The sequence below is a fragment of the Serratia sp. C2(1) genome, from assembly GCF_036352655.1.
In the GTDB taxonomy this organism is placed as follows: Bacteria; Pseudomonadota; Gammaproteobacteria; order Enterobacterales; family Enterobacteriaceae; genus Serratia; species Serratia inhibens.
Map to the genome: position 1 here is coordinate 1,893,457 of NZ_JAZFBA010000001.1, position 57,671 is coordinate 1,951,127.

A 57,671-nucleotide genomic window follows, 5' to 3' on the forward strand; every position below is an offset into this window, starting at 1 on the left:
TGATCGCGAACGCATTCGCAAATATGATAATGATTATCATTCAAATTCAGATGCGCGGGTATAATGACTATTTCGATCAGTGCGTGGCTGTTGGGCAAAATTGATGACTATAAATTCAGCGTGCGCGATGCCACGGTAGATTTCTACATGGCGGAGGCGTCGCTTAGGCGGCCAGAGTGCAATATCAACCATCTGAAACGCTACAATAACGTCAGCCTGAACATGGCCAATTTGTGTCTGGAAAACGGTGATGATGAAAGTTATTTGCACGCGCTGAGCAAACTGCATAACCGGTTGATCGTCGAAATCAACAATCCGCAGCGCTGCCAGCTGTTTCGGGTTCAGAGCTATCATTTTGCCCGGCATACCCTGACCTTAATCTGCCAGAAATATGCGATGGAAGGCACCTGGGAGAAGGCTAACGCCTTCCAGAAGGATTTCGTCAAGCGGGTGCCATTCCAACTGTAAATGTCTGCGGAACGGCAACGGAGTACCCGCAGGCAAAAGCGCCTGCGGGTAAGAGGATCAGTCGATGATTGCGGTGGTCAGGCGTGAGGTACAGCATAACCGGTCACGCGAATCGAATATTTCGATCTGCCACACCTGATGCCGCCGGCCAACGTGGAGCGCACGACACACGCCGCGCACCTGCCCTTCAAACACCGCCCGCAAATGGTTGGCGTTGATTTCCAACCCCACCACTTTCTGCTCCCCTTCGCTGCACAGATAGCCGGCCATCGATCCCATCGATTCCGCCAGCACCACCGACGCCCCGCCGTGCAGCAGCCCGAAAGGTTGCCGGGTACGGTGATCCACCGGCATCGTGGCTTCAAGAAAATCGTCTTCCAGCCGGGTGAAATGAATCCCCACATGGCTCACCATGCATCCCTCACCGGAACGGTTCAACTGCTCCAGCGTCGTTTCTCGTTTCCACAATTTCACGCAATCATCTCCAGAAGTGCCTGTAACGGGTGGCGCACGCCGTTACCCTCAATGCGTTTGACCTGGCTGCGACAGGAATAACCGGTCGCCAGACAGCGTTGCCGCGGCAAACGTTGCAACGCCTGATGCCATGATAGCTCATAAATCCCGAGCGAATTTTCCAGATTCTTCACTTCGTGCCCGTAGGTGCCCGCCATGCCGCAACAGCCCACGCTGACATTTTCCAGCCTGGCCCCGAAACGGGAGAAGATCGATGCCCAATGCTGGCCGCTGGCCGGCAGCGCCGTGGTTTCGGTACAATGGCCAAACAGGTACCAGGCCTCGCCGGTCGCCGGTTGTTCGGCACGTTCCGCCAGCAGCTGTTGCAACCATTCATGCACCAGTTGCACCTGGAAGTCACCGCGGGTTTCGCCGAGGATCTCGTTATACTCGTCGCGATAGCACAGCACCAGCGCAGGATCGACCCCTACCAGCGGCATCCCGAGCTTGGCCACTCGATTGAGGAAATCGGCGGTTTTGCGCGCGGTGCGGGCAAAACGCGTCAAGAAGCCTTTGATATGCTGCGCCTTGCCATTCGGAGAGAATGGCAGCAACACCGGCTGGTAACCGAGCTTTTCCACCAGCCGCACAAAGTCCGCCACCACCTTGGCGTCGTAATAGCTGGTGAAGGGATCCTGCACGATCAGCACGTGTTGCTCACGCTGTTCGGCGCTCAACGCTTCCAGTTGTTCCAGCGTCATGGTCAAGGCGCCGTGGCCGGAAAGCTGCTGACGCAGCGTCGGGCTGGAGAGCATCGGCAAATCGACCATACCGATAGCGTTGCGGCTCAACTCACGCACCCAGGGCTGACGGAAGAAGAAATTGAATACCTTCGGCGCTTTCGCCATCAGCGGCGTATAGCTTTCAACCCCGGCAACCATATAGTCGCGCGCCGGCCGCAGATAACGGGTGTGATACAGCTGCAGGAAACGCGAGCGGAAACCCGGCACATCAATTTTAATCGGGCATTGGGTGGAGCAGGCTTTGCAGGCCAGGCAGCCGGACATCGCCTCTTTCACCTCGTGCGAAAAATCATATTCGCCTTTGCCGGCATACCAGCTGTTGCGGGTTTTCTCGATCAACGTCCGGAAGCTAAGACGCTGCTGCGGCAGTTGCTGTTCCAGCACCAGCGGGTCTACCCCCTGTTCGGACAGCAAACGCAACCATTCGCGCACCAGCGCCGCACGGCCTTTCGGCGAGTGAATGCGGCTGCCGGTGATCTTCATCGACGGGCACATCGGGCTGCGCACATCGAAGTTAAAACACAGGCCGTTGCCGTTACACTCCATGGCACCACGGAACGAGGTGCGCACCTCAATCGGGATACGGCGATCGAGTGTACCGCGCTTGGCCGCGTCCACTTTCATCATCGGGGCATCAACGCCCAACGGCGGGCAAATTTTACCGGGGTTAAGGCGGTTATTCGGATCGAACGCGGCCTTGATGCGGCGCAACTCTTCGTACAACTGCTCGCCGAAGAATTCCGGACTGTATTCGGCACGGAAGCCTTTGCCGTGTTCACCCCACAGCAATCCGCCATATTTGGCGGTCAGCGCCACCACCTGGTCGGAAAGCTGCTTCATCAGCACTTCTTGCTGCGGATCGCACATGTCAAGCGCAGGCCGCACGTGCAATACGCCGGCATCCACGTGGCCGAACATGCCGTAACTGAGGTTATGACTGTCCAGCAACTGACGGAATTCGACGATGTAATCGGCCAAATGCTGTGGCGGCACGCAGGTATCCTCAGCGAAAGGAATAGGTTTGGCGCGCCCTTTGGCATTGCCCAACAACCCGACCGCCTTCTTGCGCATGTTATAAATGCGTTCGATGCCGACCAGGTCCCCGCAGATCTGATAGCCAATCACGCCGCCCTGCTGCTCGCTGATTAACTCGTCCAGCCGCAGACACAGCGTTTCCATTTGCTGGTCGATCAGCGCCTTGTCATCCCCGGCAAATTCGACGATGTTCAGGCCCAGCATCTCTTTATCCGGCACGTTGGTGATCAATTCACTCACCGAGTGCCAAACAATATCTTCCCGCGCCAGGTTCAGCACCTTGGAGTCAATGGTCTCAACCGACAACGCCTTGGCCTCCACCATGAAAGGGGCGTTACGCAGGGCGGAATCAAAGGAGTCATATTTTACGTTAACCAGGCGGCGTACCTTCGGCAGCGGCGTGATATCCAGCCGTGCCTCGGTGATAAACGCCAGCGTGCCCTCTGCACCGGTCAGGATGCGCGTGAGATCGAAGGTCTGCAGATCGTCGCTGAACACATGCCGCAGGTCATAGCCGGTCAGGAAGCGGTTTAGCTTGGGGAATTTTTCCAGGATCAACGCACGCTGGTCGCGGCAGCTATTCAGCACCCTATGGTAGATGCGGCCTTCGACGGTATCTTCCATAGCAATCGTTTCCGCCAGCGATGTCGGCATGGCGCGGGTATCGATCATATCCCCCCCCAACAGCACCGCCCGCAGGCCCAAAACGTGATCGGAGGTTTTGCCATACACCAGCGAGCCTTGGCCGGAAGCATCGGTGTTGATCATGCCGCCCAGCGTCGCGCGGTTACTGGTGGAAAGTTCCGGGGAGAAGAAATAGCCGAACGGCCGCAGATACTGGTTAAGCTGATCTTTGATGACCCCGGCTTCAACCTTCACCCAACCCTGTTCGACATTGATTTCAAGAATGCGGTTCATGTGGCGCGACATATCGACCACAATGCCGGTGTTGAGGGCCTGACCGTTGGTGCCGGTACCGCCGCCGCGCGGGCTAAAGGTCAACGCGCTGAAGCGCTCTTCTCCCGCCAGGCGCGCAATCAACGCCACATCCGCCGTTGAACGAGGAAACACCACCGCGTCGGGCAACAGCTGGTAGATACTGTTGTCGGTCGCCATCGTCAGCCGATCGGCGTAACTGGTCGCAATATCACCGTTGAATCCGTTTTGTTTTAAGGCTTCCAAAAAGTCGAGCACCCGTTGAACGAGGCCGGGCGCCTGAGAAATCTGTGGGATCATTCGCTTTTTTGACCCTGTCTGTCTATTTTTTATGCGTTAACGTACGCTGAATCAGGTCTTTACCCGTCGCCTTTCAGGCTGCGGCGTTGTAGGCTGCAACTTGAAATTCATAGGGTATATTCAGACCCACCCTACTTTTTATTGATGATGAAAACTAACATACTCGTTTAGTGAAGGCATTCACATTATCACAATTCCCCCACTGCAGAATGACGCACGATAAAAGGTGCGCCGCATGGTGAAAAGTGGCGAAAATGCACCATGCTTAGCAGGTACAAAGGATTTAACTTACCAGGATGAGAACCTAATTCATGACACTCCCGCACTCCCGATACGATTTGCCACGGATTATTTTTGGCGTGCTGTTTATCGCCATCATGATCGTCGCCTGTTTTTGGGTCATTCAACCCTTTATTCTCGGTTTTGCCTGGGCCGGCATGGTGGTCATCGCCACCTGGCCACTGTTGATCAAGCTGCAAAAAATACTCTGGGGCCGGCGCTCGCTGGCGGTTCTCGTCATGACGCTGCTGCTGATCCTGCTGTTCATCCTGCCGATTTCGCTGCTGGTCAGCAGCGTGGTGGACAACAGCGCGCCCGTCGTTGCCTGGGCCAGCACCCCCGGCAAGTTGCATATTCCCGATCTGGCCTGGTTGCAATCGATCCCGATGTTCGGCAACAAGGTCTATAACAGCTACCACACTCTGGTGAATGCCGGCGGCGCGGCGCTGTTGGCGAAGATCCAACCTTACTTCGGTCAGACCGCCACCTGGTTTGTCGCGCAAGCGGCGCATATCGGCCGTTTCCTGCTGCACTGTACGCTGATGTTGCTGTTCAGCGTACTGCTGTATGCACGCGGTGAGCAAGTCGCCCTGGGTATTCGTCACTTTGCGGCGCGTCTTGCGGCCGAGCGCGGCGACGCGGCGGTGGTGCTGGGTGGCCAGGCGATCCGCGCGGTGGCGCTGGGCGTAGTGGTAACGGCGCTGGTGCAGTCGGTACTGGGCGGGATTGGCCTGGCGGTATCCGGTATTCCTGCCGCCACCTTGCTGACGGTGCTGATTTTCATTTGCTGCGTGGCGCAATTGGGGCCGTTGCTGGTGTTGGTGCCGGCGATTATCTGGTTGTACTGGAGCGGCGACACGACCTGGGGCACCGTACTGTTGGTGTGGAGCTGCGTGGTCGCCACGCTGGATAACGTGCTGCGGCCAGTGCTGATCCGTATGGGCGCCGATCTGCCGATGCTACTGATCCTGTCCGGCGTTATCGGCGGCCTGCTGGCCTTCGGCATGATCGGCCTGTTTATCGGCCCGGTGGTGTTGGCGGTATCTTATCGTCTGCTCACCGCCTGGATGGACGAAGCGCCTGAACCCACGGCCGATCTGGACGAAGTCGCCAAAGAGTTGGAAGAGCGTTAATTCCCCTATTTTGCCCGGGCCGCCGGGCAGAATACCCTCAGCAAGATGCCGGGCGCATTTCCTGCTATTGAATTCGCGCTCTGCCATAATATCACTGCCCCATACCAGTGCATTAATTGAACATGCTGGATAAATGCATCTTTATACAATCGAGATGAAACAGGTAACCTGAAAAATAAACCGTGAGGCAAGTATTGATTAGGATGATTCTTAATGACTAGCGGCCTTTAAATATCTAGTATTATTGCCATCTATTGCTTCAAATCACTGATTTTAAAGCAAGCTTTCCAAACAATGTAATGCCATACATGTGAATTGCTGTGTGTAGTCTTTGCCCGTCTTTTGATGGGCTTTTTTTTATTCTTTTTTTAGCCACACTTATTCACCCACCCATATCATCTACATTCAGCAATAAAAAAACCGTAACCTGAGTTACGGTTTTGCGTCAGCGATTAATCTGCGACGAAGCGTTATTTTTTCTTCGACAGATTGATCCAGGTTTGCACCACGGTATCCGGATTGAGGGACAGGCTATCAATGCCCTGCTCCATCAGCCATTCGGCGAAATCCTCGTGGTCGGACGGGCCCTGGCCGCAAATACCCACGTATTTGCCATGGCGTTTCGCTGCCTGAATCGCCATCGACAGCAGTGCCTTCACCGCTTCGTTGCGCTCATCAAACAGTTCCGACACCACGCCCGAGTCACGATCCAATCCCAACGTCAGCTGAGTCATGTCGTTGGAGCCGATCGAGAAGCCGTCAAAGTGTTCCAGGAACTGATCCGCCAAGAGCGCGTTGGATGGGATTTCACACATCATGATCACTTTCAGGCCGTTCTCGCCGCGCTTGAGGCCTTGACGCGCCAGTTCTGCAACCACCGCCTCCGCCTGCGCCACGGTGCGAACAAAGGGCACCATGATCTCGACGTTGGTGAGGCCCATTTCATTGCGCACGCGTTTTACCGCATCGCACTCCATCGCAAAGCAATCACGGAAGCTGTCCGCCACATAGCGGCCTGCACCACGGAAGCCCAGCATTGGGTTCTCTTCGTGCGGTTCATACTTCTCGCCGCCTACCAGGTTGGCGTATTCATTGGATTTGAAATCGGACAAACGCACGATCACGCGTTTCGGCCAGAATGCCGCACCCAGCGTGGCGATCCCTTCCGTCAATCGGCCCACGTAGAACTCGACCGGATGGTCATAGCCCAACATCAACGCCTTGATTTCGTTCTGCAATGCCGGGGTTTGTTGATCGAACTCCAGCAACGCCCTCGGATGCACGCCAATCATGCGGTTGATGATAAATTCCAGACGGGCCAGCCCCACGCCTTCATTCGGTAAACGGGCAAAATCGAAGGCCCGATCCGGGTTACCGACGTTCATCATGATTTTCAACGGCAGATCCGGCAATTCAGTCACTTCGGAACTTTGCACGGTAAAGTCGATCATGTCGCTGTACACGAAGCCGGTATCGCCTTCCGCACAGGAAACGGTGACGTTCTGGCCGTCTTTCAGCAAATCGGTAGCATTACCGCAGCCGACCACCGCCGGGATACCCAGCTCGCGAGCGATAATCGCCGCGTGACAGGTACGACCGCCACGGTTAGTGACTATCGCCGCCGCTTTCTTCATGATCGGTTCCCAGTCGGGATCGGTCATGTCGGTAACCAGCACGTCCCCCGGCAGAATACGGTCCATTTCGCTGATGTTATGGATCACTTTCACCGGACCGGCACCGATGCGATGGCCGATAGCTCGCCCCTCCACCAGCACCGAGCTTGTGCCGTTAAGCTGATAACGCTCCATCGTCTGCTCGTTGGAACGTACGGTTTCCGGACGCGCCTGCACAATCAGCAATTTGCCGGTATGGCCGTCTTTGGCCCACTCGATATCCATCGGGCGGCCGTAATGTTTTTCGATCAAAATCGCCTGATGCGCCAGCGCTTCCACTTCCTGGTCGGTCAGAGAGAAACGATTGCGTTGCTGCTCTGGCACGTCTTCAATTGTTACCTGCTTGCCGTGATCCTGCGATGGCGCGTACACCATGCGGATTTTCTTCGAGCCGAGGTTGCGGCGCACGATAGCCGGATTGCCGCGCAGCAGCGTGGGTTTATGCACATAGAACTCATCCGGATTCACCGCGCCCTGCACCACCATTTCACCCAGACCCAAGGCGGAAGTGATAAACACCACCTGGTCAAAGCCCGACTCGGTATCAATGGTGAACATCACGCCGGAAGACGCCAGATCGGAACGCACCATACGCTGTACGCCGGCCGACAAGGCTACGCCGCGGTGGTCATAGCCCTGATGCACGCGATACGAAATGGCGCGGTCGTTAAACAGCGAGGCGAATACGTGTTTGATCGCCACCATGACGGCGTCGATACCCTGTACGTTGAGGAAAGTTTCCTGCTGGCCGGCAAAAGAGGCATCCGGCATGTCTTCCGCAGTCGCGGAGGAACGCACGGCAAACGAGGCTTCCGGCTCGCCGTCCGCCAACTGTTGGTAAGCCAGGTTGATTTCACGCTCGAATTCCGCATGGAATGGCGTATCGATGACCCACTGGCGGATTTGCGCCCCGGCCTTGGCCAGTTGAGCAACATCGTCAACGTCAGTTTGATCCAGTAATTGATAGATGCGCTGGTTAACACCGCTTTGCTCGAGGAAATCGTTAAACGCCTGTGCGGTGGTGGCAAAACCGTTTGGCACGGCCACGCCCAAATCGGAAAGATTGGTGATCATTTCACCGAGGGAGGCATTTTTGCCGCCGACACGGTCAACGTCGTGCATGCCGAGCTGGTTGTACCAAAGCACATTACGCAAGTCTGGGCCATTGTTGGACATCGAGACAATCCTTATTGCTATCAGTAGGGTATAGACGGATTTAATACATTTGCTTTCTTGGGCACCGACAACGCGGAGCCAATTCAGACTAGCACAATGATCCATAAGAAATGGAAAGGTGAATCGATCAACCCGATGAAGAAAGTGGATTTTCGGAAAATTACCTGAACGGCTAAATTTGTCCGGAATCGTTCCCTGTCGCACTAAAAGCTTAAATCTCAACAAATTAAGTATTTTTTAAACTTCAGTTTTAAAAACCACAATAACTACCCAGCCTTTGAGTGAAATTACGCCAACGCCCTGAATAAGCCCCGCAAAAAAACAAGTCATTTTTCTCATAAAAATTAAAATAGTGTTTCAACACAAAAACCCTCGCCCTCGTTATTTCCTCGCTCGCGAAAATTAATGATCCACTCTGCCTGCATTATCACATTTTTTTTGCTGGCCCCTTTACCGCAGGATCGCCTGAAGCCCATGATACCGTTAAGCAGGCGATACAACTGCATCACCGTTTCAGGTAAGGAGCCTCGGGTGGAAAGAAGCGTTTTTTATATTTCGGATGGGACGGCGATCACCGCCGAAGTGTTGGGCCACGCGGTTTTGTCCCAATTCCCGGTCAAAGCCACGACCTTTACGTTGCCCTTCGTTGAAACCGAAGCGCGAGCCCGCGCGGTCAGCCAGCAGATTAACGATATTTATCGCGACACTGGCGTGCGCCCGCTGGTGTTTTATTCCATCATTTCGCCGGAAGTGCGTAATGTCATTACCCAGAGCGACGGTTTTTGCCAGGACATCGTACAAGCACTGGTCGGCCCGTTGCAGGGTGAACTGGACGTTGAACCCACGCCGGTGCCGAATCGCACCCACGGGCTGACGGCCAGCAACCTCGGTAAATATGATGCCCGTATCGCCGCCATTGACTACACGTTAGCCCATGATGACGGCATCTCGCTGCGTAATCTCGATCAGGCTCAGGTCATATTGTTGGGCGTATCACGCTGCGGCAAAACCCCCACCAGCCTGTATCTGGCGATGCAGTTCGGGATCCGCGCCGCCAACTATCCGTTTACCGCCGACGATATGGACAATTTGCATCTCCCCGCCGCGCTGAAACCGTTTCAGCACAAACTGTTCGGGCTGACAATCGACCCGGAGCGGCTGGCCGCCATCCGCGAAGAGCGCCGCGAAAACAGCCGTTATGCCTCGCTGCGGCAGTGCCGGATGGAGCTTGCCGAAGTAGAAGCGCTGTTCCGCAAAAACCAGATCCGTTATCTGAATACCACCAACTATTCGGTGGAGGAAATCTCCACTAAAATCCTGGATATTCTTGGCATGAGTCGCCGCATGTTCTAGGCAGCATGGCGCTCGCCGCTAACAACCAGCCTAGCCGTGCGCTCTCCGGCAGGGGTATTTTCCCTGCCGTCTGCCGCTGATTTCCCGCAGGTCATGATTTTTGTGCTTTTTTTAGTGGCTTCGATCAACAGAACGCAATTTCTACGGTTGAATTCATCGGTTTTTACGTTATTGTGATCGCCATCACTTCCCGGCACTCCTGCCGCAGCGAAGAAAAGTCTTTAGAGAAAATCATGCACAAAACAGATGAACTGCGGACCGCGCGCATCGATAGCCTCGTCACGCCGCAAGCATTGGCGGAGAAGCTGCCGATCTCGGCGGAAATCGCCGATAGCGTGACAGCGTCACGACAACGCATTGAAAAGATTCTTACCGGCGAAGACCGTCGCCTGCTGGTGGTTATCGGCCCCTGCTCCATCCACGATTTAGATGCTGCCATCGATTATGCCGGCCGTTTGAACGCGCTGCGCATTCGCTATCAGGATCGCCTGGAAATCGTGATGCGCACTTATTTTGAAAAACCGCGCACCGTGGTGGGTTGGAAAGGCCTGATCTCGGATCCGGCGCTGGATGGCACCTTTCAGGTAAATCGTGGCATCGAAATGGCACGCCGCCTGTTACTGGAAGTCAATCAGCTCGGTCTGCCGACCGCAACCGAATTCCTGGACATGGTGGTCGGCCAGTACATTGCCGATTTGATTAGCTGGGGCGCGATCGGCGCACGCACCACCGAAAGCCAGATCCACCGCGAAATGGCCTCCGCACTTTCCTGCCCGGTAGGCTTCAAGAACGGTACCGACGGCAACACCCGCATCGCGATCGACGCCATCCGCGCGGCACGCGCCAGCCACATGTTCCTGTCGCCGGACAAAAACGGGCAGATGACGATTTATCAGACCAGCGGCAACCCTTACGGTCATATCATCATGCGCGGCGGCAAAACGCCGAATTACCATGCCACCGATATCGTTGCCGCCTGCGACAGTCTGCGCGAATTTGAGCTGCCGGAGCATCTGGTTATCGACTTCAGCCACGGCAACTGCCAGAAACTGCACCGCCGTCAACTGGAAGTGGCAGAGAATGTCTGCCAGCAGATCCGAGCCGGTTCCGCCGCCGTCACCGGGGTGATGGCAGAAAGTTTCCTGGTGGAAGGCACGCAAAAAATCGTTGCCGGCCAACCGCTGACTTACGGCCAGTCAATCACTGACCCGTGCCTGAGCTGGTCCGACAGCGAACAGCTGCTGGCCATGTTGGCCGATGCGGTGGATACCCGCTTCTGAACCTGTTCTCCGGGGTGGCGACAGCGACACCCCGTTTTTTCAACGTCCCCGTCACTCATCTATACTTACGCCAATCAAATCCGCAGACGCCATAAACCGCGCCTCTGCCAACAGGATGTGGAGTTTCCTGCATGAGCCATTCACTGTTATCCATCCCCTGCGTCACTCTGCAAGGGGAACACAAAACGCTGGGCGACTTTCCTGCCCGTGCTTATCTGGTGGTTAATACCGCCAGTAAATGCGGCTTTACTCCGCAATACCGTGGTCTGGAAAACCTCTGGCAGTACTATCGGGAGCGCGGCCTGATGGTGTTGGGGTTCCCGTGCAATCAGTTTGGCGCGCAAGAGCCAGGGGATCCGCTGGAGATCGCCAATTTCTGTACGCTCAACTACGGCGTCAGTTTCCCGCTGTTCAGCAAGGTGGAGGTTAACGGCCCCGGCGCGCATCCGCTGTTCAACGAATTGAAACGCCTGGCGCCGGGGGTGTTGGGCAGCAAGCGCATCAAGTGGAACTTCACCAAGTTTCTGCTGACCGCCGACGGCCAGCTGGTGAAACGTTTTGCGCCTATCACCAAACCTGAGCGCCTGTTTGACCGCATCGAAACCCTGCTGAAATAACCCCTTATTTTGCGGACTCGGTGTGCCCGAACCGCTCCGCCAGCCCTTCTTTCAAAAAGGTTCCATCGGTAAGAATATTTTCCTTGATGTAACCTTTCGTTCACATGATAATGATTATCAATATGATATCAATTACCATTTAATGGTCTGTTTTATATACAAATGACGATGGATAATCACAATAACTCCCCACATGCCCAGGATATCTCCGATGCTGAACGCAGCCTGGTCTCGCCTCCTTGCTACGACAGCGCTCGGTTGCTTGGTGCAGACGGCGTAGCGATCATCCTCCATCAGGGCCAGCGTTACCAACTGCGGCAGACCAAAGCAGGGAAATTAATTCTGACCAAATAATCCCTTATTCCTCAACGCCAGCCACCCCGATCGCGTCGATCCAGGCAGCCAGCAAATCTATTGATATGTTTAAAACATATGGAGAGTTGCGACATGCCTCTGACCCCTTGCACCCGGCTGCGGTTATCCGCATTGAGTTTGGCGATTGCCTGTACTCTGCCGACGGTGACTTTTGCACAAACCACCCGCACAGTTTCTTCTTCTGCCACCACCTCGACAAAAACCGAGAAAACCGGCGAAGACGCCATGACCGTCGTCGCTACCGGCAATCAGCGCAGCAGTTTTGAAGCGCCGATGATGGTTACGGTGATCGAAGGCAACACGCCGGAAGGCCAGACTGCTTCGACCGCAGCCGATATGCTGCGCCGGGTGCCCGGTATTACCGTCACCGGCACCGGCCGCAGCAATGGCCAGGACATTATGATGCGGGGCTATGATCGTCGGGGTGTACTGACGTTGGTGGATGGCATCCGTCAGGGAACGGATACCGGACACATCAATGGCACCTTCCTCGATCCCGGTCTGATTAAACGCATTGAAGTCGTACGCGGCCCTTCGGCCCTGCTGTATGGCAGCGGCGCACTGGGCGGCGTGGTCGCCTATGAAACGGTCGATGCCGCCGATCTGCTGCTGCCAGGCCATGACACCGGGTTCCGGGTTTATGGCACCGCCGGCAGCGGCGATCACAGCCTGGGTATGGGCGCCAGCGCCTATGGCAAGACCGACAATCTCGACGGCCTGCTGTCATTCGGCACCCGCGACGTCGGCAATTTGCGCCAGGGCAACGGTTTTGACGCGCCAAACGATGAAACCATCAACAACCTGTTGGCCAAAGGCACCTGGACTCTGGACGAAAACCAGTCATTGAGCGGCAATCTGCGTTACTACAACAATCGGGCGCAGGAACCGAAAAACCCCCAGGAGTCGGCCAGTTCCAGCGGCAACCTGATGACCGACCGCTCCACGATCCAGCGCGACGGCCAGCTCAGCTACCGCCTGAAACCCGTTGGCCAGGAATGGCTGGATGCCGAAGCGAAAGTATATTATTCCGATGTGGCTATCAACGCCCACACCAACGGCAGTGAAGATGAAGCGCGCAAACAAACCACTCGCGGTGCAAAACTGGAAAACCGCACCCGTTTGTTTGCCGACACCTTCGCTTCGCACCTGTTTACCTATGGCTCAGAAGCTTATAAGCAGGAACAGACGGCGGGCGGCGCGACAGAAAGTTTCCCTCAGGCGAAAATCAACTTTGCTTCCGGCTGGCTCCAGGATGAAATCACCCTGCGCGACCTGCCCATCACCCTGCTTGCCGGTACCCGTTACGATAACTACAAAGGCTCCAGCGACGGCTATGCGGATGTCGACGCCGACAAATGGTCGTCACGAGGGGCAATCAGCATTACGCCAACCGACTGGCTGATGCTGTTCGGGTCTTACTCCCAGGCGTTCCGTGCGCCAACCATGGGGGAAATGTATAACGACTCCAAACATTTCTCGATCCCCATGGGGCCGACCACCATTACCAACAACTGGGTGCCAAACCCGAATCTGAAGCCGGAAACCAACGCGACGCAGGAGTATGGCTTCGGTCTGCGCTTTGACGATTTGCTGCTGGCAGACGACAGCCTGCAATTCAAAGCCAGCTATTTTGACACCAAGGCCAGAGATTACATCACCACCGACGTCACCATGGAGTTGGGCCGTGGCCCGCGTGGCCCCTATTGCATCAGTTGCACCACTTTCTCGACCAATATCGACCGCGCAAAAATTTGGGGCTGGGACGCCATGCTGAGCTATAAAACGGCGATTTTCGGCTGGGATCTGGCTTACAACCGCACACGCGGCAAGAACGAAGCCAGCGGCGACTGGTTAAACAGCATCAACCCTGACACCGTGACCAGCACGCTGGATATCCCGTTGGGTGAAACCGGCCTGTCGACCGGTTGGGTCGCTACCTTCGCCGAGCGCGCCACTCGCGTGGAAACCGGCACCGCCGAGCAAGGCGGCTACGGCGTCAACGACTTCTACCTGAGTTATAAGGGCCGCGCACGCCTGCAGGGCGTCACCACCACGGTGGTATTGGGCAACGCCTTCGATAAAGCATATTACTCGCCGCAGGGCATTCCGCAGGATGCCCGCAACGCCAAACTGCTGGTCAGCTATCAGTGGTAACCTTTTGAGTACGGCGGGCAAGCCGATTGCCCGCCGCGTGAATCACACAGGAGCACAACCGATGAGCAACAACTTATACGCCAGTTACCAGCAGGCAAAAATTGATAATCCCGGCAAATACGCACGCGATCTGGCGGAACTGCTGGGTGTCAGCGAAGCGGAACTGACCCATGCCCGCGTGGGCGAAGACACCCGCCGCCTGCAAGCCGATGCACGTACCCTGCTGACCGAGCTGGAACAGGTTGGCGTCACCAAGTCCATTACTCGCAACAGCTATGCGGTGCATGAGCAAATGGGCCGCTATCTTAACCAACACCTGAATGGCCACGCGGGGTTGATTCTTAACCCACGCGAGCTGGATTTGCGCCTGTTCCTCAATCAGTGGGCCAGCGTATTTGCCATGAGCGAAACCAACAAACGCGGCGTGCGCCACAGTATTCAGTTCTTCGATCATCAGGGCGATGCCTTGCATAAAGTGTACACCACCGAGGAAACCGACCTGGTGGCCTGGATGGCGCTGGTCGAGCGCCATCTGAGCGCAGAAAACCCGGCTCTGGAACTGAAGGCGGCAGACGCCACGGTCAGCAACGCCGCACCGGACGCCGAAAAAATTGACCGGGAATGGCGTGAAATGACTGACGTTCACCAGTTCTTCCAACTGCTGGGCCGCCATAAGCTGACCCGTCAGCAGGCTTTCCGCGCCGTCGGCAACGATCTGGCGTACCGGGTGGATAACAACGCCTTGGCGCAGTTGCTCAATGCCGCTCACGGCTTGCAGAACGAGATCATGATTTTTGTCGGCAACCGAGGCTGCGTGCAGATCTTCACCGGCCAGATCGAACGGCTGATGCCGCAGGAAGGTTGGATTAACGTGTTTAACCGCCGCTTCACGCTGCACCTGATCGAAGGCGCTATTGCAGAAAGCTGGATCACTCGCAAACCCACCAAAGACGGCTTCGTTACCAGCCTGGAACTGTTCGCCGCCGACGGCACGCAAATCGCCCAACTTTACGGCCAACGTACCGAGGGCCAGCCGGAACAAACTCAATGGCGTGAGCAGGTTGCCGCGCTGGAACCCAAGGATATTGCCGCATGAAAGCCTCATTATCCCGCAGCCTGACGTTGTGCCTTGCGTTGGCGTTGCCGCTCACCGCTACGGCGGCGGAACGTATTGTCTCGATAGGCGGTGACGTCACCGAAATTGCCTTCGCCCTTGGCGCAGGCGATGAGCTCATTGCACGAGACAGCACCAGTCTGCAGCCGGAGGCCGTAAAACCGCTGCCCGATGTCGGCTATATGCGCCAGCTCAATGCCGAAGGCATTCTGGCGCTGAAACCCACGCTGGTACTGACCACCGAACTGGCAGAACCCGCGCTGGTGCTCAAGCAATTGGAGGAAAGCGGCGTGAAGGTGGTGCGAGTTCCCGGCGACACAACCTTGCAGGCGGTGCCGGAAAAAATCGCGGTCATCGCCCAGGCGCTGCAACGCGCCGATCAGGGCAAGCAACTGAGCGCCCGTTACCAACACCAGCTCGCGCAGGTGAATACCTCTTCGTTACCGATTCGGGTGTTGTTCGTCATGAGCCACGGCGGTATTACGCCGATGGCCGCCGGGCAGCATACCGCCGCCGATGCGGTCATCACCGCCGCAGGGTTGAAAAACGCGATGCAAGGGTTCAGCCGTTACCGCCCACTGTCGCAGGAAGGCGTAATTGCCAGCGCACCCGATCTGCTGCTGGTCACCACCGATGGCGTCAAAACCCTCGGTGGCCTGCAGCAACTGTGGAAACTGCCAGGCATTGCCCTCACGCCTGCCGGCAAAAACCACCGCGTGTTGGTGGTCGAGGATATGGCGCTGCTGGGCTTTGGGCTGGAAACGCCGGCCGCGCTGGCCAAACTGCGCAATGCGGCGGAGCAAAAGTAATGCCCGGTCGCCTCTCTCCGCGCGTGACCATTGCCGGCCTGTTGGTACTGCTTGCGCTATTGGCTCTGGGCGCCGCCAATATGGGCGCACTGACGCTGTCGTTTCGCACCCTGTGGCAGGCGCCGTTCAGCGATACCTCTTGGCATATCTGGCTAAACATCCGCCTGCCGCGCGTGCTGCTGGCGGTAGTCATCGGTTGCGCACTGGCGGTGTCCGGCGCCGTCATGCAGGGGCTGTTCCGCAATCCGCTGGCCGATCCCAGCCTGTTGGGCATCAGTAGCGGCGGTGCGCTGTTCGTCGCGCTGATTATCGTTATGCCGCTGGCCCTGCCGCCGGTGATTGCCCTGTATGGTCACATGCTGGCGGCTTTTCTCGGCAGCATGCTGGTGTCGCTGCTGATCTACGGCATCAGCCGCAGCGGGCACGGCAGCCTGTCACGCCTGTTGCTGGCGGGGATCGCCATCAACGCTCTGTGCATGGCGGCCATCGGCGTGCTGTCTTATCTCAGCAGCGATCAACAGCTGCGTCAGTTTTCATTGTGGATGATGGGCAGCCTGAGCCAGTCCCAGTGGCCGACGCTGATCGTATCAGCCTCTTTGATCCTGCCGACGGCCCTGCTGACGCTGTTACAGGCGCGCCGCCTGAACCTGCTGCAACTGGGCGATGAAGAGGCGCACTACCTTGGCGTAAATGTCCAGCGCGCGAAACTGCAACTGCTTCTGCTCAGTGCATTGCTGATTGGCGCGGCGGTGGCAATGAGCGGCGTCATTGGTTTTATCGGCCTGGTGGTGCCGCACCTGGTGCGCATGCGGCTCGGCGGCGATCACCGCTGGCTGTTGCCCTGTTCCGCACTGGGTGGAGCCTGTCTGCTGTTGGTCAGCGACACGCTGGCACGGACACTGGTGGCACCGGCGGAGATGCCGGTCGGGCTGATGACCAGCCTGATTGGCGGGCCTTATTTCTTATGGCTGGTCATGCGCCAGCAGGAGCGTGCGGGTGGATAACGCATCAAGCCTGACGGCACAGCAGTTACGTTATAGCCTGGGTTCGCGCCGGTTAATCAACGATGTCTCGCTGAGCATCGCCAGCGGCGAAATGGTGGCGATTATCGGGCCAAACGGCGCGGGGAAATCGACCCTGCTGCGGCTGCTGACCGGCTACCTGTCGCCGGGCTGCGGCGAGTGCCATCTCCTCGGGCGGCCCTTGGATCAGTGGCAGCCCCAACAGTTGGCCAAAGTACGCGCGGTGATGCGCCAGCACAGCGATCTGGCCTTTCCGTTCACCGTCGAGGAAGTGGTCAGCATGGGCAGATCACCACACGGCAAGCGCCATGTGCAGCAAGCGGTACAGCAAGTGATGGCGCAAACCGATTGTCTTGAACTGGCCCAGCGGGATTATCGTCGCCTTTCCGGCGGTGAACAGCAGCGGGTACAGCTAGCCCGTGTGCTGGCGCAACTTTGGCAACCCCAGCCCTCGCCTTCCTGGCTGTTCCTGGATGAACCCACCTCGGCGCTGGATCTCTACCACCAGCAACATACGTTGAGGCTGTTGCGTTCACTGACGCGGCAACAACCCATTGCGGTGTGCTGCGTACTGCACGATCTGAATTTGGCCGCGCTGTATGCCGACCGGATTTTATTGCTGCATCAGGGACGCCTGGTTGCCGTGGGCACGCCGCAGGAGGTCCTGCAGGCGGATATTCTGACCCGCTGGTATCAGGCCGATTTAGGTGTGGTGCACCACCCGGAAGTGGCGTTGCCGCAGGTTTATCTGCGCCAGTGAATGGGCCGCCCTGCTTGTTCAGGTTGTTTGTCGGGCGCAGCATACTGCGCCCGCGTTAGCCCGATGCCGCTTGAAATACGTCGGGTATTTCAACTCGAACAGGAAATCTCCAGATGCTTACCCCAATCCGGCGGCAAGGCGGCGAGGTCGTCGTATTCGGCCACGTTGGCAAACGGCGTCAGCAACGCCTGATGCAGGCGCGCCAGCTTGCTGACATCATCCTGCTCGGCGCTCTCAATCGCCTGCTGCGCCAGATAATTGCGCAGGATTAATTTGGGATTTACCGCCTTCATCGCCTGCTGCCGTTCACTGTCGCTCACCTGCTCTTGCTGCAAACGCTGCCGATATTGCCGATACCATGCGTCGAATGCGCCGCGATCGATAAACTCGTCCCGCAACGGCGACTGCGCCTGTTGCTGTTCCGTCTGGCTCAGCAAGCGGAAAGTACGGGTATAGTCACGCCCCTCTTGCGCCATCAGGCTCAACAGCCCGGTCAGCAGATCGTTATCCTGCGTCGACTGGGTGAAAAAGCCGAGCTTGGCGCGCATCTGTTCCCCATAGGCGCGCATCAACGCCGGCTCATAGGCCGCCAGCGCCTGTTGCAACTGCTCGGTGGTCATCAACCCGGACAGCGCCTGCGCCAGCCGATGGAGGTTCCACAGCGCAACGGCGGGTTGGTTATCAAAGGCATAACGCCCCTGATGATCCGAGTGGTTGCAGATAAAGTCGGGTTTGTAATCATCGAGGAAAGCGTAAGGGCCATAATCGATGGTGATGCCCAGGATCGACATATTATCGGTGTTCATCACGCCGTGAGCGAACCCGACGGTCTGCCAATGCGCGATTAAGCGCGCAGTGCGCTCAACAACGTCAATAAACCAGGGTAAATAGCCGTCGCCGTGATCCTTCAACTGCGGCCAATGACGGGCGATCACAAAGTCGGCCAGCTGTTGCACCTGTTCTGGCTGTTTGCGGTAGTAGAAATGCTCAAAATGGCCGAAGCGCACATGGCTTTCCGCCACGCGCAGCAGCATCGCCCCGCGCTCTGGCTGTTCACGAAAGACGGGCTGCTCGCTGGTCACCAGGGTCAACGCGCGCGTGGTCGGGATCCCCAGATGATGCAGCGCCTCGGAGGCCAAAAACTCACGGATCGCCGAACGCAATACGGCACGGCCGTCACCCATCCGCGAATAAGGCGTCAGCCCAGCCCCTTTCAGATGCCAGTCCATACTGCGGCCATCCGCCAGCTTTTGCTCGCCAAGCAAAATGCCGCGGCCGTCACCCAATTGCCCGGCCCAAACGCCAAACTGGTGGCCGCTGTACACCTGCGCTAACGGCTGCATGCCGGGCAGCAGCGTTTCGCCCGACCATATCGGGCTTTTGTCCTGGGTAAACCAGCTTTCGTCCAACCCCAGCTCCCGCGCCAGCGGTTCGCTGTGATACAGCAGGCGGGCGCCCTTCAGCGGCGTGGGTTTCAATTCGGTATAAAAACCGGGTAACTGATGATGGTAAGCATTTTCAAACTGCGGCATAAGCCCTCCGTTTCCGCTTAGTGTAGAGCCTGAGCGTGCGGATTAACACAGAGGAAATGCAGGGAGAACGCCTCTGCCGGTGATCCATGCAGAGGCGGAAGAGCGGCGTTTAGGCCAATGCGGCTTAAGCGCCTTATTGCGCCAATGAATGGGGGTTTTATCAGCAAGAAAATCATAATAAATAACAGGGCCTGAATCGCAGCAAAAAATCATCCGGTCCATGATTACTCTGGAGTGTACGGCGCTATCAATTATTTATTGTTATTGAACTCTTCGGGCGTTATCCGCAAAGCCGCCAGATTATCCACGCCGACGCTGGACCATAAAAACCCCTGCAAACCAAAAACGCCGGCGTGTCTGAGCTTATTGAAATATTCCTTCTTCTCTATGCCGCAGACAATCACCCCCTTGCACAGCAGGTTGATATTCTTCAAGAGCGAGTCGATGACCACGTCATACCCTTGGTGGGCAAAAAGCTGCCAGTAAAAACGCTTGTCGATTTTCACATAGTCGAACAGGCCATCATACAATGCGGTCAATGTCGCCTGCCCTGAGCCAAAGTCATCCAGCCACAGGGTGAAAATCTCGCTTAGCCGGCTGACCTTGGCATTGTTTTTTCCCGCTGAAAGATTCGGAAAACCCTCACTGATCTCGAACGCAATAAACGGCCATTGCCGCAGGCGTTGACACAGGAAATCGTCAGTGAGGATCACGTCGACAAGGGTTTCTTCAATATTGAGGGTCAACAGCACGTCGTGCTCGATAAACCAACCGGCATGTCGCTCTGCCAGCCTCAATTGCTCATGAAATAACTCAATCCTTTGCGAGGCGGTCAATAAATTAATCCCAATGTCGGCGGGCATGGCCAAATCACCGTCCAGGCTATTGAAACGGCATAATATTTCTACCGCCAGCAGCCTGCCTTCCATTGAGTAAACAGGTTGAAAAACATAGCTACTAATAAAGTCAGCTTCGAATTGGATTTTCATTTTAATGCCACAGGCAGAATGGCGAGCAGGTCATCGTATATCAATATATTTTATCGATCAATCCCCCTGGGATTAATCGGAAATATCAATGTAATTACCAATAAGTTATCATTTAATTGATAGATTAAAGCTATTCGTGACTCACCAAAAAAAGAATAAAAAAACAATTTAACTTATGGCAAAACCTGAAAATTACGAATAAACCGGAAAGGATTTAACTTAAGCGATGGCACAATTCTTAAAATTTGAGTTATCTTCATTGTTTTAATTAAAAAAATTCCTATTCTATTAAAAACCAGCCCTTCTTGCACGAAGCTATTCAGCCCCCACGTCCGGACAACTGATTAAATTTAATAACACATCAATTCACTGCGTTATTCCCGGCATTGAAACAACCAAAAAATGCCCACCTTGATTTTTGGCTGATTTATGCTGTACCGGAATTTACGATTTTTAGACGATGAGAAGCCGCAAGAGTCGAGGGCTGCAGGGTTTAAAAAGGGGTGAGCTGCCTCACCCCAGGATATGCGAAACCTGAATGTTATTTAATCGTCTCGACCAACCATTGCCGCAGCTCAGCCAACTCGGCGGCTTGATCGGGAAACTGCGCGGTCAGGCTATCACAGCAACTTGCCATAGCCTCACTGCGATAGGCACTCCCGACCAGCCTCTCGGCCAACTGTTGCAACGGCGCAGGGTTAAGGCTGTCGGTGAAAATCTGCGCCCGCTTAATGACACCTTTCTCCACATCGAAGAAGATATCCACCCCGCCCCAGACAAACCGCTCATTCAGCAAATGGCTAAATGCCGGCGCTTTGCCGAAATTCCATTCCCAACTGCTTTGCCTGGCGAACTGGGCGGCGAAATCCGGCAGATCGGGATAAACATCCGGAGAAATGATTTCCGCCGTGGCGGTATCGCCATAGTGCTCAAAGAATGCCTGTATCACGGCATCGCATACCTGCCGGTGGGTGATATCGGGTCGGAACTCCGCCAGGTTAGCGACGCGAGAACGCACAGAGGTGATGCCCTTGGCCTGCAATTTTTTGGGGTCCGGGTTAAGGTAATCCGCCAGACGATTGAGATTGGCATTCAGCAACAACGTACCGTGATGAAACCCGCGATCCTGAGTTTCGCGGTAGGCCGACCCGGATATTTTACGCACGCCCTCTGCGGTGTCGATCACCAGATCATTACGCCCGGATGCCGTGGCGGAGATCCCCAGTTGAGCCAGCGCCGCCAGAATAATGCCGGTGGACACGTTTTTATCGTAGCCGGGTTTACCTGCCATAAAGGTAAAACAGGTATTGCCCAGGTCGTGAAAAACCGCTCCGCCCCCACTGCTGCGCCGCGCCAGCCGGATCCCATCTTGCTCCATCCGCCGGGTGTTGCATTCTTTCCACGGGTTTTGTGACTGGCCAATGACCACGGTTTCGGCGTTGCGCCATAAGAACAGGATTTTCTGCGTGGTCATCTCGCGGAAGATGCACTCTTCCACGGCAAGATTGAACCAGGGATCGTAGGAGTCGGAAATCAGTAAACGTAAGCTATTCATGGCGGTCACCGTTAAGGACGTGATGCCACCATGATACACCTAATCAAAGGGTTAACGCTAAATGCGCCGCGCCTGCCAGTAGGCTCGCTTCCAATAGACATTGTCCAGCGAGGAGCGAATAACGCCACGGCTGGTTGAGGCGTGGATAAATTGATCGTTGGTGTCGTAGATGCCGACGTGCAAACCATTTTCACCCGCGCCGGTTTTGAAAAACACCAGATCGCCCGGCATCAATTCATCACGCGAAACTTTGGTGCCCAGTTCGGTTTGCTCTTCGGTAGAACGCGGCAATTGCATATCGAAACGGTCACGGAAGGTGCGATAGACAAATCCGGAGCAGTCGACGCCGCCGCGATCCATCCCGCCATAACGGTATGGCGTGCCGTACCATTGCCGCAGTTGCTCATTCAATTGAGCCACCACCACGATCGAGTCGGCCAACCGGCCACTTGGCGGCGGCGCATGGCTGCTGCAACCGGCAAGAAGTAAACTGGCTAATAAAAACCCAACACGCATCCGCATAAGATCCCTTCATTGAACTCGTTGCCGCATCATGCCGGCCGGTCAACCCACACCGCCAGCGAGGCAAAGCCGGCACCACGTTAGGAGAGAGCTATTTGGCGCTAATTTATCTCTCGCATGGGGAAAAAGGCAAGCGCTGTGAAGGAGATAATCGCGATGACGCCAATTTTTGCGCTATTGGGCGGCTTTTACCCCGGCCTTGCTGTTAATCAACCACACCCCAAGCAGGATAAACAACGTGCCGAGCGTTTTCAGCAGGGTGGCGGATTCATTGAACCAGGGCAGGATCACCGCCGCCAGATACACCAGTGCATAGCTGACGCTCAGCAACGGATAAGCGCGGTTAAGCGGCAGATGCTGCAACGCGAAGAACCAGCACAGCATCGACAGCGCATAGCCAAAGATACCGCCGCACACTGCCAGCAACGGCAGACAGTATTGCATCAGCAGCACCGGCGTCACGTCGGCGAACGACATCAACGGGATCTGCGCCATGCCCCACTTCATCAGCAGTTGCGCCAGCGTAACCAGCAGTACGCTGGCGGCGCCCCAGGCGTAGCCCCTCATGGTTGCACACTCATCAGCAGGATCCCCAGCATAATGGACGCTACGCCGCACCAGTGCCGCAACGTGGTCGGTTCCTGAAACAGCCAGCGGGCAGCCAGCGTGACCAGCACGAAATTCAGGCTGAGCATCGGGTATGCCAGGCTGAGCGGCAAACGTTGCAACACGTTGAGCCACACCGCCATGCCGGCCCCCAGCAGCAACACCGCCAGCGCCAGCCAGCGCAGCGTCGGCCCCCGTCTGACGTCCGGCGGCAATTGCCAACACTGGGCGGCCTGTTTCTGGCACAGCTGCCCACCGCAGGTGAGCAGACTGACCGCAACGACTAACAGGTAACCGATCATCATGGTTGCTGTCGGTACCAAACCAGCGCCAGACGGTTCATCTCAACAATCTTGTTTGCAGCCGGCAAGTTTTTCGGCACGTGATCCCCTCTCGACAATTGCAATACCAGCGAGACATCGCCCTGTTTGCGCGCCTGTGCCAACCACTGCGGGAAATCTTCGTCGCTGATGAAATGGCTGCGGGCATCCGGATAGTCCAGACCATAACCCACTTCGCCCTTCTCGCTGAACATCAGCACGTCACTGCGCTTCAGTTCCCAGGCCAGGCCGGCGGCTACACCTACGCTGTCGGTCAGCACGTAACGGCTGTCGCTCAACGCAGTGATATTAGCGCGCATGAAACTTTGCGGCTGCTTGGAGTCGATCACCTGCTGCGGGATCGCATAGCCAATCAGCAGGCACAGCAGCAACGGACAGGCAGCCGCCCAACGCCAGTGGCGTGCATTATCACGCAACGATACCACGGCGAACACTAGCCACCCGGCAAAAGCGATAATACCGATAACTATCTTCGGCCATTCCTGGGCGCTAAACACGTGCACCTTCGGCAACAGGCCCGCGCCGATAATCAGCAACGCCAGCACGCAAATCAGCCCAAACAATCCGTTTAACAACGCATTGACTTTGAAGGTTTTGCTGTGCAACAGCGCCGCATAATCCTCGGCATAGGCGGCCATCAGCAGTGCCAGCGGTGCCATGCACGGCAGAATATAGGTAGGCAGCTTGCCCTTGGCGATGCTGAAGAAGATCAATGGCATCACGACCCAGCTAAGCAGGAAAAACAGCTCGGGGCGACTGATGCGTTCACGCCAGCCCTTGATCAGCGCCCCTGGCAGCAAGGCAGCCCACGGCAGCACCCCGGCAAACAGAATCGGAATGTAGTACCAGAACGGTGCCTTATGTTGCGCGTTGTCCTCGGCAAAGCGTTGAATATGCTCCACCCAGAAGAAGTAATTCCAGAAGTCCGGCTCCCGCTGCGCAATGGCCAGCGCCCAGGGCAGGCTAAGCAGCACCGCCACCACGATCGCCACCGGGCCGTAAATCAGAAGATCTTTAATCCGCCGCTGCTGAATGACAATCGGGATCACCGCAATCACCGGCACCGCAAGCGCCAGGAATCCTTTGGTCATAAAGCCCATGCCGCAGGCTAACCCCAGCAATACGTAGCCGCCCAACTTGCCTTTGGCCGTGGTGGCCTTCAGCGTCAGGTAGTAGCTGACCATCGCGGCGGTCAGCCACAAGGCGATCATCGGGTCCAGCACGCTGTAAGTACCGATACTGAACACCAACACCATCGACAGGAAAATCAGTACTGCCAGGCTGGCGCGGCGCGCATTGCGCCACATCAGCATCGCCAGCGCAAATACCAGCAGCGCGGTCATTCCGGTGCTGAATACCGAACCGAAACGCACCGCAAAATTGCTATCGCCAAACAGCCATTGGCTGATGTTGTTAAACCAATAACCGGCTACCGGCTTTTCAAAATAACGCAGGCCAAGCAGATTGGGCACCACCCAATCACCGCGCTGCAGCATCTCGCGGCTGATCTCGGCATAACGGGTTTCATCTGGTTGCCACAACAGGCGGCCATTCAGGGGAATCAGGTAAACCAGAGCAAAAAAAATGGCCAGCAAAATGGCCCATGATCCTTTTAGCGCCTTCATGAATCGTCCTTCACATCGGTTTGACAACCCAGCCAACCTTCGCGGCCGGGAAAAGGAGCGCGCTTGATGCGGCCCAATGGCAATGACGCCAAATCGTGCGGCAGCAGGTCGCTTAACGGACAGAATGCTATGCCCTGCCGTTGCGCGCGCTGCAGTAACTGTTCGAACATCGCCGCCTGCGACATCCCTTCCACTTCGGTATGTATGGTGTACACCGGCACGCCGCGATCGTTTTCAATGGCTTGCAAAATGTAATCGTTGAAGTCGGCCATACTGACTTCACTGCCAATCACTTCATCAAAGGTGGGTAGCGTTACCGGGATCTGAACGGTGCCCATGCGACCATCGCTCAACAGCGGACGGAATGGATGGGTGCCCCGGCAGTCGCTGTTGTAGTGAAAACCGAAACGCTGCTTCACCTCCAGCACCCGCGTGTCCGCACGCCAGCCGGCGACCGCCGAGCATCTTACCGGCTGACCAATGCTGGCGGTTAGTGCATCCACGCCCCGTTGAACCTGTTGCGTCAGTTGTGCCTCGGACCAGCGGCCGACGTTCGCCTGCCAGCCCTGATGATCCCAGGCGTGCAGCCCCACCTCATGCCCAGCCTCGGCGGTGCGCTTCATCAACGGCCCCAGCGCGCGGGCAATATTGCGCCCCGGCCAGGCGGTACCGGCCAGCAGGATATCCCAGCCGTACAGGGACGCAGCGTTCGAACGCAACATTTTCCACAGGAATTTCGGACGTAAAAGGCGCCACAGATGGCGCCCCATATTGTCCGGCCCTACGCTGAAGAAGAAACTGGCCTGAATACCGTACTTGTCGAACAGTTCCAGCAACTGCGGCACCCCTTCCCGGGTGCCGCTGAAGGTATCTACATCAACTCGCAGACCGACTTTCTTCATTCACCTTTACCTTCCTGAACGGTGGTGCGCAGGAAGTAATCCAACGTGTCTGCAACGGTCTGCTGCATCGCGATGGTCGGCTGCCAACCCAGCAAGCGGCGGGCATTCTTGATGCTCGGCGTACGGTGCTCAACGTCCTGATACCCTTTACCGTAATAGCTGCTGCTTTCTACATCCTTGAAACCGGCAAACGGCGGGAAACTGTCGCGCAATGGGTGATTGTTGAAACTCTCGAGCAGCATTTCCGCCAGTTCACGGATGCTGGCTTCGTTGGTCGGATTACCGATATTGACGATCTGGCCGTCACACAAACCGTCGCGGTTTTCGATAATGCGGAACAGCGCTTCGATACCGTCGTTGATGTCGGTAAAGCAGCGTTTTTGCGCCCCGCCGTCCATCAGTTTGATCGGCGAACCTTCCACCAGGTTGAGAATCAATTGGGTGATAGCGCGTGATGAACCGATACGCGCCGCATCCAGATTATCCAGACGCGGCCCCATCCAGTTAAACGGCCGGAACAGCGTGAACTTCAATCCTTCTTTGGCGCCGTACGCCCAAATCACCCGATCCAGCAACTGCTTGGACACCGAGTAAATCCAGCGCTGTTTGTTGATTGGCCCGACGATCAGACGCGAGTGGTCTTCATCAAATTCTTTATCGTCGCACATGCCATACACCTCGGAGGTGGACGGGAAGATAATGCGCTTATTGTATTTCACGCAGTCGCGGACGATTTTCAGGTTTTCTTCGAAATCCAGCTCGAATACGCGCAGTGGGTTGCGGGTGTATTCGATAGGCGTCGCAATGGCCACCAGCGGCAGCACCACGTCGCATTTCTTGATGTGATACTCGATCCACTCCGAGTGGATGCTGATATCCCCTTCCACAAAGTGGAAGCGCGGGTTATCCAGGAAGCGGCTGATGGCATCCGAACCGATATCCAGACCGTAAATGTCGTAACGGTCGTCACGCAGCAGGCGTTCTGTCAGGTGGTTACCGATAAAACCGTTGACGCCCAGGATCAACACGCGGGTTCTGCGTTTCATGACCGCATTGGCCTTCGCGGCCAGGCGCACATCGGTCACGATACCCATTTCCTGCGCCAGACGGCTGCCCTGCACGTACAGGCCGGCCTCGTTTTGCCCGGCAACGATTTCCAGTGCGCCTTCACCACAAGCGATGACCAGCGGTGAGGTGCTGAGCACGGTGCCCGGTTGTTTATCATGCTGGGCATCCAGCACGCGGGCGCGCCAGACGATCATTTTACGCTGGCCGAGGTAGCTGAATGCGCCTGGGTAAGGCTCGGTGACCGCACGGATCAGATTGTTGATTTCCTGTGCGGATTTATGCCACAAGATTTCTCCGTCTGCGGCAGTGCGGCGGCCAAAATAGCTGGCGGCGGCTTCATTTTGCGCAGTGAATGAGGCGGTGCCGTTTTTCAGTTTAGGCAGTTCGTCTTTCAGCAGCGCCTGCGCCGCTTCCAGCACTTTTTTGTGCAACGTCAGCGCCGTATCCTCAGCGGTGATCGCCACTTTACGCTGACCAACAATATCCCCGGCGTCCGGGCGTTTGACCATTTTGTGCAGCGTGGCGCCGGTTTCGGTTTCACCATTGACCAACGCCCAGTTCACCGGCGCGCGGCCACGGTAGCGCGGCAGCAACGAACCGTGCAGGTTGAAACCGCCCAGCGGCGCCAACGACAGGATCTCATCGCTCAGCAGGTTGCGATAATAGAATGAGAAAATAACGTCCGGCTGCAACTGACGAATACGTTCGATCCACAACGGGTGGTTAACGTCTTCCGGCGCATAGACCGGCAACTCCAATTCAGCGCCCAAACGTGCTACGGAGGAGAAGAAGTTGTTCTCACCAGGATCGTCGGTATGCGTGAATACCGCCTGAACGTCATAGCCTGCCTCAGTCAGCGCTTTCAAACCCGCGCAGCCAATATCATGGTAAGCAAATACAATAGCTTTCATCATTCTTCTTCCTGAGTATTGTGAACCGGCTTTTCGCCGACCACTTTCTGAACAAAATAACGAGGACGAGCGCGTACGTCGGTATAGATGCGACCGATGTACTCTCCCAACAGGCCCATGCCGACAAATTGAGCGCCGATAAAGGTAAACAGCACCGCAAACAGGGTGAACACCCCGCCGCCCGACCATTCAGGCCCCATAATCAAACGCAGGGCGATCAACACCACCGCCAGCACAAAACCTGAGAGCGCCACTACGCTGCCTACGACGCTGAGCATACGCAGCGGCGTCGTCGTCAGGCAGGTAAGCAAGTCGTACATCAGGTTAATCAGCTTCATCAGGCTGTATTTGGAGTCGCCAAACTCGCGCTCGGCGTGCAGTACGTCGATTTCTGTGGTGCGCCGCGCGAAGGTGTTCGCCAGGATCGGGATAAAGGTGCTGCGTTCGTGGCAGTTCAACATGGCTTCGATAATATGGCGGCGGTAGGCGCGCAGCATGCAGCCGTAATCGCCCATCGATTTACCGGTGGCGCGTTGGATCATCATATTGATAATGCGTGAGGCGCTTTTGCGGAACCAGGAGTCCTGACGGTTGGCGCGCACGGTGCCCACTACGTCATAACCCTCTTCCGCTACCCGTACCAGACGCGGGATCTCTTCCGGCGGGTTTTGCAAATCGGCGTCCAGCGTGATCACCAGATCGCCGCTCACCTGATTGAAACCGGCCATAATCGCCGAGTGTTGACCGTAATTACGGTTCAGCAAAACGGCAATCACGCAACTGCCCGGTTGTTCTGCCGCAGCGGTCAGCATATCGGCAGAGTTGTCGCTGCTGCCGTCATCGACCAGAATAATTTCATAAGGCTGAGTCAGTTGCTTACAGGCGGCGGTAGTACGCTCAAGCAAGGCGGGCAAACTTTCCTGCTCGTTGTATACCGGTATCACCACCGAAACTTTTTTTATCGGTTCAACGCGAGACACGTAATGACTCCACAACAGAAGATAAGGCGTTGACCACGCGATCGACATCGTCGTCGGTCATATCAGGGAATAACGGTAAGGTGCACAGACGCGCCGAGTTCCATTCGGTGTTCGGCAGCGCCAGCTGCGGATAACGTTCGCGGTAAAATTTCTGGGTATGGGCCGCGCGGAAATGCAGGCCGGTGCCGATGCCCAACGCCTTCAGGCGCTCCATCAGTTGGTCGCGGTCGATACCGCAACGCTCGGCATCAACACGCACCATAAACAGATGCCAGGCGTGGTCATGCGGGTAATCTGGCAACCCCAACGGCTGGAAAGGCGAGCCTTCCAGCGCGGCCAAATAACGCTGGGCCAGCGCTTTGCGGCGGGCGTTCAGCTGCGGCAGACGGGCTAACTGCACGACGGCGATAGCCGCGTGAATATCCGAAAGGTTGTATTTGTAGCCCGGTTCCACCACCTCGGCCTGCGGCTTGCGGCCCAATTGCTGGCGATCGAAGGCGTCAACCGCCAAGCCGTGGAACTTCAGGCAACGCACGCGATCCGCCAACGCATCGTCGTCGGTGGTAATCAGGCCACCCTCGGCGCAGGTCAGGTTTTTAATCGCATGGAAGGAAAAAATTGCCGTGCCGCGCGCGCCGACCCACTCGCCGTTGTAACGGGCACCCACCGCATGGGCGGCATCTTCAATCAGGGGGAGATTGTGGCGTTTTGCCACATCGCGCAAGGTATCCATCTGCAACGGTGCACCGGCATAATGCACCGGGACAATGGCTTTGGTTTTGGCCGTAATGGCGGCTTCGACACCGGCGGCGCTGACCATCAGCGTATCGCGGTCAACGTCAATCATCACCGGCGTCGCACCAAGTAATTCAATCATGTTGAGGGTGGAAACCCAGGTTTGCGAAGGTGTGATAACTTCATCGCCCGGCCCAATGCCCAGCGCCATCAGGGTGATGTGCATACCCGCAGTGGCGGAACAAACGGCGATGGCGTGTTTGCATCCGAAGGTAGAGCAGAATTCGCTTTCCAATTGCTGATTCTGCGGCCCGGTGGTGATCCAGCCGGAACGCAATACCTTTTCTACCGCTGCGATTTCTTCATCGCCAATGGCCGGGCGAGAAAAAGGTAAAAATTCATCCATAGTTAACCCCAAACTCATCAAATTTCTTTAATGACACTGTAGATCTCTTTTATTTAACGAATATTAAACGCCAGAGAGAATCGTTGCTGGTGGATTAACTGCCAATGTACGGCCGCAAGCTTAACTAAACCTTAAGGCAAGATTAATTAACTGCCGGCTATCAGGATTGAGAGAGCCCTCATCAAAGAAATAAATAATCCATTAAAATCAATATTTTATAGTTATAAATAATTACTTACTTATTTTATTTGAACTAAATCAGCGTAGCACGTCAACGACGGTTTTCAAGGCGGGAGAGTTAATTTAAAGGGGAAAAAGAAATAACGGCCGAAGGTTAGCCGTCTATTTATATCGGGTCCGTTTAATTTACGTTTAAGCCGATTTTCTCGCTACGCGGTCTTGGTCATGATCCAACGCTGATCGCCGACCGCCTGCAGATGAAAATCCACATCATAAATTTGTGAAAGCAATACCGGCTCCATCACTTCTCGCGTAACCCCCTGCGCGACCAGCCGACCGGCGTGCAACAGCCAAACCCGATCGGCCTGCTGCAAGGTGTGATTGAGATCGTGGGCGCAAACCAAAGCACTGCGTCCGCTCTGACAAAACTCGCGAAGCAGACGATCCAGAGCGACCTTCTGCGCCACATCCAGACTATTGGTCGGCTCATCCAGCAGCAGCAGTTGACTGTAGGGATTAACCGTCGGCCACACCTGCAGCAGCACCGACGCCAGCCGCACCCGCTGCCATTCCCCCCCGGATAGCTGAGTCAGCATCCGCGGCAACTTGTCCATCAGTTTTAAACGTTGGCAAAGATAGAGGATGGCGCTCTCCACAGCCGCTTCAGTGGCGCCCCCCGGCTGGTGCAGCGCCAAATATTGAAATACCGGCATCAACGCGACAGGGGGCTGTTGCTGGCTTAAATAAGCGCGGCGCAGCGCCAGCTCATTCCCCTGATAACCGGCCAACGGTTGCCCCGACAGCAGAATTTCGCCCCTGCCGGGCAGCATGCCCGCCAACCGTGCCAGCAGCGTACTTTTACCGGCGCCATTCGGGCCGATAAGGTGATACTGCAACCCGGCATCAACCTGAGCTGAAAATGGGGCCAAACGCCCTTCTACCCCAACATCACTGAGTTGCAGCATGATCAGATTACCGCTCCTTGTTATTCGGCGAGGGCCTGTTTCACGGCGGCTACCAGCGCCGGATCTTCCGGCGTCGTGTCCGGTGAGAAACGCTGAATCACTTGGCCATCGCGCCCAATCAGGAACTTCTCAAAGTTCCACAGGATATCGCCGGTTTTTTTCGGTGCACGCCCTTTGCTGCTCATACGCGCCAGGAATTCGCTACCCTCTGGCGCACTGGCCTGCGGTTTTGCGGCAATCAGCGCCTGATACAGCGGATGGCGATCGTCGCTGTTCACTTCAATCTTGGCAAACATCGGGAACTGTACGCCGAAGGTTCCGCGGCAAAACGCCAGGATCTCTTCATTGCTGCCGGGCTCTTGCCCCAGGAACTCATTGGACGGGAAGCCCAGCACCTCAAAACCCTGCGCCCGATAGGTTTCGTACAACGCTTCCAGCCCTTCATATTGCTTGGTCAAGCCACATTCCGACGCCACGTTAACCACCAGCAGCGCTTTGCCTTCATATTCGCCCAGGGTGGTGGATTGATTTTCGATAGTGTTTACCGGAATGTCATAAATAGGTTGAGACATAGCTTTATCCTCTTGTTTTGCTTGCAGGTGAACAGAGAAACTACCTTACGCTTTTTACCCGGGTCAGTAACCAGATAAATAACGGTGCGCCGAGGGTGGCGGTCACCACCCCAATGGGCAATTCTGCCGACAACAGGGTGATACGCGCCACCACATCAGCGGCCAGCAACACGCCGCCACCGGCCAGCGCGCACCCGGGCAGCAGATAGCGCTGGTTGGTCAAGCCGCTGAGGCGCAGCATATGCGGGATCACCAGGCCGACAAAGCCAATCACCCCGGCCAGCGCCACGCTGACGCCCACCAGCCAGCCAATCGCCAACACCAGCAGGTTGCGCCACAGGTGCAGGGAAAGCCCAAGCTGACGCGCCTGAATCTCCCCCAGGGCCATAAAGTTCAGCGCCTTGCCTTGGCAACACAGCCAAAGCAGTACCGGCAACAGGGCCAGCACCAACCACTTTTGCCGCCAGTCAACGCCGCCAAACCCGCCCATCATCCAATACATCAGTTGGCGCAGATCCAGGCTGGAACTGAAGTACACCGCCCAGGTCATCACCGCGCTGCAAACGATGCCCAGCGCAACCCCCACCAACAGCAAACGCGCATTGGTCAAGCGTCGGCGGCGGGCAAAGCTCAGCAGCAGAAAAGTCATGATTAGCGCACCGAGGATAGCGCTCAGGCTCATCAACGCCACCGGCAGCAAACCGTTACCCAGCAACACCGTCAGCACCAACGCCACGCCGGCACCGTTCGCGACACCGAGCAGGCCAGGCTCGGCCAAGGGGTTTTCGAATAGCGCCTGCATCACCGCCCCGGCCACCGCCAGGCTGGCGCCTACCAGCATCACTGCCATCGCGCGCGGCAACCGCAATTGCCAGACAAACAGCTGCGCGGGTTCGCTCAACCACTGTGAGGGCCAGAGCCAAACGTCACCGGCGCTGAGGCTGAAAACAAAAGCCACCGCAACGCCCAGCGTCAACAACCACAAATGGCGTTTGTCGCGAGTACGTTGATTTTGGAGCAATAAAGAAAAGGTCTGGCTGGTCGGCATAGGCGCGCGATTCCCTGCAGGCCGTATTTGCGGCCGAATAATTGACGTCTGGGTCAAATATTAGGGGGTTAGCGCCTGAAGGGGAAGCATTGCATAAGCACAATGGCAGGAAAACGGCGGCTGCCCCTGCCCGTCACCCGCAGGTGATGGCAAAAGCAGCCGCTGTAGCATCCATTAAGGGCGCTGGCCATTGCCATTCGGTGGATAGGGTTGACCATTGCCGTGGCCGTTACCACGGCCATTATCATTGCCACGTTCCTGGTCGTTACCGCGACCATGGTCATTGCCACGGCCGCCGTTGTCATGACGGTTACCGTTATCATGATTATCGCGCTCGCCACGGAATGGGTTGCCGTCGCGAGCCGGGCCTGGGTGTTCATAGCCGCGCGGTGGCTTCGGTTGCCAACGGCCCCCGTCCCAGTACATGCCACGGTTATTCCGTTCCCCCATGCCACGGCCCTGATGAGCATGCCACCACTGCGGCGGACGCCAGTCGTAGCCATCCCAATAGTAGCCACGCCGGTCCCGATCGCCCAGATGTACCGAGACGCCCGGCACGTTGATATCTATAGAGACATCCGCCTGCGCAGCCACAGGCAGCAGCAAGGGCAAACAAACCAGCAACAGGATCTTTTTCATTTCATGCTCTCACTTTATTTTTCTCGCTGGAGTGGTTATATCAGCGCATTTATTTAGCGCCTATCTCACCAATGCCTATTTTCAGATCGTTTTCATCTCCCTTACGCAATCCATACACTCCCCCATGAAATTTAATTAATATAATTACTGACAACGCTTAACGAATAACTGACGTACGTATCGTCACAGGGTTATTTATAATTAACCCAACAACCACCGGAGAAAGATTATTATGATTAAACGCATTGGATGGCTATTGGCCGTGGCCGTGCTGTCTTCAGCGCTCAGCGCTTGTTGTTTCGGCCCACACGGAGGCGGCCATCGTGGAGGTGGTGGTCCGGGTCACTACTACAACCATTATTAACCATCAGGGGCTCCTGGCCCCTTTCTTTTTCACAAGGCAATTCATAAAAATTTCAATAAGAGTAATCCGCATAAAAATATTTTATTTTCAGAAAATGGAACGATAAGCGTAATATCATCAACAACAATTTCTTATAGCGATGTAATTTAAGAATACACCGAATTTAACGCAGAAAAAGAAAAAGGCCGCAAAAGCGGCCTTTTTGGTTTCACGCAACTTACTCTTTCGGGCTGGCGTTCTCTACCCGACTTTTCAGCTTTTGCCCCGGACGGAAAGTGACCACGCGGCGCGCCGTAATCGGAATGTCCTCGCCGGTTTTCGGGTTACGCCCAGGACGTTGGTTCTTGTCACGCAAATCAAAATTGCCAAAACCTGACAGTTTAACCTGCTCACCGTTCTCAAGAGCACGACGCACCTCTTCGAAAAACAGTTCTACCAGGTCTTTGGCATCCCGTTTGCTAAGCCCAAGCTTTTCAAACAGGTGTTCTGACATTTCAGCTTTAGTAAGCGCCATAGGTTCAATCCCTCAAGGATGCTTGGAATCGCTGTTTTAGAGCCTCTACGCATTTTGCAACGGTAGCGGCTATCTCCTCTTCTTCCAGTGTACGAGCGGTATCCTGCAATACCAGACTGATAGCCAGGCTCTTATCACCCTCTGCCACGCCCTTGCCACGGTACACATCAAACAAGTTTACGCCAACTACCTGATTTGCGCCAACTTTCTTACACTCTGCCAAAATATCTTCTGCGGCGACGTTTTCAGCCACCACAACGGCGATATCGCGACGGTTTGCCGGGAAGCGAGAAATCTCCCGCGCCTGAGGCACGGCGCGGCTTGCGACCTTGTCCCACTCCAGTTCGAACACCACTGTGCGGCCGTTAAGATCCAGTTTACGCTCAAGTTCCGGATGAACCACACCGATGAAACCTACGCGTTCGCCCTGTAAATAAATCGCCGCGCTTTGCCCCGGATGCAGTGCCGGATTGGCCTCTGCCTTGAACTGAATTTCGGATAATTTACCGGTCAGTTCGAGTACCGACTCCAGATCGCCTTTTAAATCATAGAAGTCGACCGGCTTACGCGCCAGATCCCAGTGTTCTTCGTGCGTATGGCCCGCAATCACCCCTGCCAGCATGACATCCTGACGGATACCCAGATTTGCCGCAGTATCAGGTACAAAGCGCAATCCGCTTTCAAACAGGCGCAGCCGGCTTTGCTGACGATTCTGGTTATACACCACCGCAGACAGCAGGCCAGTCCACAACGACAGGCGCATCGCCGACATCTCTACCGAGATTGGGCTTGGCAAGATCAATGCTTCTTCGCCCGGGTGCAGCAAGGCCTGCACTTTAGGATCAACGAAACTGTAGGTGATCGCTTCCTGGAAGCCATGATCGACCAACATGGTTTTCACGCGTTTCAGCGTCAGATCGGCTTCGCGATGCTTGGTCATGACCAGATCGGCACGTACCGGCACGTCGGGAATATTGTTGTAGCCATAAACGCGTGCGACTTCTTCCACCAGATCTTCTTCGATTTCCATATCGAAACGCCAGCTAGGCGCCACCGCCAGCCAGTTATCACCCTGTTCGGTCACCTGGCAACCCAGACGACGCAGAATATCGCTCACCTGCTCGCTTGGTACTACGTGGCCAATCAAACGATCCAGTTTTTCACGGCGCAATGTAATAGTGGCGCGCTTCGGCAGTTCGCTTTCGGTGGTAACATCGATAACCGGGCCGGCCTGACCGCCGCAGATATCAATCAGCAGACGGGTAGCGCGCTCCATCGCTTTGTACTGCAGCGCGGGGTCGACGCCACGCTCATAGCGATGCGAAGCATCGGTGTGCAGGCCCTGACGACGTGCGCGGCCGGTAATCGACAGCGGGCTGAAGAAGGCACACTCCAGCAGCACGTCCTGGGTCTCGTCGTTCACCCCTGAGTGTTCGCCACCAAAGATGCCACCCATCGCCAGCGCTTTCTGGTGATCGGCAATCACCAGGGTGTCGGCATTCAATTTGGCTTCGTTGCCGTCCAGCAACGTCAGAGTTTCCCCTTCCCGGGCCATACGCACTACGATGCCACCTTCGATGCGGCTCAGGTCGAAAGCGTGCATTGGCTGGCCAAGCTCCAGCAGCACGTAGTTGGTGACGTCAACCACCGCGTCAATGGAGCGGATGCCGCAGCGACGCAGTTTCTCACGCATCCACAGCGGACTGGGGGCTTTAACGTTGATGCCTTTGACTACGCGGCCAAGGTATCGCGGGCACGCCTGCGGCGCATCAACGCGGATCGGCAGCGTATCGTTGATGGTGGCGGCGACCGGGCTCATGTCCGGTTCGGTGAGTGCCACCTGATTCAGCACGCCAACATCCCGCGCTACGCCGATGATGCCCAAACAGTCGGCGCGGTTAGGCGTCACGCTGATTTCGATCGTGTTGTCGTTCAGCTTCAGGTATTCACGGATGTCGGTGCCGATGGGCGCATCTTCCGGCAGTTCGATAATGCCGTCGTGATCGTCAGAAATCCCCAGTTCGGAGAACGAACAGAGCATGCCTTCAGAAGGCTCGCCGCGTAATTTGGCGGCTTTGATTTTGAAATCGCCAGGCAACACCGCGCCCACGGTGGCAACCGCCACCTTCAGGCCAGTACGGCAGTTTGGCGCGCCGCAGACGATATCCAGCAGGCGATCGCCGCCCACATTGACCTTGGTCACGCGCAATTTGTCCGCATTCGGATGCTGACCGCACTCAACGACATGACCAACCACCACACCGTTGAAAACGCCGGCTACCGGCTCCACGCCGTCCACTTCCAGACCGGCCATGGTGATTTGATCGGATAATGCTTCGCTGCTGATGGCCGGGTTTACCCACTCGCGCAACCAGAGTTCACTGAATTTCATGTGATATTCCCGCCTTACTTAAACTGTTTGAGGAAACGCAGATCGTTTTCGAAGAACGCGCGCAGGTCGGTAACGCCATAACGCAACATCGTCAGACGCTCCATACCCATGCCGAAAGCGAAACCGGAATAGATTTCCGGATCGATGCCCACGTTACGCAGAACGTTCGGGTGCACCATGCCGCAGCCCAAAACCTCCAGCCACTTGCCGTTTTTACCCATAACGTCCACTTCTGCGGACGGTTCGGTAAACGGGAAGTAAGACGGACGGAAACGAACCTGCAAATCCTCTTCAAAGAAGTTATTCAGGAAATCGTGCAGCGTGCCTTTCAGATTGGTGAAACTGATATCTTTATCGACAATCAGGCCTTCCATCTGATGGAACATCGGGGTGTGCGTTTGGTCGTAATCGTTACGGTAAACGCGACCCGGCGCAATAATGCGAATTGGCGGTTGCTGGTTCTTCATGGTACGGATCTGAACGCCGGAAGTCTGGGTACGCAGCAGGCGTGTGGCATCGAACCAGAAAGTATCGTGATCGGCGCGCGCCGGGTGGTGTCCGGGAATGTTCAGCGCGTCGAAGTTATGATAATCGTCTTCAATTTCCGGGCCGGTCTCAACGGAGAAGCCCAGTTCGCCAAAGAAGGCTTCGATACGATCGATGGTGCGGGTCACCGGATGCAGCCCGCCGTTTTCCATACGACGGCCCGGCAGAGAAACGTCAATAGTTTCTGCTGCCAGACGCTCGTTCAGTGCCGCGGATTCCAGCGTATTTTTACGCGCGTTCAGCGCATCCTGCACCGCCTGTTTTGCCTGGTTGATCACCGCCCCGGCCGCCGGGCGTTCTTCCGCCGGCACGTCACGCAGCGATTGCATCTGCAAGGTAAAATGGCCTTTCTTGCCTAAATATTCGACGCGTACCAAATCCAACGCGGCAACATCCTGGGCATCTTCTACGGCTGCTTTGGCATTGGCAACCAGCTCTGCGAGATGTGGCATTGCTTTCCTCTTCCTCTGGCCGGTATGGCCCTAAGTAATGACTGATAATTTATGTTATCTGGCCTGACTCATACCCACAGAATTTCAAGCTACAGCCAGGCGGCAAGTGGGTGAGTCCCCGGGAGCTTAGATAACTAAGTGACCGGGGTGAACACACGTGGCCAACGCCGCTGTAGTTTGAAAGGCAAAGGGTATGGCTGAAAACAAAAAAGCCTCCACAGGGGAGGCTTAGGCGCTACTTTTCGTTTCTTTTCTTACGCGCAAAGCCTCCTGAGATCAGGCGCTAAAGTAAAAAAAGAAACGAAAAATAGCAGCGTACATAATTGATTGCTTAACCTTGTCGATAGACTGTCCACCAGTGATATAGCGACGGTCAATAAAAGTCAATATTTGTGCTGAAAAACAAAGATTAAAAGAGGGAGCAAGCTCCCTCTTCTACTGACTTACGCCAGTGCTGCTTTCGCTTTCTCAACCAGTGCGCCGAAGGCCACTTTGTCGAAGACTGCGATATCAGCCAGGATCTTACGGTCAATTTCAATAGAGGCTTTTTTCAGGCCGTTAATGAATTTGCTGTAAGACAGGCCGTTCACACGAGCTGCTGCGTTGATACGTGCAATCCACAGCTGACGGAACTGACGCTTACGTTGACGACGGTCACGGTAAGCATACTGACCTGCTTTGATTACTGCCTGGAAGGCAACACGATAAACGCGCGAACGGGCACCGTAGTAACCTTTCGCTTGTTTTAAAATTTTCTTGTGACGTGCGCGTGCAATTACACCACGTTTTACGCGAGCCATATGCTCTCTCCTAAAGTCTTATTCTGGATTCAAAAAAAATGGCTTATGCGTACGGAAGGCACGCAACAACCAGGACCATATCGTTTTTAGACACCATGCCTTTCGGACGCAGGTGACGTTTACGCTTGGTTGCTTTTTTGGTCAGAATATGACGCAGGTTAGCATGCTTGCGCTTAAAACCACCGCTACCGGTTTTTTTGAAGCGCTTGGCTGCACCACGTACAGTTTTAATCTTTGGCATTTTAATTAAATCCACTTCGCATTGTTAAACAACGATCAGTAAGGCGAATAAAACCCACACAACGCAAGCGTTGCGCGGGTTCGATTACTTGGAAGCCTTTACTGTCTCTTTTTCGGTGCGAGCACCATGATCATCTGACGACCTTCGATCCGCGTAGGGAAGGATTCGACAATGGCCAAATCAGAATCTTCACACAGGTCTTTACGGACGCGGTTAAGCACTTCCATACCGATCTGTTGGTGCGCCATTTCACGCCCACGGAAACGCAGGGTGATTTTGGCTTTATCGCCATCTTCCAGAAAGCGAATCAGGTTGCGTAGTTTGACCTGATAGTCGCCATCATCGGTACCAGGACGGAATTTGATTTCCTTGACCTGAATGACTTTTTGCTTCTTCTTCTGTTCTTTGGTCGACTTGCTCTTCTCGTAGAGGAATTTGCCGTAATCCATGATTCGGCAAACTGGCGGTTCGGCATTTGGGCTGATTTCTACTAAATCAACACCCGCTTCCTCAGCTTTTTCAAGAGCTTCATTCAGACTGACAATACCAATCTGCTCGCCATCGACGCCGGTTAGGCGAACTTCTTGCGCGCGAATTTCTCTGTTAATGCGATTAGGACGCGCCGGTTGAACTCGTTTTCCGCCTTTAATACTTTATTCCTCCAGTTGATGAAGACTACGGCTGCGAATCTCTTTCAGCAGCTTGTCTACGACTTCGTTTACGTCGAGGCTTCCCAGGTCTTTGCCACGGCGGGTACGAACGGCAACTTTGCCTGATTCGACCTCTTTATCACCGCACACCAACATGTAAGGAACTCGACGTAAAGTATGTTCGCGAATTTTAAAGCCAATCTTCTCATTTCTCAAGTCCGCTTTAACACGAATCCCTGCATCTTGCAGTTTTTTGGTCAATTGCTGGACATAATCAGACTGGCTGTCGGTGATATTCATCACCACCACCTGCACCGGAGCAATCCAGGTTGGGTAGAACCCAGCGTACTCTTCGGTAAGGATACCGATGAAACGCTCCATGGAGCCCAAAATAGCGCGGTGGATCATTACCGGTACCACGCGATCGTTGTTTTCGCCAACATACGACGCGCCTAAACGGCCCGGTAAGAAGAAATCGAGCTGCACGGTACCACATTGCCATGCACGATCCAAACAATCATGCAGAGTAAATTCAATTTTTGGTCCGTAGAAGGCGCCCTCACCCGGCTGATATTCAAACGGAATCCCGTTTTCTGTCAACGCGGCAGCCAAGTCATCTTCCGCGCGAGTCCACATATCGTCAGTGCCGATGCGCTTCTCAGGGCGGGTCGAGAGTTTAACCGCAATCTTTTCGAAACCAAAAGTGCCGTAAACATCATAGACCATTCTGATGCATTCGTTCACTTCGGCGCGCACCTGCTCTTCGGTACAGAAGATATGGGCGTCATCCTGAGTGAAACCACGCACGCGCATCAGGCCATGCAGAGAACCGGAAGGCTCGTTGCGGTGACAACTGCCGAACTCGCCCATACGCAGCGGCAAATCACGGTAAGACTTCAGGCCCTGGTTGAAGATCTGCACGTGTCCCGGGCAGTTCATCGGCTTGATGCAGTACTCGCGGTTTTCCGACGAGGTCGTGAACATGGCGTCTTTATAGTTTTCCCAGTGGCCGGTTTTTTCCCACAGCACACGGTCCATCATAAATGGCCCTTTCACTTCCTGATACTGGTACTCCTTCAGCTTCATGCGCACAAAGGCTTCCAGCTCGCGGAAAATCGTCCAGCCGTCGTTGTGCCAGAACACCATGCCCGGCGCTTCTTCCTGCATATGATACAGGTCGAGCTGCTTGCCGATCTTGCGGTGGTCACGCTTGGCGGCTTCTTCCAGACGTTGCAGGTAGGCATTCAGCTGTTTCTTGTCTGCCCATGCGGTACCGTAGATACGCTGCAGCATTTTGTTTTTGCTGTCGCCACGCCAGTAAGCGCCTGAAGTTTTCTGCAGTTTGAAATGATGGCAGAAACGCATGTTCGGCACGTGCGGACCGCGGCACATGTCGATATATTCTTCATGGTGATACAGGCCAGGACGGTCGTCATGGCTGATGTTCTCATCCAGAATCGCCACTTTGTAGTCTTCACCACGCGCGGCAAAGGTGTCGCGGGCTTCTTGCCAACTGACCTTTTTCTTGATGACGTCATAATCTTTGTCGGCCAACTCATGCATCCGCTTTTCCAGCAGATCCAGGTCTTCCTGCGTCAGAGTGCGGTCAATATCGACGTCATAGTAGAAACCGTTGTCGATCACCGGGCCGATGGCCATTTTGGTGTCCGGCCACAGCTGCTTGATAGCATGGCCCAACAGGTGCGCACAGGAGTGGCGCATGATTTCCAGACCTTCGGCGTCCTTGATGGTGATGATCGCCAGTTGCGCATCGGATTCGATCAGATCGCCGGCATCAACCAGTTCACCGTTTACACGGCCGGCAATACAGGCTTTGGCCAAACCAGGGCCGATATCAAGGGCAACATCCAGCGGGGAAACGGCGTGGTCGAAATGACGCTGACTTCCGTCAGGAAGAGTAATAACAGGCATTAATGATTCCTTATCTACAGTGGTGACCCACACGACAGATCACATGAAGAAATACAATATCGTTTAACTACATATTGTTATGAACGCTATTCAGCTTCACTCTGCCAAATATGTACCCTCATAAGCACACAATTTACGTTGTGCCATGGTGCGACGCCATAACGGAACAGGGAGTGTAACACTATGATTAGCGCGCCATCTACCTGAGAGTTTGTCAGGCATGCCTCCACGTGCCGGCCGACGTATTTTAAAATCTCGATGAGCGGTTTACCCACAATGCACAAGCAATAACATTGCGTAAATCAGCTATGGCGAAGCTTGCCCGCTACCGCTATTCTGTCGCCACTAACGGCTGAATTGAGACACACCCTCGCATCATGAACCGGTTATTCAAGTTACTTGTTGGCGTCTGCGTAGTCCTGGTGGCGAGTTTTGTTCTGCTTCACTTCGGCACCGATCGCCACCCGCGGGCCATTGCGGTCAACGAACCGCCGATGGAATGCGAAGATGCCCCGGACATCGCCAATGACTGCGTGAACGACGACGACACTTCTGCCAACCCTGCGCCCGAATTGACGCCACCCAATACGCAGGGCTGATCGGGCACCAATTCCGTGTCAACATTGTGAATTTTCGAATGTTCTCCCCCTCTCGCCATTGCTGGCGATCTCCCGGCAGGCTACTCTATTATTTTACGCCGCGCCGTGGCGTTAATTGAAAACAGAGGTCTGTTTCATGACGAGTATCATGCAGTTATTCCAGGCTATCGGATTGGGTCTGGTGCTGTTGTTGCCGCTGGCCAACCCGCTTACCACCGTGGCGTTGTTGCTCGGCTTGTCGGGCAATATGACGCGTGAAGAGCGCAATCAGCAGTCGTTGATGGCGTCGGTCTACGTGTTCCTCATCATGACGGTAGCGTTCTACGCCGGTCAGTTGGTCATGAACACCTTCGGCATCTCCATTCCCGGCCTGCGCATCGCCGGCGGGCTGATTGTCGCATTTATCGGTTTTCGCATGCTTTTTCCGCAGCAAAGCGCAGAAGAAGCGCCGGAGGTGGAAACCAAGTCAAACGAACTGCGCAAGAAAACCTCGGCCAACATCGCCTTTGTGCCACTGGCCATGCCAAGCACCGCCGGCCCGGGGACGATTGCCATGATCATCAGTTCGGGATCAAGCATTAAGGCCAACACGCTGGGATTTGAGCATTGGGTACTGTTGGTGGCGCCGGTGGCGATTTTTCTGTCGGTGGCGGTAATACTGTGGGGTTGCCTGAGAAGCTCCGGTGCCATTATGCGCCTGGTGGGCAAGAGCGGCATTGAGGCAATCTCACGCCTGATGGGGTTTTTGTTGGTGTGTATGGGCGTGCAGTTTATTATCAACGGCGTGCTGGAGATTATCTCCACCTACACGCCAGCGGCCTGATAAAACGGGCGCGGATCGCCGCGCCCGTCTGGCTTACTTCCCTGTCGGTGCCTGAGCACCCAAAATCCCCTTGCCTTCCGGCACTTCGGTAAAGCGGCTGAGGATCTCGCTGTAGGTTTTCGCCGGATCCAAGTCTTTGAACTGATTCGGATAGATAAACTTCGCCAGATACTCCAACCCAACAATGTTGTACGGGTGGTTGTAGAAGTTGTGGTAAATGCCGTAGAAACGCCCCTCTTTCACCGCCGAGAGTTGAGCAAAGCCCGGGCGCTGTTTCATACGGTTGAAAGCATCGTCGACCTGCTGTTGGGTAACGCCATAACCAAAAGGCACGGCAGCATTGGTTTTGCTGGCCCACTGGGAACCGGACACGATATAGGCGTCCGGTTTCATGCTGATCACTTTTTCCAGCGACACGTCGCCGGTCGCGCCGGGCAGCAGTTCGGAACCCAGGTTGCGCGCCCCCACCGCCTCGATCATCCCGCCCCAGCCGACGTGCGAATGGGTGAAGCAGCAAGACTCAAGCCCATTCAGGCCGGCTTTCGCTTCGATAAACACCAGCGGTTTTGGTTCCACCGCTTTGGTTTTATCGAGGATGTTCTGATAATGCTGCTGATAGAAATCGGTGTACTGCTTCGCTTCGCTCTCGCGGTTCAGCGTCTCCCCCAACAATTGGATACTTTTCGGGGTATTTTCTACCGGTTTCAGCATGGTATCGATAAACAACACCGGAATATTCAACGCTTTCAGCTTGTCCAGCACGCCTGTCTGGCTCAAAGAAGGTTTGGAACGTAATTGCGCCACCATCAGATCGGGATGTTTCGCTATCACGCTCTCCAGATTGATCTCGCCCTTGTCGCTGAAGCCCATATCGATAATGTTCTTCGCCTCAGGCCATTTGCTCTGCAGGATTTTCCAGGTCTCACCGTCGCTTTTCTTCAGCAGGTTGTTCCACGCCACCAGCCGGGTGAAGGGATCGGCGCGGTCCAGCAAGGCCAGCGTCAAAATATCGCGCCCGTCCTGCACCACAATGCGTTTCGGCTCTTGCTTAATCGTCACGCTTTCGCCGGCGGTGTCGGTCAGGGTCAACGGATAGGTGGTCGCCATCGCCTGAGCAGATAAAACGCAGGCGCAGGCCAATGCCAGCAGGGTGATTCGACGGTGCACGTAAAGCTCCTTAGCGTAAAAAGTTATCGGTAAATAATAATGAGAATGGCTTCTATTATCAAAGATAACGCTAAGTAGATTGCGCATTAATTGAAAATGGATGTGAATCAGGCGGGAAACATGGCGCGCCGGTCACGGCGCGCCACAGAGGTTAAACCAGGCCGTAAATCAGCGCAGAAAGCGCAATCAGTCCCATCACCAGCACGAAGATATTGCTCAGCGCACGGTAACGGCGCATCGCGGGCACCGCACGCACCGCGTACATCGGCAAAATAAACAGGATTACCGCAATCAACGGGCCGCTGATGGTTTCGATAATATGCAACGCGCTGGGGTTCCACACCGTGGCCGCCCAGGTGAGCAGGAACAACAGTACGGCGGAAAGGCGGTGCGTGATGCGCGAGCTTAACGGCTTACCGACCGCCCGCGTCAAACCGTCAATCAGGCTGGTCGCCCCTTCGGTAACGCCAAGCGAGGTGCCAAGATAAGACTTGGCCATCGCCAGCATCGCCATCACCGGGCCAAGGTAGGCAATCAGCGGATTGGAGAATTTGTTCGCCAGTGTGGTCAACACGGTGATGTTCTGATCTTTCGCCTGCTGCATGTCCGCATGCGACAGGCTTAGCACGCAGCTAAAGACAAAGAACAGCACGGTGACGCAAATCAGCACGTAACTGTAACGCATGATGCGTGCGCAGCGGCGCTCGGCCTTGTCGCCATACAGGCTTTTCTGGGTAGAGGCGAAGGACGAAATAATCGGCGCATGGCTGAAGGAAAACACCATCACCGGTACCGCCAGCCACAACGAATGCCACAAATCCGGGCTGCTGAACTGGGTGTTGGCCAGGCCGCTGACGAAGTTCGCCGTCTGCCAGGTCGGTATCAGGTACAGCGAAATCCCCATCAGGAATACCAACAGCGGGAACACCAGCATGCCCATCGCCGCGACAATCGCGTCTTTACCGCGCAACAAAATCAGATTCAGCACCACCACCACCGCCAGGCTCAACCAGATACGCGGCAACGGCGTCAGATGGAACTGATGGATCAGGAAGCTGTCCAGCGCGTTGGTAATCGAAATGCTGTATACCAGCACGATCGGGAAAAACGCCATCAGGTACAATACCATGATGATTTTTCCCGCCAGCACGCCAAAGTGCTCGACCACCACATCATGGATATTGCCGTCGCGGCTGGAGCCGGAAAGCACAAAGCGGCTCAGTGCACGATGCGGCAAATAGGTCAGAGGAAAAGCAAACAGTGCCATCAGCAACAGCACCAACGGGCCGTTCAACCCGGCATTGATGGGCAGGAACAACGTACCTGCACCGACAGCGGTGGCATAGAGACCAAACATCCACACCGTATCGGTTTTGTTCCATTTGGCCGCTCGGGTAGCGGCCTGCGTACCTGAATCGGGAGAAATCGTACTCATAGGAAAGCTCACCTTACTCTTCAGCGACAACGATTGCGCTCAATGGGATATCCTTCTCCGCGAATTTTTTAACATTAATCAAGGGATTAATGCAGTATTTCATTCTTGTGCTTGATAAAAGGACGGCAAAGGATAATTAAAAACGCTGCTTGGGTCTATCTCTTGGCGGCTGACTGCGCGCTTCATGAGCGATTTTCGGTGCGGGAATGGAGGGAGAAAGGCAAAAAAACAGGGGCCTGATGAGGCCCCTGACGGTTTACTTGTTGGCGTTCGGGTGCTCCGGTACTTCGGCGCTCCCCATCTCCTTCTCGTTGCGGATCATCGAGCGGTCTTTACGCACGCCGGCCACGTCTGAGGCATCGATGGGCTTGGCGCTGTTGCCCCAGCTGGAACGGATAAAGTTGACCACGTCCGCCACCTGTTGGTCGTTCAAGCGCCAACCAAACGGCGGCATGGTGATGTTGGACACCGCCCCTTTCACCGCCGGAGTGGTATTGCCGGTCAGCACTATGTGGATCAGCGAGGTCGCATCGTCGGTTTGCACCACCGGGTTGCCCTTCAGTGCCGGGAAGGCGCGTTTATAACCCACGCCGTCGGTACGGTGGCAAGCCGCGCAGTTATCGACGTACAACGCCGCGCCAGGCTTGCTGTCGTTGCCGCGCCACAGATCCTTGGCAACGTTGTCCTCGACGGGTGCCGCCTGCCGCTTGCCGTCTTTCGGTGGCAACGTTTTCAGGTAGCGCGAGATCGCCGTCAGGTCTTCATCGCTGAGATACTGCAGGCTGTGTTCCACCACGTCGCTCATGCCGCCGAACACGATGGATTTGTCGTTGCGGCCGGTTTTCAGGAACTCGGTCAGTTCGGCTTCGCTCCAGGTACCCAACCCGTCTTTCTGGTCGCCACGCAGGCTGGAGGCGACCCAACCGTCAATCGGCGCGTTGCTGCCGGACAGATAAGTGTCGCCGTCGTTATTGCTCAGCGATTTTTCCTGCATGGTAATGCTGCGCGGCGTGTGGCAGGCACCGCAGTGTCCCAGCCCTTCCACCAGATAGCGCCCACGCTCGATCACCGGATCGGCTTTGGCGTCAGCGACAAAATCCGCCGGCGTCGGTGCAAACATGCCGCGCCAAATGCTCAGCGGCCAGCGCATTGACAACGGCCAGGGAATGTCGGAATCCTTGTTGGCCTGTTCCACCGGCTGCACGCCATGCATGAAATAGGCATACATGGCGCGCATGTCGTCCTCTTTCACCAGCGCGAACGACGGATAAGGCATCGCCGGGTACAGGGTACTGCCATTTTTGGCTACGCCCTTGCGCACCGCGTTGTCGAAGTCCTCAAAGCTGTAATCACCGATACCGGTTTTTTTATCCGGCGAGATATTGGTGGAGTAAATGGTGCCGATCGGCGTTTCCATCGCCAAACCACCGGCGAACTCTTTACCGCTTTTACCGTTGGTGTGGCAGGCCACGCAGTCACCGGCGCGCGCCAGGTATTCGCCGCGTTTGATCAATTCGCTGCTGACCGTCGCGTCCTGCGCCCAAACGGAAAAACTCAGTGCACTGAGAACCAGTGCGGGAACAAATGCTTTCATCAATCGCCGTCCTTATGCCTGCACCAAAGGGCCTGGGTTTTTCAGATACTGCTCGCGAATCGCGCGGGCAGACCAGTAAGCCAACGCGGCCACGGTGCCGGTCGGGTTGTAACCCAGCCCTTGCGGGAAGGCCGACGCGCCAATGGAAAACACGTTGTGCACGTCCCAGCTTTGCAGATAGCGGTTTACCGCGCTGGTCTTCGGATCTTCGCCCATCACCGCGCCACCGTTCATGTGCGTAGTCTGGTAACTGGTGGTGTCAAAATGGCTGTTGGCGTTTTTCGGGCTGCCGGCGATCAGTTTCGGGTTCATCGCTTTGGCGATCGGCGCCATTTTGTCGTACATGAATTGCGCCATCTTGACGTCGTTTTCCTGCCAGTCGAACGTCATGCGCAGCAGCGGCTGACCAAACACGTTCTTGTAGGTGGGATCGAGGTCCAGATAATTGCTGCGGTACGACTGGTGCGCCCCGTGGGCGTCCATCGACACGTGATGGGTATAAGCGTCCGCCACCGCCGCTTTCCACTTGCTGCCCCAGGCCGGGGTACCCGGAGGCGTCGGCAAGCCGGAAATCGGTTTGGTACCCGCCTGGTTGACCCAGAACGGTGAACCGCCGACAAAGCCTTCTTTGGCATGGTCAAAGTTATCGGCGTTGAAATCGTCCACCCCGACGCCGTTGCCGCCAGCACCGATGAACGGGTTGGTGAACACGTCCTTGTCGAAAAACGCTTTAATGGTGGTCATATTCTGATAGGCGAAATTGCGCCCGACAACGCCCTCGCCGGTTACAGGATCGTAAGGCTTGCCGATGCCGGACAGCAGCATCAGATGCACGTTGTGGAACTGGAAGGCGCCCAGGATCACCAGCTCCGCCGGCTGTTCGATTTCGCGGCCCTGCGCATCGACGTAATTCACGCCGGTGGCGCGGGATTTGTCGGCGCTCAGATTCACTTTCAACACGTTGGCGTTGGTACGCAACTCGAAGCGTTTCTCCATGCGCAACGCCGGCAGAATATTGACGTTCGGCGATGCCTTGGAATACATGTAGCAGGCGTAACCGCTGCAGAAGCCGCAGAAGTTGCACGGCCCCATCTGCGCACCGTAAGGGTTGGTATAGGAGTCCGACGTGTTGGCGGAAGGCAGATTATACGGGTGATAACCCACCTCCAGCGCCGCCTTCTCGAACAGTTGGGCGGAGAAGGTATTCTTTTGCGCCGGCAGCGGGAAATCGCTGGAGCGATCGGCCGCAAAGCGGTTGCCGCCCTTCTGCGCCACTTTCTGGCCCTTGATGGTCCAGGCGGTGCCGGAAGTGCCAAACACTTTTTCGGCTTTATCGAAGAACGGCTCCAGCTCGTCGTAAGTCACGCCGAAGTCCTGAATGGTCATGTCTTTCGGGATAAAACTCTTGCCGTAGCGCTCTTCGTAGTGGCTGCGCATGCGCAACTCGATCGGGTCAACGCGAAAATGCACGCCGGACCAGTGCAAGCCCGCCCCGCCCACGCCGGTGCCCGGCAGAAAGGCGGCCAGTTGGCGATAAGGCACCGCAGTCTGGCTGGTATTATGCCGAATGGTCACGGTACTTTTCGACAGGTCCTGGAACAGTTTGCGGCGGATATTATAGGTCAGCTCGTCAATCACCTGCGGGTAGGAGCCGTCCGGATAAGTATCGCGCATCGGGCCACGTTCCAGCGCCACCACATTCAAGCCCGCCTCGGTCAGCTCCTTGGCCATGATCGCGCCAACCCAGCCGAAACCGACGATCACCGCGTCTACTTTTTTCATTACCGTTGCCATCGTTATCCCCTCTCCCCACGAATTGATACCGGTGGGAAGGGATAGCGTTCCCCTCGCTCAACCCAGTCCATAAAGTCGGCGCGCGCGCCCGGAAAATTAATCAGCTTCCAGCCGACCATGTCTTTGTTACCGCCATGGATCGGATCGCTGAAGAAACCTTCACGGGTGTTTTGCAGCAGGTAGGAGAAGAACAGCTTGGAAGGCAACTGCGAGAATTCCGCCTCACCTGATTCAAACTTCTGCAGCAGCGCATCCTGCTGTGCAGCATCCAGCTCGGCAAAGGCTTTGCCGGCGGTTTTCTTGCAGTAGGCATCCGCGTCGCTGATACCCAGGTTGTAAATCTGTTTCGGCACCAGCGGCAGTTGGTAACCCATCTCTTTCGGCACATCCGGGTTGAAAGGCCCTTGCATGTACCAGATTGAACCTGTGGCGTACGGGGTATTCATCTGGCGATCGATAAACTCCGGCACGCCGGCTTCCAGCGCACCAGGGCCGCGATCGTCAGCCGGGATCAGGCGCGCGGCAGCGGCCTTGATAAATGCCCATTCTTCCGGGGTGAAAAACGTGGGCTGGTAGTCCGTTGGGGTGTCTGTAGCCGCGACAGCAGGCATGGGTGCCGTCAGGGCGCTGACGCCGCTGCCGCCAATCACCGCTGCGGGAATTAAAGTCATCGATTTCAGCAGGAAATCGCGCCGTGAGTTGTTAGTTTTATCGTCCGACATGTCACATTCCATCCAAAGATAATCACAACTATTTAACCTCAACCTTGTGATTATTGCGGGATTTAAAAACAATTTGTTACTTATTTGTCTATTTTTTGAAGGTTACTTTGTAAACTCAAGCCAGAATGTTACCGGTAACTTATTGAATGAACGTAAAGAATTATACGCTAATGTAAATTTAACTATTTGTGCGGTTTTTGAGGTAACAGGATGGGAAATAACGAAAAATGAGAGATACGTCGCGACGTTGCCGCGTCGATAAAGAAAAACCGGCCGCTGCGAGCGACCGGTTTTCGCAAAAAATAGAGCTTACTGCGACATTGCCTGGTAGGCCGTCGTCACCTTCCATAAATAGCGCGGCGCCTGTGGGGCCGGATGCTTTTTCTGGATGTGCTGATAAAACTCATCCGGGCTCATCTGATTAATGCGGTTTACCGCCACGCGCTTGTCTGAGGCGAACGTGCGCAACATGGCACCAGCCCCATTGACATAAGAAACGATGGTGGCGTACTGCAAGGTCTGTGGGTTGTTGATCCCGGCTAGCTGCTGGCTTTGAAGAATATTGATATAGGCCGTTCCCAGATCAATATTGACCGCCGGATCCTTCAACTCACGCGAGCTGGGTTGCCCGCTTCTTCCTTTCAGACGATAGGCGTCACGTCCGGCGGTAGAAGGTTTCAGCTGCATTAATCCCACGGCGTTCGAGGTGCTGACCACGTTCGGGTTAAACCCGGACTCCACCTGAATAATCGCTTTAATCAGCGTTTCGTCAACGCCATAACTGCTGGCGGCCTGACGAATGTAATCGTTATAGGCGACCGGTGTCCCCGTGCGGTTGACCGGAGCCTGCGGGGGAGTTTTTAACCACCCCCCACGCGATGTGCCACTGCCTGAAATAGTACTTGTCGTTTGCGGGTCTTTGGCGCACCCCGACAAAAGCAACATTGCCGTCAGGCAACCGATTTTTGTTTTCACAGAATCCCTCACTCCTTTCAATGGGTTGCGTAGCATATACAACTTGTAAGGACGCCTGCATAATTTTTTTGGTCTAATCTCAAGCTATCCATATACCAAGAGGTGATTTATGAGTCAATCTGCAACGACGTGTTTTGTGGTGACTTTCCACTATCAGGAAGAAGGATTGGCTGATTTGGCCAAGCTTACCGGACAATTAACCCGTGATGGATTTGTCACTTCGGTGACAGATGAACAGGGCGTTCCGCATCAGTTGGGCAGCAACAGTTTTGCCTTTATAACTCCATTGAATCAAGAAGATGTTCAACAGCTGGCGCAGAAGCTCGGTGAAGTTGCCTTGGGGAAAACCCCGGAGGTCGACATAGCTCGCTATGAGGAGTACGTTAAGCGGTTACATACGGATACATAAAATGCTATAACTCACCTGACGGTATTATTTTCTCAATGGATTGATAGCCTGCCGTCAGCGTAAAGGTGACGCTTGACTTCGCTACAATTGATATTGATAATCATTTTCATTTGAGCCAGGAGATGTCACCATGCTTTTGAAACGATGCGTTTTTCCCCGCCTTTCACTCATTCAGGTCAGGGAGTTTTACCGCCCTTTTGCCCTGCTGAGTCTGCTGTTCGCCGCGAGCCTCGTCAGTAATGCCGCACTAGCAGAAAAGAAACTGCGCGTGGTGACGACCTTTACCATCATTCAGGATATCGCTCAAAACGTGGCCGGCGATGCCGCCGTGGTCGAGTCCATTACCAAGCCGGGAGCGGAGATCCACGATTATCAGCCAACGCCGCGCGATATCGTTAAAGCGCAGCACGCCGACCTGATCCTGTGGAACGGCATGAACCTCGAACGTTGGTTCCAACGCTTCTTCGAGAATATCAAACAGGTGCCCGCCGCCGTGGTGACCGAAGGCATCACCCCACTGCCCATCCACGAAGGTCCGTATAATGGCAACCCGAATCCGCATGCCTGGATGTCCGCCAGCAATGCGCTGATCTATATAGAAAACATCCGTAAAGCGCTGGTGCAGCACGACCCGGCCAACGCAGAAACCTATAACCGCAACGCCAAAGCCTATGCCGCCAAAATCAGTGCGCTGGATGCCCCGCTGCGCGAGCGCCTTTCGCGTATTCCCGCAGCCCAGCGTTGGTTGGTTACCAGCGAAGGCGCATTCAGCTATCTGGCGAAAGATTATCAGTTGAAAGAAGTCTATCTGTGGCCCATTAATGCCGACGAGCAAGGATCGCCGCAGCAGGTTCGCCGGGTCATAGATACCGTGCGCGCCAACCGCATTCCGGTGGTGTTCAGCGAAAGCACCATTTCCGACAAGCCGGCCAAGCAGGTGGCGAAAGAAACCGGGGCGAAATACGGCGGCGTGCTGTATGTCGACTCGCTGTCCACCCAGGGCGGCCCGGTCCCGACGTATATAGATCTGCTGAACGTCACCGTACAAACCATCGCCAAAGGATTTGATCAATGACCACCGAGGTTTTTGTCCGCCCTGAGTTGAGCGTTGATGACGTTACCGTTACCTACAACAACGGCCATACCGCGATCCACAACGCCAGTTTTAACCTGAGCGGCGGTGCCATCTGCGCGTTAGTGGGCGTCAACGGCAGCGGCAAGTCGACGCTGTTCAAAAGCATCATGGGGCTGGTCAAGCCCACCACCGGCCGTGTGCAGTTGAACGACAAGCCGGTGGCGCATGCGCTGAAGAAAAATATTATTGCCTACGTCCCGCAAACCGAAGACGTCGACTGGAACTTCCCGGTTCTGGTGGAAGATGTGGTGATGATGGGCCGCTACGGCAAGATGAATTTTCTGCGCATTCCCGCCCGGGAAGATCGGTTGCGCGTCGATAAAGCGCTGGAGCGCGTTGGCCTGAGCGAACTGCGCACCCGCCAGATCGGCGAACTGTCCGGCGGGCAGAAAAAACGCGTATTCCTGGCGCGAGCGCTGGCGCAGCAAGGCTCCGTGCTGTTGCTGGATGAACCCTTCACCGGTGTGGACGTCAAAACCGAGAACGCAATTATCGATCTGCTGCGCGCGTTGCGTGACGAAGGTCACCTGATCCTGGTTTCCACCCATAATCTGGGTAGCGTGCCGGAATTTTGTGACCGGGTGATCCTGATTAACCGCACGGTGCTGGCCGCCGGCCCGACCGAAACCACCTTTACCCAAAGCAATCTGGAACAGGCGTTCGGCGGCGTGTTGCGCCATATCAACCTGTCCGGCCCGGATCTGCACGACGATAACGATCCGCGCACCGTGACGGTATTGACCGATGACGAACGCCCGGCGGTGTTCTATGGCCATACCAAAAGCGACCCGCCTGCGCAAAGCCAGCAAAAGGAGAAACAACCCTGATGCTGGAAACTCTGCTGCAACCCTTCAATTACAACTACATGGTCAAAGCCATCTGGGTCAGCGCCATCGTTGGCGCCGCCTGCGCGTTTCTATCGGCTTATCTGATGTTGAAAGGCTGGTCGCTGATGGGCGATGCTCTGTCGCACTCGGTGGTGCCGGGCGTCGCCGGAGCCTATGCCCTTGGGCTGCCGTACGCCGCTGGGGCCTTCTTCACGGGCATGCTGGCCGCACTGGCCATGACGTTGGTGCGCCACGTCACCCGCCTGCGTGAAGACGCCATCATCGGCTTTATTTTTTCGACCTTCTTCGCCGTCGGGCTGCTGATCATTTCCCTCAATCCGACGTCGATTAACGTGCAGTCGATTATCTTCGGCAATATTCTCGGCATCGCCGACGAAGACGTGCTGCAGGTCGAGATTATCATTGGCGTCTCGCTGCTGATTCTATGCCTGGTGTGGAAAGATCTGCTGGCGGTGTTCTTTGACGAAAACCACGCGGTGTCGATTGGCCTCTCCCCGCTGCGGATGAAAATTCTGTTTTTCACCCTGCTCAGTGCCTGTACCGTCGCGGCATTACAAACCGTCGGGGCGATTTTGGTGATCGCCATGGTGATTACGCCAGGTGCCACCGCCTATCTGCTGACCGACCGCTTTAGCCGATTAGTGATCATCGCCATCGTCATCGGCGCACTGACCAGCGGTATCGGTGCCTATCTGAGCTTCTTCCTCGACGGCGCTACCGGCGGTGTGATCGTGACCCTGCAAACGCTGGTGTTCCTGGCGGCGTTTTTCTTCGCCCCCAAACACGGCTTGCTGGCGTCCCGGCGTCGCGTGGCCCGCGAACAGACCGGAGGCCACTGATGGAAACCCTGTATCAACTGCTCAGTGAGCCCTTCGCCTACCCGTTTATGCAGCGGGCGATCCTGGCCGCTATCGTGACCGGCGTGGTGTGCGCGGTGCTGTCGTGCTATCTGGTGCTCAAAGGCTGGTCGCTGATGGGCGATGCCATCTCGCACGCGGTGCTGCCCGGCATCGTCGTGGCGTTCGTGCTTGGCATCCCGGTGGTTATCGGTGCGTTTTTCTCCGGCATTTTCTGCGCGGTGGCCACCGGCTACCTGAAAGAAAACAGCCGGGTGAAAGAGGACACGGTGATGGGCATCGTTTTCTCCGGCATGTTCGCCTTCGGGCTGGTGCTGTTTTCCCGCGTCGATACCGACCAGCACCTGAGCCACATCCTGTTCGGCAATATGCTGGGCATTACCGACGCAGAGTTGAAGCAAACGCTGCTGATTGCCGGCATTACGTTAGGGGTGGTGCTGCTAAAGCGCAAAGATCTGATGCTGTACTGTTTCGATCCCAGCCATGCCAGGGTGATTGGCCTGCCGGTGAAGCTGCTGCACTACGGCTTGCTATGCCTGCTGGCGCTGACCATTGTCGCTTCGCTGCAAGCCGTCGGGGTAATTCTGGTCATTGCGATGCTGATAGCCCCGGGCATCATTGCCTTTATGCTGTGCCGCAGTTTCGATCGCATGCTGATCATCGCAACTCTGGTGTCGGTCTTCTCCTGCGTGCTCGGCACCCTGATCAGCTTTCACATCGACGGCGCGACCGGCCCTTGTATCGTGATCGTTCAGGCGATTGTGTTTGTTATCGCCCTGCTCTACAGTAAACTCAGGCCGTTACAACGTCACGAAGAGGCGTTACTCAACGAGAAGCCCTAACGCTGGCGGCGGTGGGCAATCTCACCGCCGCTTATCATATTGCTGCCGGTAGATACCTGGCCTGACGCTATGCCAGACATAGTCCTGACTATTCACCGCTTCATATCCCACTTTTTGATACAGCCACGGCGCGGGCGCCCAGCTCGAGGCGGTCATAAAAGCGTGGGTGAACGCCAAATTTAATTCACTTTTGCCCGTGTCGTTCAGGTATTCGCCGTGCTGCCACTGCACCATTACTTCCTCATCTTATTGATTAGAAAAGTCATCTTATATACCCGCCGTTGCCACCAGCCGGATAAACATCGCTCCGGTGCCGCGAAGTTGCAATAGGCTGCGTGCTTAAATGAATCAATAGCGTATATACTTTGAGCAAACGCGAATGGCGAAAAAATCGCCTTCCATTGGTGCCAGTGTGCGCCAGGTCGTGTTTTCGGAACGGTAAAGACGCTAACCTAATGAATTCGCAGGCAACACAGAGGGGGTGTACCATGTGGCAAGCCGTTAGCCGTCTGTTAAGTGAACATCTTGGCAGCGCAGAAATCCGCGAAAGGACTGAACTGCCCGGGGGAGAAATCCACCCGGCGTGGCGCGTGAGTTACGGTGACAACGAGGTATTTGTCAAATGCGATGCCCGCGAAATGCTGCCGATCTTTACCGCCGAAGCCGATCAACTGGCCTTGCTGGCACGCAGTAAAACCGTGCGGGTGCCGCAGGTTTATGGCGTCGGCAGCGATCGTGACTACAGCTTCCTGCTGCTGGAATATCAGCCGCTGAAACCCTTCGATGCCCACGGCGCTCATTGCCTCGGCCAACAGTTGGCCCATTTGCACAAATGGAGCGAACAGCCGCAGTTTGGCCTCGACTTCGATAACGATTTGACCACCACTCCGCAACCCAATGCCTGGCAACGCCGCTGGTCGGAATTCTTTGCCGAACAACGCATTGGCTGGCAACTGCAGTTAGCGGCGGAGAAAGGCATGACCTTTGGTGATATTGATGAAATTATCGACGTGGTGTATCTGCGCCTGCAGCACCATCAGCCGCAACCTTCACTGCTGCACGGCAACCTGTGGCCGGGCAACTGCGGCATGACCACCAACGGTCCGATCCTGTTCGATCCCGCCAGCTACTGGGGCGATCGCGAATGCGATCTGGCGATGCTGCCGCTATACCCTGAGCTGCCGCCGCAGATTTATGACGGTTATCAGAGCGTCTGGCCGTTGGAACATGGGTTTATTGAACGCCAACCGCTGTACCAGCTGTATTACCTGCTAAACCACAGCAATCTGTTCGGCGGCCAGCATCTGGTCAAGGCCCAGCGTGCAGTAGAAGCATTGCTGCGCCCCCAAGCCCGATAGCGTCAAGGCGCCGAATGCAGCGCCTTGACTTAGCCTCGCTTTAAGCCGCGCCGGCCAGTTGGCCAAGCAACTTGATGACGAACCAGGCAATTACCGCGATCACCACCGGCAAAATGTACAGCGGGAAGTACTGCAGGAAAATGGTGTGATGTGGCAGCGTAATGCGTTCTTCCAGTTGCGCACGCGTATGCCCTGCATCGCCTTTGGCCTGTTCGAGAATCATCTGGTCTTCCAGACCTTCACGGATAAACTTCACCTGGCGCGACATGCGCGCGCCTGATGCCTGTAACGCCAGCCCGACAAAAATCAAAAAATAGATGATGATAAACATCAGATTGGCGCCGCTGAACAGGCTTCTCGCTACGTCCGGCACCGGCGAGTTATACCAGAAGATATTCAGGAACGGCGTGTTGAAGCGCACCATATCCACCATCACGTGGACGAAATCCAACATCACCGCATTAATGCCTTTGGTCTTCTCACTGTGTTGATAGAAAAACAGCAGCAGCGAGATCAGCGTTGACAGCAACGCGGGGATGAAAACCACCCAGCCAAGAATGCGTTTCACAATGGCGATGCGCCCAGCCTGTTGATACGTCATGTGTTCCCCTTGTAAGCGACGTAACCGTAATTGGCTAAGTCTACCTGTAGTTACTGAAACTCGCCCACCGTTTTCTTTCTCCTCGCTGTGCTACACAGCGTAGCCGGGATTGGCCGTTTTCAACAACTTAACGGCGACAACCCATTCTCATTAAATGGCTATATAGTTAATGCAATCATTCTGAAAGGGGACGTCATGATTCGCCTGATTATCCTGTTATTGGGCCCACAGGCGCTACACGGCCAGCGGCGCGCGTTGCTGTTGTTTGGTGGTGCATGGATGGCCGCCGGTTCGTTGATGTTAATTGACGTGCTCGAAGATGGCCGCTCGGTGTTGGCGCTGGATGCACTGGCGGTGGTGCTGGCGCTCGAGGGTCTGGTGGCGATCTCCGCCGCGCTGGTGATTGGCTCCGCCGCCAGCCGACCGGTATTGCTGAAAGGGCTGGGGTTTCTGATGATGGCCTTTTTGGTGCTGGACGTCCCGGCAGACGACAATATTGTCGCCACGCTGGTGTTCGGCAGCGCGTTGTTGCTGGACGGTTCCGTGCGTATCGCCTCTTCTACCCTGATCCAGCACAGCCGCTGGAAACCGGTCGCGCTGGCCGGCGGCTTCGAAATCTTGCTGTCGCTATTTATTTTTACCGGCTGGCCGGTGCCGCATCGCATGACGGTCCCCTTTTGCGTCGGCGTCATGCTTTTGCTGTCGGGTTGGGCGGTGCTGCGCATCGCGCAGCGGCTGGAGAGTTTCTCCCTGAACCGGCACCAGCCAGCCGCTGCGCTAACGACTCAGGCCGCCCCCTTGACGGTCTATGTCTGGACGCCGGTGGCGGCGGCGAAAGATGCGCGCCGGCGCTACATTGTTGACCGCTATATCGCAGCGGTGGACGGCGGCGGCAATATCTCCACCGGGCATGCTGCGCTGGCGCTGGCCCCGGATTTGTACATCAGCCATTATCCGCTCAATGACATCAGCCATTCAGTGCAAGATTTCCGTCAGTTACTGCATTCCGGCGAGCAAAATAACGTCGACGGCCGTTTTTTACCCGATTTGCAGCAAGAAGTGGCAGCCTGGTGCGCACCCGACAAAAAAATCCGGTTCCGCCGTTATAACCCGGCCGCCTTGCATGCTTTCTGGCGAGAATATCGCCAGGACACAACCTACAACCTGACGCGCCGCAACTGTTCCACCGCGGTGATTCTGGCGCTGGACAGTGCGCTGGAGGGCGTGCTGGGTGACAAGCCTCTGTGGCGCCGTTTTCTGTTTTTGATCCTCGACCCTCATCTGTGGATGCTGGCGATGCTGCGT

At 55.7% G+C, this 57,671-nt stretch carries 54 protein-coding genes and 1 other annotated feature (1 of these 55 running past the window's edge); of the genes, 20 read left to right on the forward strand and 34 right to left on the reverse strand.

What is annotated here, in order from left to right; genetic code table 11:
• Window positions 1-63 precede the first annotated feature (63 nt).
• Entirely contained in the window at window positions 64-468 is a 405-nt protein-coding gene (locus V2S86_RS08805) for a hypothetical protein (RefSeq protein WP_043912823.1), read from the forward strand.
• A gap of 57 nt (window positions 469-525) precedes the next feature.
• Here V2S86_RS08805 and menI read toward each other — a convergent pair whose 3' ends face one another.
• The gene (menI, locus tag V2S86_RS08810; protein WP_330762100.1) at window positions 526-942 is read right to left on the reverse strand and encodes a 1,4-dihydroxy-2-naphthoyl-CoA hydrolase; all 417 of its coding nucleotides are present in this window, start codon (window positions 940-942) and stop codon (window positions 526-528) included.
• Window positions 939-3,995 carry a D-2-hydroxyglutarate dehydrogenase YdiJ gene (gene ydiJ / locus V2S86_RS08815; RefSeq protein ID WP_330762101.1) on the reverse strand — a complete coding sequence of 1,019 codons (3,057 nt, stop codon included), beginning with the start codon at window positions 3,993-3,995 and terminating at the stop codon, window positions 939-941. The genes menI and ydiJ overlap by 4 nt, the downstream gene beginning before the upstream one ends.
• A 311-nt stretch (window positions 3,996-4,306) precedes the next feature.
• On the opposite strand from ydiJ, the gene ydiK reads away from it, so the two are divergent.
• The gene (ydiK, locus tag V2S86_RS08820) at window positions 4,307-5,407 is read left to right on the forward strand and encodes an AI-2E family transporter YdiK (RefSeq protein ID WP_330762102.1); all 1,101 of its coding nucleotides are present in this window, start codon (window positions 4,307-4,309) and stop codon (window positions 5,405-5,407) included.
• Between the two features lie 470 nt (window positions 5,408-5,877).
• On the opposite strand, the gene ppsA is transcribed toward ydiK, so the two are convergent.
• On the reverse strand, window positions 5,878-8,256 hold the full coding sequence (gene ppsA / locus V2S86_RS08825; RefSeq protein ID WP_330762103.1) for a phosphoenolpyruvate synthase: 2,379 nt from the start codon (window positions 8,254-8,256) through the stop codon (window positions 5,878-5,880).
• Window positions 8,257-8,787: 531 nt separating this feature from the next.
• Between ppsA and ppsR the strand changes: the two genes are divergently transcribed.
• The 9 genes from ppsR (at window position 8,788) to V2S86_RS08870 (ending at window position 17,740) form a co-directional block, all read left to right on the forward strand.
• Window positions 8,788-9,609, forward strand: coding sequence for a posphoenolpyruvate synthetase regulatory kinase/phosphorylase PpsR (ppsR, locus tag V2S86_RS08830; RefSeq protein WP_330762104.1), 822 nt, complete (start codon window positions 8,788-8,790; stop codon window positions 9,607-9,609).
• 233 nt (window positions 9,610-9,842) lie between these two features.
• The gene (locus V2S86_RS08835; RefSeq protein ID WP_330762105.1) at window positions 9,843-10,889 is read left to right on the forward strand and encodes a 3-deoxy-7-phosphoheptulonate synthase; all 1,047 of its coding nucleotides are present in this window, start codon (window positions 9,843-9,845) and stop codon (window positions 10,887-10,889) included.
• A 131-nt stretch (window positions 10,890-11,020) separates the two neighbouring features.
• Complete coding sequence (locus tag V2S86_RS08840; protein ID WP_330762106.1) at window positions 11,021-11,506, forward strand: glutathione peroxidase; 486 nt, start codon at window positions 11,021-11,023, stop codon at window positions 11,504-11,506.
• 162 nt (window positions 11,507-11,668) lie between these two features.
• Window positions 11,669-11,860, forward strand: a complete 192-nt coding sequence (gene hemP, locus V2S86_RS08845; protein WP_330762107.1) for a hemin uptake protein HemP — start codon at window positions 11,669-11,671, stop codon at window positions 11,858-11,860.
• Window positions 11,861-11,953: 93 nt separating this feature from the next.
• Window positions 11,954-14,035, forward strand: coding sequence for a TonB-dependent hemoglobin/transferrin/lactoferrin family receptor (locus tag V2S86_RS08850; RefSeq protein ID WP_330762108.1), 2,082 nt, complete (start codon window positions 11,954-11,956; stop codon window positions 14,033-14,035).
• Window positions 14,036-14,096: 61 nt separating this feature from the next.
• Window positions 14,097-15,131, forward strand: a complete 1,035-nt coding sequence (locus V2S86_RS08855) for a hemin-degrading factor (protein ID WP_330762109.1) — start codon at window positions 14,097-14,099, stop codon at window positions 15,129-15,131.
• Entirely contained in the window at window positions 15,128-15,958 is an 831-nt protein-coding gene (locus V2S86_RS08860) for a heme/hemin ABC transporter substrate-binding protein (protein WP_330762110.1), read from the forward strand. Before V2S86_RS08855 ends, V2S86_RS08860 begins: the two co-directional genes overlap by 4 nt.
• Window positions 15,958-16,962 carry a FecCD family ABC transporter permease gene (locus V2S86_RS08865; protein ID WP_330762111.1) on the forward strand — a complete coding sequence of 335 codons (1,005 nt, stop codon included), beginning with the start codon at window positions 15,958-15,960 and terminating at the stop codon, window positions 16,960-16,962. Before V2S86_RS08860 ends, V2S86_RS08865 begins: the two co-directional genes overlap by 1 nt.
• Window positions 16,955-17,740 carry a heme ABC transporter ATP-binding protein gene (locus tag V2S86_RS08870; protein ID WP_330762112.1) on the forward strand — a complete coding sequence of 262 codons (786 nt, stop codon included), beginning with the start codon at window positions 16,955-16,957 and terminating at the stop codon, window positions 17,738-17,740. Before V2S86_RS08865 ends, V2S86_RS08870 begins: the two co-directional genes overlap by 8 nt.
• A gap of 89 nt (window positions 17,741-17,829) precedes the next feature.
• On the opposite strand, the gene V2S86_RS08875 is transcribed toward V2S86_RS08870, so the two are convergent.
• From V2S86_RS08875 to thrS, 23 genes are all read right to left on the reverse strand, one after another.
• Window positions 17,830-19,272: a protein adenylyltransferase SelO gene (locus V2S86_RS08875; RefSeq protein WP_330762113.1), complete on the reverse strand. Its 1,443-nt coding sequence runs from the start codon at window positions 19,270-19,272 to the stop codon at window positions 17,830-17,832.
• Between the two features lie 251 nt (window positions 19,273-19,523).
• Window positions 19,524-20,261, reverse strand: a complete 738-nt coding sequence (locus V2S86_RS08880) for an EAL domain-containing protein (protein ID WP_330762114.1) — start codon at window positions 20,259-20,261, stop codon at window positions 19,524-19,526.
• A 541-nt stretch (window positions 20,262-20,802) separates the two neighbouring features.
• Window positions 20,803-21,816, reverse strand: coding sequence for a lipoate--protein ligase A (locus V2S86_RS08885; protein ID WP_330762115.1), 1,014 nt, complete (start codon window positions 21,814-21,816; stop codon window positions 20,803-20,805).
• Window positions 21,817-21,873: 57 nt separating this feature from the next.
• Window positions 21,874-22,338 carry an NlpC/P60 family protein gene (locus tag V2S86_RS08890; RefSeq protein ID WP_330762116.1) on the reverse strand — a complete coding sequence of 155 codons (465 nt, stop codon included), beginning with the start codon at window positions 22,336-22,338 and terminating at the stop codon, window positions 21,874-21,876.
• A 174-nt stretch (window positions 22,339-22,512) separates the two neighbouring features.
• The gene (gene arnF / locus V2S86_RS08895; protein ID WP_330762117.1) at window positions 22,513-22,905 is read right to left on the reverse strand and encodes a 4-amino-4-deoxy-L-arabinose-phosphoundecaprenol flippase subunit ArnF; all 393 of its coding nucleotides are present in this window, start codon (window positions 22,903-22,905) and stop codon (window positions 22,513-22,515) included.
• Window positions 22,902-23,249: a 4-amino-4-deoxy-L-arabinose-phosphoundecaprenol flippase subunit ArnE gene (arnE, locus tag V2S86_RS08900; RefSeq protein ID WP_330763178.1), complete on the reverse strand. Its 348-nt coding sequence runs from the start codon at window positions 23,247-23,249 to the stop codon at window positions 22,902-22,904. The genes arnF and arnE overlap by 4 nt, the downstream gene beginning before the upstream one ends.
• Window positions 23,246-24,910, reverse strand: a complete 1,665-nt coding sequence (gene arnT, locus V2S86_RS08905) for a lipid IV(A) 4-amino-4-deoxy-L-arabinosyltransferase (RefSeq protein ID WP_330762118.1) — start codon at window positions 24,908-24,910, stop codon at window positions 23,246-23,248. Before arnT ends, arnE begins: the two co-directional genes overlap by 4 nt.
• Window positions 24,907-25,812 carry a 4-deoxy-4-formamido-L-arabinose-phosphoundecaprenol deformylase gene (gene arnD, locus V2S86_RS08910; RefSeq protein ID WP_330762119.1) on the reverse strand — a complete coding sequence of 302 codons (906 nt, stop codon included), beginning with the start codon at window positions 25,810-25,812 and terminating at the stop codon, window positions 24,907-24,909. The genes arnT and arnD overlap by 4 nt, the downstream gene beginning before the upstream one ends.
• The gene (gene arnA / locus V2S86_RS08915) at window positions 25,809-27,791 is read right to left on the reverse strand and encodes a bifunctional UDP-4-amino-4-deoxy-L-arabinose formyltransferase/UDP-glucuronic acid oxidase ArnA (RefSeq protein ID WP_330763179.1); all 1,983 of its coding nucleotides are present in this window, start codon (window positions 27,789-27,791) and stop codon (window positions 25,809-25,811) included. The genes arnD and arnA overlap by 4 nt, the downstream gene beginning before the upstream one ends.
• Entirely contained in the window at window positions 27,791-28,771 is a 981-nt protein-coding gene (arnC, locus tag V2S86_RS08920) for an undecaprenyl-phosphate 4-deoxy-4-formamido-L-arabinose transferase (RefSeq protein ID WP_330762120.1), read from the reverse strand. The genes arnA and arnC overlap by 1 nt, the downstream gene beginning before the upstream one ends.
• Window positions 28,758-29,912: a UDP-4-amino-4-deoxy-L-arabinose aminotransferase gene (arnB, locus tag V2S86_RS08925; RefSeq protein WP_330762121.1), complete on the reverse strand. Its 1,155-nt coding sequence runs from the start codon at window positions 29,910-29,912 to the stop codon at window positions 28,758-28,760. Before arnB ends, arnC begins: the two co-directional genes overlap by 14 nt.
• A 389-nt stretch (window positions 29,913-30,301) precedes the next feature.
• Window positions 30,302-31,057, reverse strand: coding sequence for a vitamin B12 ABC transporter ATP-binding protein BtuD (btuD, locus tag V2S86_RS08930; RefSeq protein WP_330762122.1), 756 nt, complete (start codon window positions 31,055-31,057; stop codon window positions 30,302-30,304).
• A gap of 20 nt (window positions 31,058-31,077) precedes the next feature.
• Window positions 31,078-31,629 carry a glutathione peroxidase gene (locus V2S86_RS08935; protein WP_330762123.1) on the reverse strand — a complete coding sequence of 184 codons (552 nt, stop codon included), beginning with the start codon at window positions 31,627-31,629 and terminating at the stop codon, window positions 31,078-31,080.
• Between the two features lie 40 nt (window positions 31,630-31,669).
• Window positions 31,670-32,677: a vitamin B12 ABC transporter permease BtuC gene (gene btuC / locus V2S86_RS08940; protein WP_330762124.1), complete on the reverse strand. Its 1,008-nt coding sequence runs from the start codon at window positions 32,675-32,677 to the stop codon at window positions 31,670-31,672.
• Between the two features lie 174 nt (window positions 32,678-32,851).
• Window positions 32,852-33,316, reverse strand: coding sequence for a DUF2502 domain-containing protein (locus V2S86_RS08945; protein ID WP_330762125.1), 465 nt, complete (start codon window positions 33,314-33,316; stop codon window positions 32,852-32,854).
• Window positions 33,317-33,897: 581 nt separating this feature from the next.
• Window positions 33,898-34,194: an integration host factor subunit alpha gene (gene ihfA, locus V2S86_RS08950; protein WP_004943604.1), complete on the reverse strand. Its 297-nt coding sequence runs from the start codon at window positions 34,192-34,194 to the stop codon at window positions 33,898-33,900.
• 4 nt (window positions 34,195-34,198) lie between these two features.
• Window positions 34,199-36,586 carry a phenylalanine--tRNA ligase subunit beta gene (pheT, locus tag V2S86_RS08955; RefSeq protein ID WP_330762126.1) on the reverse strand — a complete coding sequence of 796 codons (2,388 nt, stop codon included), beginning with the start codon at window positions 36,584-36,586 and terminating at the stop codon, window positions 34,199-34,201.
• Between the two features lie 14 nt (window positions 36,587-36,600).
• Window positions 36,601-37,584, reverse strand: a complete 984-nt coding sequence (pheS, locus tag V2S86_RS08960; RefSeq protein WP_004943598.1) for a phenylalanine--tRNA ligase subunit alpha — start codon at window positions 37,582-37,584, stop codon at window positions 36,601-36,603.
• Between the two features lie 202 nt (window positions 37,585-37,786).
• Window positions 37,787-37,911, reverse strand: a sequence feature (Phe leader region).
• The gene (gene pheM / locus V2S86_RS08965) at window positions 37,861-37,905 is read right to left on the reverse strand and encodes a pheST operon leader peptide PheM (protein WP_152562850.1); all 45 of its coding nucleotides are present in this window, start codon (window positions 37,903-37,905) and stop codon (window positions 37,861-37,863) included. Its footprint overlaps the feature before it by 45 nt.
• Window positions 37,912-38,027: 116 nt before the next feature.
• Entirely contained in the window at window positions 38,028-38,384 is a 357-nt protein-coding gene (gene rplT / locus V2S86_RS08970; RefSeq protein ID WP_004943595.1) for a 50S ribosomal protein L20, read from the reverse strand.
• A 43-nt stretch (window positions 38,385-38,427) separates the two neighbouring features.
• Complete coding sequence (rpmI, locus tag V2S86_RS08975; protein WP_004943591.1) at window positions 38,428-38,625, reverse strand: 50S ribosomal protein L35; 198 nt, start codon at window positions 38,623-38,625, stop codon at window positions 38,428-38,430.
• A 98-nt stretch (window positions 38,626-38,723) separates the two neighbouring features.
• Window positions 38,724-39,275: a translation initiation factor IF-3 gene (gene infC / locus V2S86_RS08980; protein WP_013812633.1), complete on the reverse strand. Its 552-nt coding sequence runs from the start codon at window positions 39,273-39,275 to the stop codon at window positions 38,724-38,726.
• Between the two features lie 3 nt (window positions 39,276-39,278).
• A complete protein-coding gene (thrS, locus tag V2S86_RS08985; protein ID WP_330762127.1) occupies window positions 39,279-41,207 on the reverse strand; it encodes a threonine--tRNA ligase in 1,929 nt (642 codons plus the stop codon).
• Between the two features lie 377 nt (window positions 41,208-41,584).
• On the opposite strand from thrS, the gene V2S86_RS08990 reads away from it, so the two are divergent.
• A complete protein-coding gene (locus tag V2S86_RS08990) occupies window positions 41,585-41,806 on the forward strand; it encodes a hypothetical protein (protein ID WP_330762128.1) in 222 nt (73 codons plus the stop codon).
• A gap of 136 nt (window positions 41,807-41,942) precedes the next feature.
• Window positions 41,943-42,629: a MarC family NAAT transporter gene (locus tag V2S86_RS08995; RefSeq protein WP_330762129.1), complete on the forward strand. Its 687-nt coding sequence runs from the start codon at window positions 41,943-41,945 to the stop codon at window positions 42,627-42,629.
• Between the two features lie 33 nt (window positions 42,630-42,662).
• Here V2S86_RS08995 and V2S86_RS09000 read toward each other — a convergent pair whose 3' ends face one another.
• From V2S86_RS09000 to V2S86_RS09025, 6 genes are all read right to left on the reverse strand, one after another.
• Complete coding sequence (locus tag V2S86_RS09000; RefSeq protein ID WP_330762130.1) at window positions 42,663-43,796, reverse strand: ABC transporter substrate-binding protein; 1,134 nt, start codon at window positions 43,794-43,796, stop codon at window positions 42,663-42,665.
• A 151-nt stretch (window positions 43,797-43,947) separates the two neighbouring features.
• Window positions 43,948-45,231: an HAAAP family serine/threonine permease gene (locus V2S86_RS09005; RefSeq protein WP_330762131.1), complete on the reverse strand. Its 1,284-nt coding sequence runs from the start codon at window positions 45,229-45,231 to the stop codon at window positions 43,948-43,950.
• Window positions 45,232-45,487: 256 nt separating this feature from the next.
• The gene (locus tag V2S86_RS09010; RefSeq protein WP_330762132.1) at window positions 45,488-46,825 is read right to left on the reverse strand and encodes a cytochrome c; all 1,338 of its coding nucleotides are present in this window, start codon (window positions 46,823-46,825) and stop codon (window positions 45,488-45,490) included.
• 12 nt (window positions 46,826-46,837) lie between these two features.
• On the reverse strand, window positions 46,838-48,619 hold the full coding sequence (locus tag V2S86_RS09015; protein ID WP_004943573.1) for a GMC family oxidoreductase: 1,782 nt from the start codon (window positions 48,617-48,619) through the stop codon (window positions 46,838-46,840).
• A gap of 2 nt (window positions 48,620-48,621) precedes the next feature.
• On the reverse strand, window positions 48,622-49,341 hold the full coding sequence (locus V2S86_RS09020; RefSeq protein ID WP_330762133.1) for a gluconate 2-dehydrogenase subunit 3 family protein: 720 nt from the start codon (window positions 49,339-49,341) through the stop codon (window positions 48,622-48,624).
• A 309-nt stretch (window positions 49,342-49,650) separates the two neighbouring features.
• Window positions 49,651-50,316: a transglycosylase SLT domain-containing protein gene (locus V2S86_RS09025; protein ID WP_311992919.1), complete on the reverse strand. Its 666-nt coding sequence runs from the start codon at window positions 50,314-50,316 to the stop codon at window positions 49,651-49,653.
• 109 nt (window positions 50,317-50,425) lie between these two features.
• On the opposite strand from V2S86_RS09025, the gene ghoS reads away from it, so the two are divergent.
• The 5 genes from ghoS to V2S86_RS09050 all read left to right on the forward strand — a co-directional run bounded on the left by ghoS (window position 50,426) and on the right by V2S86_RS09050 (window position 54,407).
• The gene (ghoS, locus tag V2S86_RS09030) at window positions 50,426-50,725 is read left to right on the forward strand and encodes a type V toxin-antitoxin system endoribonuclease antitoxin GhoS (protein WP_119803129.1); all 300 of its coding nucleotides are present in this window, start codon (window positions 50,426-50,428) and stop codon (window positions 50,723-50,725) included.
• A 130-nt stretch (window positions 50,726-50,855) separates the two neighbouring features.
• On the forward strand, window positions 50,856-51,800 hold the full coding sequence (locus V2S86_RS09035) for a metal ABC transporter substrate-binding protein (protein ID WP_330762134.1): 945 nt from the start codon (window positions 50,856-50,858) through the stop codon (window positions 51,798-51,800).
• The gene (locus V2S86_RS09040) at window positions 51,797-52,687 is read left to right on the forward strand and encodes a manganese/iron ABC transporter ATP-binding protein (RefSeq protein WP_330762135.1); all 891 of its coding nucleotides are present in this window, start codon (window positions 51,797-51,799) and stop codon (window positions 52,685-52,687) included. The genes V2S86_RS09035 and V2S86_RS09040 overlap by 4 nt, the downstream gene beginning before the upstream one ends.
• Window positions 52,687-53,547, forward strand: a complete 861-nt coding sequence (gene yfeC / locus V2S86_RS09045) for an iron/manganese ABC transporter permease subunit YfeC (RefSeq protein ID WP_330762136.1) — start codon at window positions 52,687-52,689, stop codon at window positions 53,545-53,547. The genes V2S86_RS09040 and yfeC overlap by 1 nt, the downstream gene beginning before the upstream one ends.
• Window positions 53,547-54,407, forward strand: a complete 861-nt coding sequence (locus V2S86_RS09050; RefSeq protein WP_330762137.1) for a metal ABC transporter permease — start codon at window positions 53,547-53,549, stop codon at window positions 54,405-54,407. The genes yfeC and V2S86_RS09050 overlap by 1 nt, the downstream gene beginning before the upstream one ends.
• 21 nt (window positions 54,408-54,428) lie before the next feature.
• On the opposite strand, the gene V2S86_RS09055 is transcribed toward V2S86_RS09050, so the two are convergent.
• Window positions 54,429-54,641: a hypothetical protein gene (locus V2S86_RS09055; RefSeq protein ID WP_330762138.1), complete on the reverse strand. Its 213-nt coding sequence runs from the start codon at window positions 54,639-54,641 to the stop codon at window positions 54,429-54,431.
• A 254-nt stretch (window positions 54,642-54,895) separates the two neighbouring features.
• On the opposite strand from V2S86_RS09055, the gene V2S86_RS09060 reads away from it, so the two are divergent.
• Window positions 54,896-55,765 (forward strand): fructosamine kinase family protein, encoded by an 870-nt coding sequence (locus tag V2S86_RS09060; protein ID WP_212559528.1) that lies wholly within the window; start codon window positions 54,896-54,898, stop codon window positions 55,763-55,765.
• A gap of 40 nt (window positions 55,766-55,805) precedes the next feature.
• Here V2S86_RS09060 and V2S86_RS09065 read toward each other — a convergent pair whose 3' ends face one another.
• On the reverse strand, window positions 55,806-56,366 hold the full coding sequence (locus tag V2S86_RS09065; RefSeq protein ID WP_330762139.1) for a YniB family protein: 561 nt from the start codon (window positions 56,364-56,366) through the stop codon (window positions 55,806-55,808).
• A gap of 195 nt (window positions 56,367-56,561) precedes the next feature.
• Here V2S86_RS09065 and V2S86_RS09070 point away from each other — a divergent pair, with 195 nt between their 5' ends.
• Window positions 56,562-57,671 carry the 5' portion of an HdeD family acid-resistance protein gene (locus tag V2S86_RS09070; RefSeq protein WP_330762140.1) on the forward strand. It continues 183 nt past the right edge of the window, so 1,110 of the gene's 1,293 nt are visible here — the first part of the coding sequence; it begins with the start codon at window positions 56,562-56,564; the stop codon falls past the right edge of the window.

Bases quoted from the DNA above. Each gene is read 5' to 3' on its own strand.
- V2S86_RS08805 (WP_043912823.1), top strand. From the start codon at position 64: ATGACTATTTCGATCAGTGCGTGGCTGTTGGGCAAAATTGATGACTAT.
- ydiJ (WP_330762101.1), bottom strand. From the start codon at position 3,995: ATGATCCCACAGATTTCTCAGGCGCCCGGCCTCGTTCAACGGGTGCTC.
- ydiK (WP_330762102.1), top strand. From the start codon at position 4,307: ATGACACTCCCGCACTCCCGATACGATTTGCCACGGATTATTTTTGGC.
- ppsA (WP_330762103.1), bottom strand. From the start codon at position 8,256: ATGTCCAACAATGGCCCAGACTTGCGTAATGTGCTTTGGTACAACCAG.
- V2S86_RS08835 (WP_330762105.1), top strand. From the start codon at position 9,843: ATGCACAAAACAGATGAACTGCGGACCGCGCGCATCGATAGCCTCGTC.
- V2S86_RS08840 (WP_330762106.1), top strand. From the start codon at position 11,021: ATGAGCCATTCACTGTTATCCATCCCCTGCGTCACTCTGCAAGGGGAA.
- hemP (WP_330762107.1), top strand. From the start codon at position 11,669: ATGACGATGGATAATCACAATAACTCCCCACATGCCCAGGATATCTCC.
- V2S86_RS08850 (WP_330762108.1), top strand. From the start codon at position 11,954: ATGCCTCTGACCCCTTGCACCCGGCTGCGGTTATCCGCATTGAGTTTG.
- V2S86_RS08855 (WP_330762109.1), top strand. From the start codon at position 14,097: ATGAGCAACAACTTATACGCCAGTTACCAGCAGGCAAAAATTGATAAT.
- V2S86_RS08860 (WP_330762110.1), top strand. From the start codon at position 15,128: ATGAAAGCCTCATTATCCCGCAGCCTGACGTTGTGCCTTGCGTTGGCG.
- V2S86_RS08865 (WP_330762111.1), top strand. From the start codon at position 15,958: ATGCCCGGTCGCCTCTCTCCGCGCGTGACCATTGCCGGCCTGTTGGTA.
- V2S86_RS08875 (WP_330762113.1), bottom strand. From the start codon at position 19,272: ATGCCGCAGTTTGAAAATGCTTACCATCATCAGTTACCCGGTTTTTAT.
- V2S86_RS08880 (WP_330762114.1), bottom strand. From the start codon at position 20,261: ATGAAAATCCAATTCGAAGCTGACTTTATTAGTAGCTATGTTTTTCAA.
- V2S86_RS08885 (WP_330762115.1), bottom strand. From the start codon at position 21,816: ATGAATAGCTTACGTTTACTGATTTCCGACTCCTACGATCCCTGGTTC.
- V2S86_RS08890 (WP_330762116.1), bottom strand. From the start codon at position 22,338: ATGCGGATGCGTGTTGGGTTTTTATTAGCCAGTTTACTTCTTGCCGGT.
- arnF (WP_330762117.1), bottom strand. From the start codon at position 22,905: ATGAGGGGCTACGCCTGGGGCGCCGCCAGCGTACTGCTGGTTACGCTG.
- arnE (WP_330763178.1), bottom strand. From the start codon at position 23,249: ATGATGATCGGTTACCTGTTAGTCGTTGCGGTCAGTCTGCTCACCTGC.
- arnT (WP_330762118.1), bottom strand. From the start codon at position 24,910: ATGAAGGCGCTAAAAGGATCATGGGCCATTTTGCTGGCCATTTTTTTT.
- arnD (WP_330762119.1), bottom strand. From the start codon at position 25,812: ATGAAGAAAGTCGGTCTGCGAGTTGATGTAGATACCTTCAGCGGCACC.
- arnA (WP_330763179.1), bottom strand. From the start codon at position 27,791: ATGAAAGCTATTGTATTTGCTTACCATGATATTGGCTGCGCGGGTTTG.
- arnB (WP_330762121.1), bottom strand. From the start codon at position 29,912: ATGGATGAATTTTTACCTTTTTCTCGCCCGGCCATTGGCGATGAAGAA.
- btuD (WP_330762122.1), bottom strand. From the start codon at position 31,057: ATGCTGCAACTCAGTGATGTTGGGGTAGAAGGGCGTTTGGCCCCATTT.
- V2S86_RS08935 (WP_330762123.1), bottom strand. From the start codon at position 31,629: ATGTCTCAACCTATTTATGACATTCCGGTAAACACTATCGAAAATCAA.
- btuC (WP_330762124.1), bottom strand. From the start codon at position 32,677: ATGCCGACCAGCCAGACCTTTTCTTTATTGCTCCAAAATCAACGTACT.
- V2S86_RS08945 (WP_330762125.1), bottom strand. From the start codon at position 33,316: ATGAAAAAGATCCTGTTGCTGGTTTGTTTGCCCTTGCTGCTGCCTGTG.
- ihfA (WP_004943604.1), bottom strand. From the start codon at position 34,194: ATGGCGCTTACTAAAGCTGAAATGTCAGAACACCTGTTTGAAAAGCTT.
- pheT (WP_330762126.1), bottom strand. From the start codon at position 36,586: ATGAAATTCAGTGAACTCTGGTTGCGCGAGTGGGTAAACCCGGCCATC.
- pheS (WP_004943598.1), bottom strand. From the start codon at position 37,584: ATGCCACATCTCGCAGAGCTGGTTGCCAATGCCAAAGCAGCCGTAGAA.
- rplT (WP_004943595.1), bottom strand. From the start codon at position 38,384: ATGGCTCGCGTAAAACGTGGTGTAATTGCACGCGCACGTCACAAGAAA.
- rpmI (WP_004943591.1), bottom strand. From the start codon at position 38,625: ATGCCAAAGATTAAAACTGTACGTGGTGCAGCCAAGCGCTTCAAAAAA.
- thrS (WP_330762127.1), bottom strand. From the start codon at position 41,207: ATGCCTGTTATTACTCTTCCTGACGGAAGTCAGCGTCATTTCGACCAC.
- V2S86_RS08990 (WP_330762128.1), top strand. From the start codon at position 41,585: ATGAACCGGTTATTCAAGTTACTTGTTGGCGTCTGCGTAGTCCTGGTG.
- V2S86_RS08995 (WP_330762129.1), top strand. From the start codon at position 41,943: ATGACGAGTATCATGCAGTTATTCCAGGCTATCGGATTGGGTCTGGTG.
- V2S86_RS09005 (WP_330762131.1), bottom strand. From the start codon at position 45,231: ATGAGTACGATTTCTCCCGATTCAGGTACGCAGGCCGCTACCCGAGCG.
- V2S86_RS09010 (WP_330762132.1), bottom strand. From the start codon at position 46,825: ATGAAAGCATTTGTTCCCGCACTGGTTCTCAGTGCACTGAGTTTTTCC.
- V2S86_RS09015 (WP_004943573.1), bottom strand. From the start codon at position 48,619: ATGGCAACGGTAATGAAAAAAGTAGACGCGGTGATCGTCGGTTTCGGC.
- V2S86_RS09020 (WP_330762133.1), bottom strand. From the start codon at position 49,341: ATGTCGGACGATAAAACTAACAACTCACGGCGCGATTTCCTGCTGAAA.
- ghoS (WP_119803129.1), top strand. From the start codon at position 50,426: ATGAGTCAATCTGCAACGACGTGTTTTGTGGTGACTTTCCACTATCAG.
- V2S86_RS09035 (WP_330762134.1), top strand. From the start codon at position 50,856: ATGCTTTTGAAACGATGCGTTTTTCCCCGCCTTTCACTCATTCAGGTC.
- V2S86_RS09040 (WP_330762135.1), top strand. From the start codon at position 51,797: ATGACCACCGAGGTTTTTGTCCGCCCTGAGTTGAGCGTTGATGACGTT.
- yfeC (WP_330762136.1), top strand. From the start codon at position 52,687: ATGCTGGAAACTCTGCTGCAACCCTTCAATTACAACTACATGGTCAAA.
- V2S86_RS09050 (WP_330762137.1), top strand. From the start codon at position 53,547: ATGGAAACCCTGTATCAACTGCTCAGTGAGCCCTTCGCCTACCCGTTT.
- V2S86_RS09055 (WP_330762138.1), bottom strand. From the start codon at position 54,641: ATGGTGCAGTGGCAGCACGGCGAATACCTGAACGACACGGGCAAAAGT.
- V2S86_RS09060 (WP_212559528.1), top strand. From the start codon at position 54,896: ATGTGGCAAGCCGTTAGCCGTCTGTTAAGTGAACATCTTGGCAGCGCA.
- V2S86_RS09065 (WP_330762139.1), bottom strand. From the start codon at position 56,366: ATGACGTATCAACAGGCTGGGCGCATCGCCATTGTGAAACGCATTCTT.